Source organism: Pedobacter roseus (assembly GCF_014395225.1).
Taxonomy (GTDB): domain Bacteria; phylum Bacteroidota; class Bacteroidia; order Sphingobacteriales; family Sphingobacteriaceae; genus Pedobacter; species Pedobacter roseus.
In genome coordinates this window covers 1,441,788-1,499,458 of record NZ_CP060723.1, presented here as the reverse complement: position 1 = coordinate 1,499,458, position 57,671 = coordinate 1,441,788, and the positions used below count along the sequence as shown (strand labels likewise).

Sequence of the window (57,671 nt, the reverse complement as noted above, 5' to 3'; positions counted from 1 at the left end):
ATAGCCATTGATGGTAAGGCAAAATTAGGCTGGGAAAAACAAACCATGCAGGGCGACCATGTGATTACCATTCTTACCGAAGGTGTAAAAGATGCTTACCTTGCCCATTTGCAGGATATTGGCGTTTCGTACATTTTTGCTGGTAAAGATGAAATCAATTTAAAAACAGCTTTAAAAAAACTACGTAAACTGTTCGGAATCGAAAAACTGATGCTCGAAGGTGGTGCCCATATTAACGGAAGTTTCCTTAACGAGGGCCTGATTGATGAACTTCACCAATTGCTGCTGCCAGTTGCAGATGGCACCATAAAAACATCAACTCTTTTTGAGATCGACCCAAAAACCAAAAAAGATGGCGCTACCCTGCTCAAACTTGAAAAGGTAAAACAGATCGAAAATGAGGTGCTTTGGATTACTTATAAGGTCGGAAAAACGAATTAAAACACTATAAGTCAGAAAAATTATCTTTCTGACTCAATTTCGTTTATGGAGCCATAAGTCGCATCCATAGAAGAATTATGGCTACTTACCGACTTTCCATTTTATTCCAACATGGCTATATTATCTTCGTATAATAGTAATTGTATGCCATGTGGTTTTATCTGAAAAGATTATTTGTGCTTTTACTTTTGCTGCTGATGATCTGCTACGTATTTAATACTTTTGCCGCACCAATCAAAGCTACAGCATCATCAGATCCAGCAGGCGAAAGTATATGCCTTGGATCATTTGATGGAGGTTTTATTTTTTTCGCGGTGGCACTCACCATTATTGCGGTAGTCAGGATCAGGAAAACTTAGGAGCGTAATTTCATTAAGTTAGTCTTGTGATGTCATTTTCTTTCAAAACATCAGCACATTTTTGCCAGGTTTCCCAGTTGTTTTAATTTAAAATCGATTTCATTTGTCCAGGGCATCCCCATGCATATACGCAGACAATTTTCGTATTGCTCCTGTAAGGTAAACATCCGGCCCGGTGAAATGCTGATTTTTTGTTTCATGGCCAGCTCATAAAGTTTTATGGTATCTGCTCCTTTAGCCAGTTCTACCCAAATGGCAAGTCCACCATGCGGACGGCTGATTTTGGTACCTTCAGGAAAATAAGTGGCAATGGCATGGCTAAAACGCTGGTAATTTCCCATCAGCGTACGCCTGATTTGATGGATATGAACATCGTAACGACCACTTTTAAAAAAGTTGCCCACTACTTCGTGTACCAGGGATGGTGTGGCAATGGCATGAACCAGTTTTAACTTCATTATTTTATCCTTATACTTTCCCGGAGCCACCCAGCCAACGCGGTAACCAGGAGCCAGTGTTTTGGAAATGGCACTGCACCAGAGCACATTTCCCTCAGTATCAAAAGCCTTACAGCATTTAGGCCTTTGCGCCCCAAAATACAGATCACCGTACACATCATCCTCAATTAGCGGGATATTGTGCCTGGCCAACAGTTTTACGACTTCCTTTTTATGTTCATCAGGCATGCAGCTACCTAAAGGAGTATTGAAGTTTGGAATCAGCACACAGATATTGATTTTAGAAACCAGTTTTTTCAAAGCATCAATCTCAATACCAGTAACCGGATGGGTGGGCAGCTCGAGCACTTTGAGGCCAAGACTAATGGCCAATTGAAAAATACCCGGATAACATGGACTTTCAATAGCAACGGTATCTCCTGCTTTGGCTAATGCCATCAGCGAAAAAGCAAGCGCATTCATTCCGCCACTGGTGGTAATCAGGTCATCTTCGTTTAAATTCCCTCCCCAGCCCAACGAGCGGACGGCCACCATTCTGCGCAGCTCAATATTGCCCTGAAGCGGTTCATAAGCCGTACCACCTTGCAGTGATCTGCTGGCCTGGAGGATTTCTTTTTGAAGTTTTGCCAAAGGCAACAGATTTCCGGAAGGAATACCAATGGAAAAAAGTGTAATGTCGTTATTTCCCATGCTCGAGTACACTTTGGTAATCAGTTCATCAGGTTCGTTGTTACCCGGCATTAATGTGGGTTTACTAACGCCGGGAAGCGGTAAACGCTGAGCAGAACGGTTGCTCACAAAAAAGCCCGATTGGGGTTTCGAATCGATCAGTGATTGCGCTTCGAGCTCTAAAAAAACCCTTTTTGCCGTGTTCATCCCAATGGCGTATTCTTTACAGAGCATCCTTACGGAAGGGAGTTTTTCGCCAACCTTCAAAATACCATTTCTAATCTGAGCCGCTATTCCATCGGCAATTTCATTATACCTGTAAATCTTTTTCATAAACAAACTGTATCCATACAAATATACAAAACTGATACTGTATTTATCTATTTCTCTTTATCACTTTTGGTTAAGCAAATATTAGATATGATAAGCACAACAACGGGTAGCCTGGCTACCAGCAAAATTTCGGGCGGATGGCTGAACGGTTTTATAGGAGTATTGATATTTAGTGGGTCTATGCCCGCCACTAAAATAGCGGTGATGGATATGAGCCCTGTTTTTGTAACCATTGCCAGGGCAAGTATTGCAGGTTTGCTTGCACTTGCCGTGTTGATTTTACTTAGAGAGAAACGCCCCGCAAAAAGCAGTTTGTGGTCGCTTGTTATTGTCGCTTTTGGTGCCGTAATTGGTTTTCCGCTGTTAAGTGCACTGGCTTTGGCGCACATCAGCTCAGCACATTCGCTGGTATTTTTAGGATTGCTGCCCCTGGTAACGGCGATTTTTGCAGTGTTGCGTGGAGGCGAACGCCCAAAACCTGTATTTTGGTTCTTTTCAGCACTGGGCAGTTTATTGGTAGTCGGTTATGCGGTGTATCAGGGCATTAATACTTCACCTCTGGGCGACCTGCTCATGTTGGCGGCAATTGTGCTCTGTGGACTGGGTTATGCAGAGGGAGCCCGTTTATCGAAAACTATTGGTGGCTGGCAGGTCATCTCCTGGGCCCTGGTAATTTCGCTTCCACTTATGCTGCCCTTAATCTTTGTATTTAAACCGGTCTCACTATCGGCCATCAGCCCGGGTGCATGGATGGGATTAGCCTATATTTCATTGTTCAGCATGTTTATTGGCTTTATTTTCTGGTATAAAGGCCTGGCACAGGGCGGCATTGCATCAGTAGGGCAATTGCAACTGCTTCAGCCATTTTTTGGTCTGGCGCTTGCGGCTACGCTATTACATGAAGAGGTAAGTTTAAATATGCTGGCCGTGATGGTTGGCATTATCCTTTGCGTTGCCGGTTCGAAAAAATTTGCGAAATAAAATGCATTCAACAAAAAATTCAATAATATGAAAATCAGCAACAGCAAAATAGCCGATATCGAAGAAATCTTTCGCCTTTACCACAGCGCAACGGCTTTCCAGAAAACAAAATACACGATTCACTGGCCGAAATTTGAAACTTCATTGATTGAAACCGAGATCAAAGAGAACAGGCAATGGAAAATAACCATTGATGGAAAAACGGCCTGCGTATGGGCAACAACCTTTGATGATCCACAGATATGGGAAGCAAAAAATGCTGATCCGTCTGTTTATATCCACCGCATCGCCACCAATCCAGAATTTAAGGGACTAAATATGGTAGCCAAAATTGTGGAATGGGCAAAGGAATATGCAAAGGAAAATTACAAAAGTTATGTACGCCTGGATACCGTGGGCCAAAATGAAGGACTGATCAATCATTACACCAAAATGGGATTTAAGTTTCTGGGTTTGTTCGATTTAGAAAATACGGATGGATTGCCTGCGCATTACCATGGAAAACCAGTGAGTTTGTTTGAGCTTTCAGCGATATAGTCATTATATAAAAAAAGCGAAGTAGATACCTAATTAACTGATTATCAAAACAATGATAATCAGTTAAATTTTTTAACCCAGTGTTCTATTTCGTCCAAAACTATTTTTTCGCTATCAGGCTGGTTCATGCCGCAATCATGGCCCTTGCCAATCATAGGAACAAATTTGGCTACCAACCCTTTATCGGTCAATAGTTTGAACAAAAACTTAGATTGATTATCCGGTACCAGCTCATCTTTATCGCCATGAAAGAGCAATGTTGGGATTGCTTTTACATGGCTATACGCACTTACCCAGGTAAATTTTTTATTGATTTTTTGATTGGGGATATATTGTGCACCAGCCAAAAGTTCAACATTTTTTAAAAGGTTGTTTTTCTGAAGCGCTTTCATCGTTTCGGGATCATCCAAACGTACAGGAGGGCAAAGTGCAGTGATTGACCGGATATTTTTATTGCTGGTGTATCCGTACAATAAGGCAAGATGAGCCCCGGCACTGATTCCGGCAAGGTGATAACCATTTGATCTAAAATGATATTCGGGTGATTTTCGCTGTATAAATGAAAGGGCCTGATTGATATCTGAAAGAAGGTCTTTGCCGTTAACATTCTCGCTCACATAACGGTAATCAACATTGGCTACAATAAAACCCCGGTTACGTAAATCCTTAGCTGTTTTATCGGTGTACTCATTCCCTCCCATCATCCAGGCACCGCCATGGAGCAATACAATAACCGCAGTATGTTGAGTGTAGCTTGCAGGGAGGAAAAGATCAAGCTGATTCTGATCCGCCTGACCATATTTTAAATGCAGCAAATCTTTAGCTTCAGGCTGCATAAATGCATGAGATACCTGGACTAGCGATAGATGGAGGAAAAGCAACAGTATTATTTTCATAATTTTTTCTTTAATCAACAAAAATAGCCATTTCAGTAGCCGACTCATCCAAAATTCCATTAAAAACAAAAAAAGCAACTCTTTTCAGAATTGTTTTTATATCCATTGAAAAACGGTTTAGTTTTGCTCAATTTCCTTTAAACTATTCATTTTTTTATAGGCAAGGAAGCCTTTAATGTCTTCAAAATGCTCACGAACGCGTTTATTACCGAATTCGAATACTTTTTGTGCCAATCCATCCAGGAAATCACGATCATGCGATACCAAAATCAAAGTGCCATCAAAATCTTTCAATGCATCTTTAATAATGTCTTTGGTTTTCATGTCCAGGTGGTTGGTCGGCTCATCCAGGATCAATACGTTTACGGGTTCCAACAATAACTTGATCATGGCCAAACGGGTCTTTTCACCACCAGAAAGTACTTTCACTTTTTTTGTGGTATCATCGCCACTGAACATAAAAGCACCTAAAAGGTCTTTGATTTTTATGGTACCATCACTTAATGGAATCTGATCAATGGTTTCGAATACAGTCAGACTTTCATCAAGTAAAGCCGCCTGATTTTGGGCAAAATACCCGATTTTGGCATTGTGACCAACTTTTAAACCTCCTTCAAAATCAATTTCCCCCATAATGGCTTTAATCATCGTCGACTTTCCTTCACCGTTTTTACCCACAAAAGCCACTTTTTCTCCCCTTTCGATCACCATTGATGCTTTTTCGAAAACCACATGATCGCCATAAGTTTTGGTCAGTTCTTCTACCATTACCGGATATTGCCCCGAACGTGGTGATGGCGGAAACTTTAAACGCAATGCAGAAGTATCTACTTCATCAATCTCAATTACTTCGAGTTTCTCGAGCATTTTTACCCGCGATTGTACCTGTAGGGTTTTTGAATAAGTTCCTCTAAAACGATCTATAAATTCCTGGTTATCGGCAATAAAACGCTGTTGTTCTTCGTAAGCTTTTAATTGATGGATCCGTCGGTCGGCCCTTAGCTGAAGGTAATGTGTGTACTTGGCTTTATAATCATAAATCCTGCCCATGGTAACCTCAATGGTGCGGTTAGAAACGTTATCCACAAATGCACGATCGTGGGAGATCACCATTACGGCTTTTGCCGAATTGATCAGGAAATCTTCGAGCCACTGAATACTTTCGATATCCATGTGGTTGGTAGGCTCATCCAGTAATATCAGATCAGGTTTTTTTAATAAAATCTTGGCCAGCTCAATGCGCATGCGCCATCCGCCCGAAAATTCGGAAGTTTGGCGGTTAAAATCTTTACGCTCAAAGCCTAAACCTTTTAATACTTTCTCTACTTCGGCATCGTAATTGGTTTCTTCAATCGAATAAAATTTCTCGCTCAGCTCCGATACGCGCTCAATGAGTTTCATATAATCGTCGCTTTCGTAATCGGTACGGATGGTTAACTGTTCGTTTAACTCATCTAGCTCCTTTTGCATCTGGTTTACCTCCGCGAAAGCTTTCATCGTTTCTTCAAAAACGGTCACATTATCTTGTGTAAGCAAATGCTGGGGCAAATAGGCAATTACGGCTTCCTTCGGTCCAGTTACGTTACCTGAAGTAGGTTTGGTTACATTGGCAATAATTTTAAGAATGGTCGACTTACCTGCACCATTTTTACCCATAAGGGCAATTTTATCATTCTCGTTTATCGAAAAGGTTACATCGCTAAAAAGCGTGGTTCCGCCAAATGAAACGGAGATGTTATTTACATTAATCACGAAGTTGGAATATTAATTGGCGGCAAAGATAAAGGAAAGCGCGTAAATTATAGCTTTTGTACAATCAATTTTCTCTACTAGCAGCAGATTCCAAAAATTGATCATCATTTCGACTGGAGCACAGTCCCGACGTTAAAGTCGTGAGCGCAATCTTTTTACATAGTTTATAGATTTCTCCACTGCGGTAGAAATGAGACCCACCTAAAAATATCATCACCACGATAGTGTTTTTCTAAGGTAAGCCCTGGGAATGACGATTAATCTCAGCGTATCAATATCAGTCTCCAAAATCGATTTTTATTTAATTAGACGATTTTTTGGTATCATCATTACTAATGCTGCGTTCGCTCTTTTTAATTGATCCTTTAAGTTTTCCGAATTTCCAGTTCAGGCCAAAACTAATCCGCCGGAAAGGATTTTCGCGGATACGTTCCTGGGTAAAATTGACCCCTTCAGTATAACTTCTGTAAGCCCTATACTTTTGAAATGGATTGGCAACCATTGCAGAGAAAGTAAGTTTATCCTTAATGATATCTTTACTGCCGCTAAACCCCATGTAATAATAAGAATTCGACTGTCCCTGCAACATCACATCGGGTGCTCCATAATTGAAGGAGACACTGGTTTTCCAGGTTTTTTCAAATTTGTAACTCGTGGTAAAACTCGAATAACCTGTTAAACCGCTGTTTTTTGCCAGCACACCATTAATCATTCCTTCCAGCCAGATGTAGTTCAGGTTTGCACTAACATTAAGGTTCCATTTGGCGGTAATCGGATAATTGAAGTTTGCGTTTGTACCCAACAACCTGCTTTTACCAATATTGAATGAAGTTACCCTGGTGAGATTTTGAGCAGGAAGATATTCATACACCTGCTGTTGCGTATTATTGGCAAAGTTGTAACTCAGACTCAGATTGAGTGATCCTTTTTTGAAATTGCTATAAGTCAGTTCGAAATTATTGCTCAATGTAGCTTTAAGATCAGGGTTACCAAAATACTCAAAATTTGGTCTTGATTTGTCTACAAATGGATTCAGGTCCCATATCCCCGGGCGCTGGATCCGCTGGGTGAAACCCAAACTTAAACTTTGACTATTTTTCAGGGTCCGGTTAAACGAAACCGATGGAATCAGGTTAAAATAATCTGTTTTTACAGTGGTATTAGTACTTTCGAAATTGCCGGTTACAGCGGTTCCTTCCAAACGTGCTCCTGCTTTAAAAGTCCAGTCTTTAAGTTTTAAAGTGTAAGTATTGTAAACCCCGAAAATATCCTGGTCATTGCCATAAATATTGCTCTGCGAAGGGTCGATGAGGTAATTGTTCTGCGCAGGATTAAAGTTCAGGTATTGAAAATTGCTTTCCCCGCTCCTTAAAATCGCTTTCACACCAGCTTCTACGGTAAGCTTTTTAAATGGATTTACATAATCTACCTGTATGGTCTGCTCCTTTGAGCTGCTGGTATTTTCCTGCTTATAATCCGGCCCGGTAAAGTTTACCTTGTTACTAAACATCACATCATTCAGCTGAGGTTCTGAACTGTTAAAGAATTTATAAGAAAAGGTAAGCAGGTGCTCCTTTTTATCGCGGAAACCTTTTTGATAGTTGAAGGTATAATCGGTGCCGCCCCACTCGTACCTGGTGCCGCTGGCCATATCGTAGGCAGATAGTGCGGCTCCATCCATGATGTCAAAATGCTGCATCAGGTTTTGCTGGTTATAGCCACCATAAGGATTCACTTCAACGGTAATCAGGTTCAAAGAATCAATCTCATAGCTCAGCTCGCCTCCGCCCCAACCCCACTTGTTGTCTATTTTCTGAAAACCCAGTGAATATAGGCTGGAGGGAATTGAGGTTCCGCGGCTATTACGGATATCGCTTATTTTTATGCCATCAACCTGCCACACGCCTGTTCCACCGTAAAAGTTAGCACCAAATTTTCCCTGTTTTATAGTGAAGTTTCCATTCCCACTCGGTCCGCCAGGGAACTGATAACGGGCGTTCAGATTTCCATTATAGCCGTTTTCCATTTTTCTGGAAGTGATGATATTGATGATACCCGATAGGCCTTCACTCTCGTATTTTGAAGGCGGGGTAGTAATTACTTCTATTTTCTGCACACCGGCAGCAGGCATGCTTTTTAGGTATTCCTTAGGATCCCTGGTTAGGATACCTGAAGGTTTGCCATTAATCAGGATACGGTAATTGCCCGTCCCTTTAAGCTTCACATTATCATCTGCATCAACCGATAAAAGCGGCACTTTACGCATCATATCCATTACCGAAAGTACCTTACTCTCTGCATCGGCCTGGATATCATAAACAATACGGTCGGATTCCTGTTTGATGAGCGGCCTGCTTCCTGCGATGGAAACTTCACCCAGCTCATTGCTGGCAGCAGGTGTCATATTAATTTTGCCCAGGTCAGTATCGGCCTTGGCCTTAATTATGAGCTGTTTAGGTTTGTAACCTAAAGATCCGATGAGTAGCTTGTATTCTCCCTGGCCGATTCCAGGAAAAGAGAATTTACCTTGCCCGTCAGAAACCACGCTTTTTATCACGAGCGAATCTTTTTTTATGGCGACGGTAAAATATTCACCGGGTTTTTGCGTCAGGCTGTCTACAATCACACCGCTTATCTGGTATTTGTTTTCCTGGGCCTGTAATGTTCCCATAATTAAACTGCATTGAATCACAATGCAGATCATCAAAAAGTATCTGCTCATAAAAGGTTTTTTCCGGTATACAAAATATTTCTGTTCTGCTGTTTACTAGATGCAAAAGTTTTAAGAATGTTGCATCCATATCTTGAAATTGATCCAAAAAGTTTAAAAATCAGGGAGATAATTTTTTAGGGTGTATCTATTTGCTGTAATCTTTAACTGCAGAAACTGGTGAAATACAAATTTGTAACACAAAACCGCCATTCATCACTTTTATTTCCGATTCCATCACATTTATCTTTAACAGTATGTTTATCAGGATATATTGCGCAATATTTAAAGCCAAAATCAACAAAAATGAAATCCTATCTATTTATTTTGCTCTGCTGTTTCAGCACCGGATTATTTGCACAAAACATACCTGATTCTACTGCCAATGCAGACATCATCATAGAAAATGTAACATTCAAAAGTGCCGGGGTTATGCTGGAAGGCACTATATTTAAGCCAAAACAAGCCTTCGCAGCATTAGTGCTGGTACATGGTTCAGGCCAGGAAATCAGAATGGAAAAAATGGCTTCACTCCTGGCAAAAAAGGGCATCGCGGTATTAACCTATGATAAACGCGGAGTGGGGAAATCGGGTGGGATTTATGCCGGACCGGAGGTAGGAAGTAATAACATTGATTCGGCCAACCTTAACTTGCTGGCTTTAGACGCCAGTGCGGCCACTGATTTGCTTTTAACCCATTTAACGGCTAAAAATTTACCTGTGGGTTTAATGGGCTTTAGTCAGGCGGGCTGGATTATACCTTTGGCCGCAAAAAAGAATTATCACATAAACTTTATGGTATTGTTTAGCGGCCCTGTTGTTAACACGCTCGAGCAGCTCAGGTTTCAGTTTTATACGGATGGAAAGCGAAACTTTTGGGAAACACATACGGAAACTGAAGCACGTGAACACGTAAGTAAGGATCCTGACCGTTACCAATTTGCACCTACTGATCCGAGGGATGCCCTGGCTACGCTGCAAAGCAAGGGACTTTGGCTTTTTGGAGGCCAGGACATACAGATTCCGGTAGGTTTATCAATAGAACACCTCAACGTGCTTAAAGCAAAGGGTAAACCTTACGAATACAGGTTGTTTCAACCTTTGGGGCATAATACGGTTACCGATGAAACCATTCAATTCGCTGTTCAATGGATTAAAACCATTGCCAACGCTAAAAAACGGAAATAGTTAAAAAAGGATTAATGATATGAATCGTATTTCCTAAAATCGGCATGAAATTAATAATAAATATAAAGCATTTGCATATTGTTGTCGTATATACTATATTTGCGACAACAATAAATTAATTACATGAGAAAATTAGATTTTGCATCCCTGCAAGTAAGGGATTTAGACATTTCAAAAGATTTTTACACCAGCAAACTCGGCTTTGAAATAGCTGTTGTTAATCCTGCAGCCTGTATTTTTAAATATAATGAAGGAGAAGCAAGTTTTGCCATCAGAAAACCGCTAACAGACCTAACAGGCAAAGAACTTGGTATCGGTGCATCGCTCTGGTTTGCCATTGATGGAGACATTGAGGAACTGCAAACAACATTAACTGAAAGAGAAGTTACAATTCTGGGGCCGGTAAGCAATACTCCATTCGGAAGAACGCTTATTGTAAAAGACCCTGACGGATACAACATCACTTTTTTGCAACCAAACTAAGCAACGTGTAGCATGGAAAATCAAGATACAAAATATTGGATCATCGTAGCCTCAAAAGACCATGTTAAAAATGGCATAGCTGAGGGCATCGCTCAGGCCTGTAATGGGAAAGCATCCCCGCTAAGAAGAATACGCAAGGGTGATTTTATTATTTACTATTCCAGCAAACAGACAATGGGACAACCTCAGCCCTGTCAGCAATTTACCGCAATAGGCAAGGTAACAGATGAGCAGACTTACCAATTCCAGGTTTCAGAAGATTTCTGTCCCTCAAGGCGAAATGTCGAATTTTTGCCTGGTATGGCTGTTTCTATCCTACCTTTGATCGCTGAACTGGATTTCATACCTAACAAAAAAAGCTGGGGTTATCCCTTTCGTTTTGGTTTTTTTGAGATCAAACACCACGACTTTGAACTGATATCTTCTCAAATGCTACTAAAAGACTATGCCTAAAAAAATAGAATTCCATTTTAAGAGCCCGCTGGACAGCCCAGGCTACCTGCTTGGACAGCTAACGATGTTATGGCAGCGTAAACTAAAGCGTGTGCTTGACCCTTTGGACCTTACCCATACCCAATTTGCATTGCTCTGCGCACTGGCCTGGCTTTCTAAGGAAAGCAATAATGTTACCCAGGTAGATATTGCCAACCAGGGCAATGCAGACCGGATGATGGTATCGAAGGTATTGCGAACACTGGAGGAAAAAAAATTCATTACCAGACAAGAGCATAAAACCGATACCCGGGCAAAGACCATCAGCCTGACTGAAACAGGGGAAACTGTGCTACAAAAAGCCATTGTCTCTGTGGAAAACGCAGACTTAGCATTCTTTTCTATGCTGGATAAGGATCTGCCCATCTTTAATTCCAATATGGCCTCATTAATAGAAATGAACAAAAGCGATTAATCTATCAGGAAATGGGGATTTCGCTAAAAGTGTGCACCAGATTTGATTTCCAAATTGCACCCCACTTTTTACAATTTAGTCTTGATTTGTATCATAAAAATCAATCCGAATATATCCAATCCAGACGAATCCGGTCTGGGATCTAAAATGACGACAATAACGCTGCCAGCAACTAATCATTATCAATAGCTGATCTGCAGCAATAATATCCTTACACCTAAATAAGGGCATCCGGGCCAGCAACTGATTCAGGAATAACCGGCACAGGAACTTTAAAACCATTGAGTATTTTTCACTTCATCAACCTTTAAGGAGTTTATAGCGCTTGAGTAAATTTCAGATTGTCTCCTCAGCGACTTTAATTTTGATCTCCTTATTAAAAGTGATGTAAATCACATTAATCAGCCCTGATTTTGAATGTGATTTACATCACCTGCTTTTCTTTTTTATTAGGCCCACCTTTGAACTGTCAACCAGGCAATACCTCATCAAAGTAAATCAGATCAGGTAGAAGTTTAATAAATGAATTCACTAATAAAGAAAAAAATAACATGGAAAAAGAACTGATAGTAAAATGGAAAATCAAGGAAAGTGAAACGCAGGGAATTTTAACACTGCTTGAAGAACTGGTTGAAAAAACCAGAAATGAACCAGGCAATATCTCCTATCATATCTATCAATCGGTAGAAAATGCCAACGAGCTTATTTTACATGAGCGCTATGCAGATGCTGATGCCGTAGAGAAACATAAAACTGCTGATCATTATCAGAAAATCGTACTGAAACAGATCATTCCACACTTAGAAATCCGTGAAGTAAACCTTATAAAAAAACTTTTTTAATCAAAATATCATGTCAAAAAGAATATTAATTATCGTTTCCAATGCAAAAGTAATTGGACCAAAAAACAGGAAAACCGGTGTATTTCTTGATGAAGTAGCCCACCCTTATATAGCATTTGATGATGCAGGTTACCAGATCGACTTTGCCAGCATTACCGGAGAAGTTCCAAACCTTGATAATATGGAGGCAAAAGACGAAGAATCGAATGCCAGGTTCCTTCAGGAAGGCGGATGGGAAAAAATGCAGCATAATACTAAACTTGCTGACGTGGATGCAAGTATTTATGATGCCATTTTTGTTCCCGGAGGTTTAGCCCCCATGGTTGATATGCCAGAGAATGCCCTGCTGAAAAAAGTAATTGCCGAAACTTACGAAAGAAAAGCGGTAGTGGGTGCCGTATGTCATGGACCGGTATCATTGCTGAATGTAAAACTTAGCGATGGCACTTTCCTTTTAAAAGACAAAAACATCACTTCGTTTACCAATGAAGAAGAAAATCATTATGCAAAAGACGATGTCCCGTTTTTGTTGGAAAGCGCACTTACTGCGCAGGGGGGTAAATTTCATGCGGCGGCACCATGGTCTGATAACAGCATTGCCGATGGCAACCTCGTAACCGGCCAAAATCCAGCATCTGCAAGGGGTACTGCCCAAAAAGTAATTGCAATTTTAGAAGCATAATATCATAAAGCCTGAATCCTGAACATTAGCCCGGAGCAACCGTTCAGGATTTATTCCCACAATTTAAACACATCATCTTAAACCAAAATACAAATCATGAAAACGCTAAAATTTTATTCACTTATATTGCTAGCCTTAATGGTTAATGCAAGCATTTATGCCCAAAATGCAAATACCGAAAAACCAACCATCATTTTTGTACATGGAATATGGGCCGATGGTTCAAGTTTCGCTTATCAAATTGGCGCTTTACAGGCTAAAGGTTATCAGGTAATTTCCGTGCAAAACCCAATTACATCATTAGCTGATGATGTTGCGGCTACCCAAAGGGCTATTGATCAGGTAAAGGGTAAGGTACTATTGGTTGGCCACTCCTGGGGTGGTTTTGTTATTACACAGGCCGGAAATGACCCCAAGGTAATCGGAATGGTTTACCTGGCGGCTTACGGACCGGATTTAGGCGAATCCTTATTGGCCGTATCTGCAAATGGTCCAAAAACCGAACTCACCAAATACCTTGCGCCAACCAACGGTTTTGTTTATATCTCTGAAGCAGGCGTGAAATCTGTATTCGCCAACGACCTGAGCCCGAAACAACAGGCTTTGGTTTATGCAACACAAACACCTGCTTTCCATACCGTGTTTGAAGATAAAAGTGGTACACCTGCCTGGAAAAATAAACCAAGCTGGTATGTATTAGCCAAAAACGACAAAACTATAGCCCCTGACCTGCAGCGTTTTATGGCAAAACGGATGAACGCAAAAACCATCGAGATTGAATCGAGCCATGTGGTAATGATCTCGCATGCCAAAGAAGTATTAAATGTAATTGAAGCAGCTGCCAGCGCTAAATAAAATATAACAGGGACAACGTTATGCTTTGTCCCTGTTTGTAAGATAAGCTTTGATTTTCTAATACAATCTGCTCAGTGTTTCGCGGGAAACGCCTAAATAGGCCGCAATAAGCTGTTTGGGAACAATGTTATACAATTGAGGGTACATAGCCAATAACTCTTCGTAACGGGTTTTGGCATCGTTGTTCATAAATGACAGCAATCTTTTTTGCGAAGCTACATAGCCCCTATTAGAGCGCCAGCGAAAGAAATATTCAAGGGGATAAATTTCTTTACACAGCTTTTCCCTATCCTCACTGGATAGGCACAATACTTCTGCATCGGTCACACAGTCAAGATTAACCGTTGCAGCATCCCCGTTGTATAGGGAATTAAAGTCAGACGCCCACCAGGTAGGCATGGCAAACTGCAGGATAAACATCTTTTGATCATCGTTGATAAAAAATGTCTTCAAACATCCTTCCAGCACAAAATACTCACAGTCTACGCGATCGCCTGCAGTGATAATGGCCTCACCTTTTTTGAATGATAAAGGTTTAAAATGCGAGTAGAAATAATCGAACTCGGCATCCGTCAGGCTAATGGTTTTGGTGAGATGGTTTTTTAAGATTTCCTGTGGAGACATATAACAACAAAATCGGGGATCATCAAAGATATAAAATCTGTGAGATACATCATATCAGGAATACATTTCGCCAGGCGAAGAATTAATAGCTCAAAAAATCAATTATTTCAGCTGCGCAGACAAAGCGATATCATCGGAAGAAGGACCAACCATAATATTCAGTTCGCCTTCATTTACCCATTGCATAGCTGCATTATAAATCTTCAAATCTTCGGCTTTAACATTAATGGTCAGGTGTTTTTTCTCCCCTACTTTTAACAATACTTTTGTAAAACCTTTAAGTTCCTGAACCGGCATCACCACACTGGCATTTTTATGGCCGATGTACAATTGTGGAACTTCTTCACCAGCTACATTCCCTGTATTTTTCACATCAAATTCGACCGTAATTCCACCGGCCGCTGTGTTGCTTTTGCCCACTTTTAAACCTGAGTATTTAAAAGTAGTGTAACTGAGGCCGAAACCGAAACTGTAAAGCGGTTTTGCATCACCTTCTAAATAAGGTCTTCTTAGTGAAGCCATTACATTGTAATAAACCGGCAACTGCCCAACCGATTTCGGGAAAGATATGGGCAGCCTGCCCGAAGGATTGTAATCACCAAATAAAACATCAGCAATTGCCGTTCCTCCACCTTGCCCCGGATACCAGGCATTTAAAATGGCATCGATATTTTCGGCGGCATAATTCAGGTTCAATGGCCGCCCCATAATCAAGACCAAAATTATTGGTTTACCTGTTTTTTTCAATTCGCTTAAAAGTTTCATTTGGTTGCCCAGCATATCTAAGGTAGAGCGGTCGAAACCTTCACCACTTTCCATATCCGAAAGTTTTTCTTCTGATTGTTTTACATTTGCCGCACCCGACTCCTGGTATTCGGTTTTAAAATCCCTTGCACTCGACCCGCCCAGAACTACAACAGCAGCATCAGCCTCGCGGGCTAAGGCCACCGCCGCTTCGATATCATTTGAGCTGGTATCGCGTACATCGCAGCCTTTAGCATACATAATCTGTGTAGCATTTCCCAGTTTGTTTTTGATTCCCTGTAATACGGTAATCACATTTCCCTGATCTTGTGGAGCGGTATAATCGCCAAGCTGGTTGTAAACATTATCGGCATTCGGACCAATTACAGCCAGTTTTTTGATGTTTTTATTTAATGGCAAAACAGCATTTTTATTTTTGAGCAGGATCAGCGACTCTCTTGCCACCTGAGCAGCCAGGTTTACTTTCTCAGCGTTCCTTACTTTCGCCAAAGCTTCTGAAGGATCTACAAAAGGCTTTTCGAAAAGGCCCATGCTAAATTTAACCCGCAGTACGCGGCTTACTGCTGTATCTAAAACAGCTTGTTGTACCTTACCGCTCTTAACTGCACTTACCAATGATTTTCCAAAACCATAACCACTTAAATCTGCATCAAGGCCTGCATTAATGGCCAGGGCCGCAGCACCTTCGGCATTAGCCGCTACATAGTGATTGTTATAAAGCCCTGAAATGCTGCCTAAATCTGAAATACTGAAACCTTTAAATTTCCATTCTTTGATCAGCAGTTCCTTGAGCAGATATGGGTTGGCAGTACAGGGAATTCCATCAATAGAATTGTAGGCTGTCATCACCGAAAGTGCGCCGGCATCAACCGCAGCCTTAATGGGTGGCAGATAAAACTGGTTGAGGCCTCTTAAACCTACAGAAATGCTTCCGCCGTTATGCCCGCCTTCAGGTGCACCATAAGCGGCAAAATGTTTTAAGGTAGATACCACATTGTATCCACTTTTTAAATCTGTACCCTGAAACCCCTTTACCATAGCAACGCCCATTTTACTGATCAGCCATGGATCTTCTCCATAAGTTTCTTCCACTCTCGACCATCTGGGTTCTCTTGCCAAATCAAGTACGGGGCCATATCCTATATGCCCGCCCTGTAAACGTGTTTCTTCCCCAATTGCAGCTGCCATCTTTTCAATCAGCATGGGGTTCCAGGTACTGGCCTGGCCTAAAGAGGTTGGGAAAACAGTTGCACCGATAGCCATGTGACCATGAGGGCACTCTTCGGCCAGTAATATAGGGATACCCAGTCTGCTTTGCTCCATTGCATATTTCTGGATGGCATTTGTGGCTTTAGCGGCTAATTCGGGATTTAAACCGTTTAATAATGTCTTCTTGGTCCAGGGATCTGCTCTTAATGTCGCCCAGAGCATCCCGGTAAATTCTTCTTTAAGTGTCTTTTTAAAAGCTTCACTTACCGCAACTGTATTTCCGGTTTTTTCATACATTGGCCAGCCAAGCGGGGTAGAAATCTGTCCTACTTTTTCTTCCACAGTCATCCTTAAAAGCAGATCGGCAATGCGTTTTTCGGTTGAGGCCTTCGGATTTTGATAAACTGCATCCTTATTTTTCTTTTGGGCAGAAAGACTTCCGCTGAAAAAGGATAAAAATAAAATGCTATAAACTATTATTTTCTTCATGTTGATTTTATGCTTTCCAGGCCTTGCGCAAAAACCTGATCCAATTGCCATTCATTAAATTTTCGATATCATTTGTATTATAACCGCGTTTGGCAAACAAAGCGGGTATTTTGTCCAGATCGGCAATGCTTTCCAGGTCGTAAGGGCATTGCTCTCTGCCAAATGCACCATCCAGATCAGAACCGATACCCACGTGATTGGCATTACCTGCAAGCTGACAGATGTGATCGATGTGATCAATCATCACTTCAAGGTTACAGTTCATTTCTTTTGGGCTGGATATTCCCCTTTGCCATCCGGGCACCATCATCCAGGCATCTAAAGCACCACCAATTACTGCCCCGCGGGCAATCAGTGCTTTAATCTGCTCATCGCTAAACTGACGGTTATGGTTCACCAATGCCCTGCAATTGTTGTGCGAGGCCCAAACATGACCGTTGAAATGATCGAGCGCATCCCAAAAACTATCGTCGCATAAATGTGTCGCATCAAGAATAATATTGAGCCTTTCCATTTCGGCAAGCAGTTTATACGCTCCCGGACGTAGTTTGCCGGTGGCATCTGTGCCCTGTGCGTATCTGCCCGGACCGTAATGCGCCGGACCAATAGCCCGTAACCCATTATCGTAAGCCCTTTGAAGATAATCGACGGAAACGATGGAATCGGCACCTTCCAGGCTTAAAATATAGCCAACAGGTTTCTTTTCGGTCGGGGAATCTGCTTTCCACAGAGCCAGGTGTTTTTCTAAACTCTGCAGATCGTTTACCTGATACATTTCACCAGCTTCTTCCATGGCCTTATACCATGCCAGCTGTCCCTGGGTTTGTGCCCAGGCCTGTTCAGGAGAATGCCAGCCAGGCAAGTGATTATCGGGCGCCACAAACCGGGCAATTTGAGTAGCCACCACCAAACCTACATTACCTTTGCGAAGTTCGGGCAAAGATACGGTTGCTTTAGCCCTGTCGGGTTTATCGGATAATCCTTGTTCACGTTCGTTTATTTCGGCCAGCGGACGTGTTAAATCACGGTTCCATTCCAGCGCGTTCATACTTAAATCAAGATGGGCATCTATCGTAAACATATTGGCTTTTATATCGTTATTTTTCTTTTTCTTGAACTGATATTCCAGATTTGATCAGCATGGGCTGAAGAAACGGAAGTGGCATTTTCGTAAAGGGCTACCGTTGGACATATATGATAAGGCAAACCATAAAGCAGATCGCCTATTTGATAGCTGTGATTTTCTCCGGCATCCAAAACCAGGTGTTCTTCACTTTGACTAACTGGTATAAGTTCGGGTGCATTTAAAAAAGCGACCCTTTTATCGAGTGGTTTTTCTGCTGCAACGGCTTTATGTCCGAGGTCGCAGCAGATCAGGTTAATTCCGGGCAGCGAAACAATTCTCGATACCACCAAAGCAGCAGTAAAAAAATGCTGTTCTTCAAAAGCATCCTGATAACCTTTATCCCAAAGCGCAAAAGTACCGGGACTACAATCAAAAGCAGTTTGTGTATTGTAAATGGTAAAAGTTGGTGTTCCACCGGCAACAATAACCGGTTGCTGTTTAAGCCTGCTATTGATTTCAGCACTTAAATAGTTGAGGACATCAATTATTGTCCTGGCTTTTTCGGAGCGTATGGGGAACCCACTATCATGTATGTGTCCATCATAAGCATGTAAACCTTTTAAGATCAGGCCTTCCATTTGAGCAAGTTTGGCATACAGATCCAATACATTTACCGGAAGAATCCCCGTGCGGTCCATCCCCACATTTACATCAATAAAAACCACGCTTTTCAGCTTATTGCTTTGTGAAAGCGTAGCCAATACCTGCGCGGTGGTTTCATTATCGACCAAACAGCTGAACCTGGTTAATGGATATTGTTGTTGAAGTGTGATAAAGCGATTTACGTTAGGGCCGATTGGCTGATAGGCAAGCAATACATCAGCTGCGCCACACAAAGCCAGCATTTCTGCCTCGGCAATGGTAGCACATTTAAATTTCGAAATGCCGGCATCCATCAAAAGTTTGCAAACCTCGGCAGATTTATGTGTTTTAACATGCGGACGCAAACGGCTTATATCATCAATCATCGAGATCAGCAACTGAATGTTTGCCTTGATGCGATCTTCGTAAAAGACTAAACCGGGCGATTCAACCGAATCAGGCCGCTCCAAATGATACCATTGCTTTTCTGTCATGGTCAACGGACTTAATACAGTTCAAATAAAGCTTCAATTTCTACCGGGATATTATCGGGCAGTGAGCCAAAACCAACGGCACTGCGTACACCGATCCCATTTTCGCTGCCCCAAACCTCGGCGAAAAGTTCGCTGCAGCCATTAATGATAAAAGGATGTTTTTCAAAATCAGGCGTACAATTTACCATACCCAAAACCTTGATTACCCTTTTAATTTTATCCAGGCTTCCTAAATTGGTTTTAATGGTGGAGAGCATGGTTAAACCCACTTGCTTTGCGGCAACTTTACCCTCATCCTGATTGAGATCAGACCCTATGCGGCCAATAATCAATGATTTATCATCCTGAACAGGACCATGCCCGCTCAGGTACAGGTATTTCCCATCAATAAGATAAGGTTTATAAACGCCCAATGGTGCTGGTGCTGGTGGCAGATTTAAACCAAGTTTTTCAAAGCGTGCATCTGCAGATAAATTTTCCATATTATGATATAATTGTTTTAAGTAAAAGTACGCCGGCAAGCCCTGCTGTACCGACTATTGATTCCATTAATGCCCAGGAACGAAAAGTATCTTTAAGGCTTAAATTAAAGTATTCTTTAAACATCCAAAAGCCGGCATCGTTTACGTGCGAAAACATTAAACTACCTGCCCCTACGGATAAAACCATTAGGTTTGGATCGGTATGGGTGGCCACCATCAAGGGCACTATAATACCTGCGGTGGTTAAACCGGCAACAGTGGCAGAGCCAACGCAAAAGCGGATGAGGGCGGCAATGAGCCAGGCCAAAAACAAGGGTTCGATGGATAACCCCTGCAGGTAGGTGGCAATTTCGTTACTTACCCCACTCTCTGTCAAAATCTGTTTTAGTGCCCCCGATCCGGCAATAATCAGTAAAATCAGTGCGATATCTTTTAAAGCTTCACCGTAAATAGCGGAAAGGTATTCCATTTTTTTCCCTCTCGAAATCCCTAAAAAATAACTGGCCAAAATTAAAACGATCAGCATAACAATGGAAGGATGGCCCAAAAATGTTACTATCGGAATAATGGCTGAGCCCGGATGTAAAAACAGTGGAAGAAAAGAAGCCAGCCCCAATAAAAGTACAGGTAATAGTGCCGTAAACAGGCTGATAAATGTTCCGGGCAATTCATTTTCAGGCAGTTCTTTTGCGGTAAAAGATGCCATTGGCGTTGAAGGAATTTGCTTTAAAGTTTTGGCAAACAGCGGACCACCAATAACGATTGCCGGTATGGCAACCAGCATCCCATAAAATAAGGTGAGTCCCATATTGGCCTTGAATTGTACCACCAGCGCAGATGGCGAGGGATGTGGGGGTAAAAAACCATGTGTAACAGAAAGTGCCGCAAGCATGGGCAGGCCAATGTATAACGCGGGTAATTTATAGCGGTAAACCACAGAAAAAATGAGCGGTACCATGAGTACAAAACCGATTCCATAATACAGCGGTATCCCGATCACAAAACCGGTGATGACCATGGCCCATTGAATGTGTTTGGTCCCGAAGGCGTTCATCAAAACCTGGGCGATTTTTTGCGCCGCCCCGCTCTCGGCAACTAACTTTCCGAGCATGGCGCCAGTAGTAATAATAATGACTAATGAACCTAAAACATCACCCATGCCTTTCTCCACTGCACCGGCAATTTTTGGGAGTGGTATTCCTAAACCAACGCCGGTAAGCACTGAAACAATTAGAAAAGCCAGAAAAGCATTGATTTTAAAGACAGAAATCATTAAAATCAATAGCGCAATACAGAGAAAAACAATTATTATAGTCATTAATTTACAATTATTTCATCAGCCATTAACCAGGCATTCCCACCAGCGCCATACTCCCCTTTTGGAATGATGCCTTTATTTATAGCTATTATCTTAACATATCTTGCATTAACAGGGTTAATCTTCTGTTTAATGCGGTTAATGCCTTCTACCTTAAATTCAGTCTGTTTATAAACCTGCTGATAATTTTCACCATCTTCAGAAACTTCAAAAGTTAACCTGTCTGGTGCCCACATTTTTTGCCAGTGGTAATTTAATAATCCAATCCCAATTTCTGCAACCTGTTGTGTAATGCCCAAATCAATTACCGCTTCCAGGTCATTCCCACTAAAACCCAACCATTCCCCGGTATTATACAGGTAAGTACCTGCTATCCCATTCACCAATACTTGTTTGTTAGCGGCAAAGTTCCCTGCAGGCAAATTTTTGATGGACACCGTTTTTCCCGTAGCTAAACTTTTACTAAAATGTTGTTCAAAAACCCGTCCGTTTGGTGCTCCATTGATAAAACTAAGTGCTTTTAAGTTTAGCAATCCCATTATGGCTAAAGGTTTGGTGTAAACTGCACTTTTTAAACCCGGGTAAGTACCATCAAGGGTATATCTGATGGTTGCACCGGGCAGATCTGTTTTTAATTCGTATTGGAGATGTTGTATATCTATACTCCCGGTAATATCTTTATTGCTTTCTGCGTAATTAAACTGCTGTAAAAATCGCTTGTGATGATTTAAACGGTTTAAAAAATCGGGGTAGTTTTTAGTTTCATTTTTACTCCAGGCTACTTCGGCTAAGGCGATAATCCTTGGAAAAATCATGTATTCGGCCTTTTCGGCATCGGGTAAATATTCCGACCATACATTAGCCTGTACTCCTAAAATATACTGTTGTTCATCTGCCTTAAGTCCAGCCGGTAATGGATTGTATTGGTAAATCTTGCTTAAAGGCGTAAATCCGCCTGCTGCAATCTGTTCGCTTCTATCATGCGATTGATAATAATCTAAGTAAACATACTTCTCAGGAGTCATAATCACCTGATGTTTTAATTTAGCTGCCGCAATTCCTCCTTCTTCTCCCCTCCAGCTCATTACCGTAGCGCCGGGCGAAATTCCTCCTTCTAAAATTTCATCCCAGCCAATGATTTTCTTGCCTTTCGATTCCACATATTTTTCTACCCGGCTGATGAAATAAGACTGAAGTTCATGTTCATCTTTTAAATTTTCATCTTTAATGCGTTTCTGGCACTTCGGACAAACTTTCCAACGGGTTTTAGGACATTCATCGCCACCGATATGGATATATTTTGCAGGGAACAGGGTAATCACCTCATCCAACACATCTGATATAAAAGCAAAAGTTTTATCGTTACCGGCACAAAAAACATCATCAAAAACACCCCAGTAGGTAGCCACCTGGTATGGCCCACCGGTACAGCCCAACCCGGGATATGCCGTTAAAGCCGCCAGCGCATGGCCAGGCATTTCAATTTCAGGGATTACCGTTATTTTCCTTGCCATGGCATAAGCCACAATATCTTTAACATCTTCCTGGCTGTAATAACCACCATATCGCTGACCATCAAAAAGATGCGGTTCGGTACGTTTATGCCCGATTAGTGTTTCATTTCTCCAGGCAGCGGTGCGCTGCAGTTCGGGATACTTTTTTATCTCGATCCTCCAGCCCTGATCATCGGTGAGGTGCCAGTGAAAAGTATTGATTTTATAAAAAGCCAGCATGTCCAGCCATTTTTTAATGGTCGCCGTACTGAATAGGTTGCGGCTTACATCAAGGTGCATACCACGGTATGAAAATGCAGGGTAATCTATTATTTTGCATGCCGGAACTGAGAACTGGCCTGTTTTTGATTGCTTGATGATCTGTATAAGTGACTGTAATCCATAAAATAGCCCTGAACCATCTGCAGCCGTAATTTTCACTGCGGCAGCACTCACCTCTAATTCGTATCCTTCTGCATGTTTAACCTTTACCGGATCGATAAGCAATTGAATACCATTTTTAGCAACAGCTGCCGTTTGAGTCGCTTTTAAATTTAACCCTGTAAGTGATTTAACATAAGTTTTAAGAAAACCGGCACTGGCCAAAGCTGATTTTGTACCAGATAAAATCTGAGTTTTCGAATTAATTTTAAACGCCCCTACCCTTTGCTCCACAGCGACCGGTTTAGGGATAATATTAATTTGTTGCCCAAAACTGAAAAAGCAAACAAATTGTAGCGTAAGGTTAAGGAAAGCAAAAAAACGGTATTTAAAAAACATCTTTTTCAAAAGCTCCATGATTTATATTAATGCAAAATAGGGATTATTTTGCTTTCACCTTCTATGCTTACATTTTCCTGAATGGCAAAACTTTTATATTCGTAAGCCGTATCTTTTTTAAGGTTCTTCAATAAAACTTCGTAACTGCCATCGGTATTTATCTTAACAGTTTCTGTTTTTTTCCAGTCATCAGCGTAAAGTGTTTCCACTTGTCCGCGATAAGGACGGTAATAAAATCCTGCCTGCTCAGGCCTGGTGGTGGTATAGTTTAATACTTTTCCTTTCAGCAACATACCCTGTGCTGCATTCCTGAATAACCCGGTTTGTAAAATAGCAGCCTCAGCAAATACTGGTTTGATATTTTCTATTTTAATGACAACCGGATTTGGCCAGCGGTGGTCATCATAAATCCTTTGGGCCTTTACCACCGAAACTTCTATACCTTGTTTAAACTGTTTAAAGCGTGATGAAACATCTAAATCGGGTTTGTATTCAATAATTTTACTGTTCTGCCCAAGTACACTGATTTTCGTGCTATCGGTTGACTTTACCGAAAGCAGCAGAAAAGTTTTACGTTCGGCCTCCTTCCATTTATCTGCATCCATCACAAATGCATATAAAGTGCCGGGGGCTTTGTAGGTATAATAGATATTATCTTCTTTACTTACCACCCAGCTGCGTGTACCATCCATACTTTCGTTATTGATAAAATACCAGCCAGCCATTTCCCTCAAACGGTTTTCCTGTTCATCGGCCAGGGCACCATTTGCTTTAGGCCCAACATTGAGCAGAAGCGAGCCACCTTTCGAACGTGCTTCGATCAATAACTGAATGAGTTGACTGCCCGATTTATAACGGTCGTTTGTTGGCTGGTATTGCCAGGCTGTTCCCATGGTAATCGGCGAGAGCCAGGGTTGGGTAATTTTGGCACCGGGCAGTGTTTGCTCAGGCGTTAAAATGGCACCTCGTGTAATTAAAATATCAGGCTGTAATTTCCAGGCTGTTTCTTTAACGGTTTCCTTTGGATCGCCGTCGATAAACAACACATCAATTTTACCGTAATTGCGCATCAGTTCTTCGGTTTGTTTGCGGTTATACTCGGCATATTCCTTTTTAACCTCCGCACTAAGGTTGGTTACATTCCTGCTGATGGGAATCTGGTGTTGATGCAGGAAATAAAAATCTTCAGGAGAAAAGTAAAAACCAACATCCAGTCCGGCGGCCCTCGTGGCTGCTACAAATTCTTTCAGTAAATCCTTTTTATAAGGGGTTTTGGTGATGTTAAAATCAGTTGTTTTAGTATCCCAGAAACAGAATCCCGCATGGTGCTTGGTTGTAAAAACGATGTATTTCATGCCTGCCAGTTTTGCCAGCTCCGCTATTTCGCGGGGATTGAAAGATGATGGATTAAAGGTTTTAGGCAGCTCATTAAAATAGCGTTCGGTAAAATCATCAGAAGCACCCACCAGCGAATGACTGATTACAATGCCTAACTGCGCATCTACGTTAAAATGGATAAACAGGCCTGCCCCGGTATTTTTTAGCCACTCTTCCCTTTCAGGTTTATTGAGGTTGTAACCGCTGGAGGTTTCATCTTCCACCACATCGTTTTTTTGGGCAAAAGCCGCACTGCCTGAGGCTAAAAGCCAAAGAAAAAGTATTTTTTTTATCATTTAAACATGAGTTAAGAAACCCACAGGGCAATTTCATTAAGTTAAGCCATTGGCACAGGTAAAAATAATTTAACCACAACTTGTCCCATCCTTTCGGGAGATAAGAAAGGATACAAACAGCTATACAAATCTGTCTTTATCTGTGGTTAAAAACATTAACTTAAGAACATTGCCCTGCAGGTTAGCAAATAAAAAATTAAAGTTTATCCCACCAGATACGGGTCATGAAATCATCAGCACCCTGTCTGGCCACTGCTGCATTGTAAGATGCTTTGTTTAAATTCTGCTCGGTAAGCGGGTACAACATTCTACGAAAAATTTTGCCTCCGGTTGCATTTCCTACATACACAACTGGTACCAAAGCGGGATAACCTGTTCTTCTGTAGCTGGCAAATGCCTCCTGCGCATCCGGAAAAGCGGCTAACCAGAACTCAGTATAAATTTGTGCCATTTTTTGATCAAAAGTACCTGCTGCATTTAGCTTATGGTATTTAATGTAGGTATTGATCTGCAGATCTGAAATCGCCCCGTCGCCAGGTGCAATAATGGCCCATTGTTTCATGGCCGATTTAATGCCTGCCTCATATAATGTTGAAGCGTCTCCGGTGTACCAGCCTCTTAACGAAGCCTCTGCCAGCAGAAAATTGCTTTCGGCTGTGGTAAACAGCAGTTTGGCACCCGAAAGCAGGAGAACCGTTTTTTGATTCGGCTCTGAATAGGTAACAAAATTAGTGGGCTTTGCACTCAAAGTTGCAGGCATTCCTTTCTGGATGGCCGATGAGGTATCGGGCGCACCGTTAACATATACCACAGAAAGAATGGCCAGCCTTGGATCTTTATTGTTTTTCAGGTAGGTAATAAAAGGTTCCTGGTATTTCCCTCCTTCTGTATTGCTGTTTCCATCGGCCTTGATATAATCATCGTTATACAGTTTAAGTGCAATCGGGTTTTTGTTGATGTCCTGCCCGGCGTTTAAATAATTGATTTTCGCAATATCAGCATCATCGGTAATTACTCCACCAGCAATTGCTTTTTTAACCCAGGTTTCGGCAAGTACCGGATCAACCTTTGTCATACGCATCCCCAACCGGAGCATCAGCGAATAAGCAAACTTTTTCCACTTATCGTTATTACCGGCGTAAATTAAATCTGCAGCCCCAAAGTTTGTCTTGGCCGGATTAAAGCTTTTAGCGGCTTCGTCCAGCTCTTTTAACATATCGGCGTAAATGTTTTTTTGCGCATCGTAAGCAGGTTTATAATTGGCCTCAGTATAACCTTTAACCGCCTCGCTGTAAGGTATATCGCCGTACAGATCGGTAATCCTGCTGTAGCAATAGGCTCTCCATATCCTCGCCGAAGCCAGTAGGTTAACCTGATCGGGATTTTGACCCACCGCATTAATAACCAATGCCAGCTCATTGATTTCCTGATAATAGGCTGCACCGAATACTCCGCTCGATTGCTGGCTCTGGCTGGATACATATTTCGATCCAAAACCAGCTACATCGTTAAAACTCGTGGTATATTGCATGGTACCAAGCAATAAATTGAGGTTGTTTTTAGCACCATCGTATAGTGCTTTGGTAAAAACAAATGCGGGCTGAACCGTTGCCGAAGCCTCTGGATCGGTATTGATTTCCTGAAAATCTTTGGTACAGGAAGTGAGGGCAACAGCTCCTAGCAAAAAGGCTAAAACGGCTTTATATTTTTGAGTGTACATTTTCATTTCTAAATCCTTTAAAATTTAACCATTAAATTCAGACCAAAAGTTCGTGTTCTTGGTAAACCGATCGATTCGAAACCCTGGGCATTGCCATTGGTATAACTCGATTCAGGATCGAAGGTATCGGTCTTTTTATAGAGTGTAAGGATGTTTCTGGCCACAAACGAGATACTTGCCGATTGTATTTTAACCGCTTTAAGGTTTTCAACCGGGATGTTGTAAGAAATAATGGCCTGTCTTAATTTAATAAAGCTGCCATCATGAACAAAAAGCTCCGAATAGTTACGCAGGTCGTTATAATAAGCCCTCAATCCTGATACCGGAATGGTGGCCGAATAAGGATTTCCCGCCTGATCAACACCACTAAGGGTTAATCCGTTCTCCCTTCCCTCAAGGGTCGACTTCATCAGGCCTAAACGGGTAGCATATACCTCTTTTATCGAAAATACCTTGTTACCGAACTTTCCATCAACCAAAAAACTAATGTTGAAGGCTCCGATACGGAAATCCTGGTTTAAGCCCATTGTTAAAGGAGGTACCCCATCGCCAAGCTCCTGCAAACCGGTAGCTACCGGACGGTTGGTTGCTGAATTGTACACAATCTGTCCCTCAGCATTCCTCAACATCCTGGTGCCCACAATCGTTCCGTAAGCACTGCCAACCGTTTGATTGATATAGCCCCAGTTACCTACTGAGCTGGCCACCTGAAAACTATTGGTTCCTTCTACCAGTTGGATCACCTTACTTTTATTATAGGCCAGGTTATAACTGATATTCCAGCTGAACTTACTTTTAGAAATCGGTGTTCCGGTTAGCAAGGCTTCTATCCCCTTATTGCTCAGCTCGCCAACATTCAACACGGCATTATTATAACCAGAGGTTGAAGAAATTGCCGCATTTAAAATATCATTGGTGGTTTTACGGCTATATGCCGTTAAGTCAAGTCCTAATCTACCTTTGAACATTTTTAATTCTACACCACCTTCGTAAGTAGTAGATGTATAAGGTTTTAGGTTCTGGTTGGTAATATCGTTACTGGTTACGTTTTGTAATGGCAAGCCAGAACTTGGAACATTACTGTAACTCAGGTTAATGCGGTAAGGATCTGCTGCACCACCGCCCACTTCGGCCCATGATGCCCTTACCCTCAAAATATCAAATGCCTCGGGAAGTTTAACCGCTTGTGATAAAACAAAACTTCCGCCCACACTTTGGTACAAAATGCTGTTATTTTGAGGACTCAACGTAGAAAACCAATCGTTTCTTGCCGTATAGGTTAAAAATAACAGGTTATTATAGTCGATATCTGCCGAACCGAAAATAGAATTGGTCCTGATTCTTTGATGGGTTGGAATAGTACTGGAAGTGGCCAGGTTTTTATAACTGTAAAAATACGGGATGGTGAAAGTTAAACCATCCATGTTCAACTGTTTGTTTTCAAATCTGCGGCTGTTTACCCCACCCAGTACCGAAATCCCCACTTTATCGGCAATTCTTGTTTTATAATTTCCCGTTAATAGTGCATTGGTTTCTGAAACATCAGATTTTAATCCGGTATATTGTCCGTTAGGGATGTAGATATCACCGGTAGGAAGAATACTGGTATAGTTATAATTGTAAAAATCGCGACTGATTACCCCTTTCAGCGAAAAGTTTTTTACAATATCGTAGGTAATCGATCCCTGCCCTATAAACCTGTTTTTGGTATCATCCTGCTGGTATTTGTTGATCACAAAATAACCATTGGTGGCAATACCGGCATCGTTCCATGGCGTCTGATTTCCGGCAGCATCGTAACCTGGTGCAAGCCACCGCACATCAACGGTATTGGCTACTTCATAAGGGGTCCAGTTAGGGTTGCCCAGTGCATCTCCGGCCAATGTACGATTAAATCCGCGCTCCAGGTTGTATTGTGCCAGTCCCTCTACCCTTATTTTATCGGTAATTTTAGCATTGATGTTAAGATTGGCCGTTTGCCTTTTAAAACGGGTAGTAGAAATAATGCCCTTGCTATCAAGATCTGCTATCGATAAACGGTAAACAATCCCGTCTGTTCCGCCAGAAAACGCAACCGTATTGGTGAAATTTGTACCGGTGGAATAGAAATTTTTAATGTTATCTTTTTGGGCCGTGTAAGGATGTGTTAAACCATCTGCCGCCACGTAATCCGATCCATCTATCTTCGCCCCGAATGATAGCCTGCCCGTAGCAATTGCATCATTTTTTGTCATGGGTTTAACGCCATTTAAGCCCTGACCATATTCATATTGATAATCATTATCGTTTATGGCCTGTTCAATGGTATAGGTCGAATTGTATTCTACCCCTATGCCTTTCTGTTTCCGTCCCTTTTTGGTCGTAATTAAAATTACACCATTACTTGCTCTCGATCCATAAAGTGCTGCAGCAGTTCCTCCTTTCAGTACCGTAATCGATTCGATATCATCAGGATTTATACTGCCAATCCCATCACCACGATCAACATTGTTACCCAGTGTATTGGTGGTGGCTGCCCCGCCTGGCACCGAGTTATCGATTGGCATGCCATTTACCACATATAAAGGCTGGTTATTGCCATTAAAAGATCCGTTACCCCTGATAATTACGCGGCTTGATCCTCCCGGACCGGTAGAAAGTCCTGTGGCGTTAACCCCAGCAACTTTTCCGGTAAGTGCATTGGCAATATTGTTTTCGCGGGCCTGTGTAAATTCAGATCCTTTTACTTCGGTTACCGAATAACCCAGCGCTTTTGTATCACGTTTTATCCCTAAAGCCGTTACCACTACATCGCTCAGTTTGCTGCTGCTTTCCTGCAGTTTAATAGTCAATGGTGTTTTAAAATCGGCAACAGCAACTTCTAAAGGCTCGAAACCTACTGATGCAACCGATAAAACAATCGGCTGACCTTTCACTTCCGAGGGCACAGTTAAGCTAAACTGTCCCTGTGCATCTGTTGAAGCACCGGTTTTGGTTCCTTTGATATATACCGTAGCCCCAATTAAAGGCAGGTTATCGTTCGCACCAAAAACAGTTCCTTTGATTACATCAGCCCTTTGCTGATCGCTGCCCAGCTCTACAATGATAAACTGCGCATCATTGATTTTATTAAATGCCAGCTGGGTGCCGTTTAAAGTTTGCCTTAAGGCCAAACCCGGGTCTAAAAAACCAGCCAGTTCATTTTGGCTCAGGTTAATGCTTTTATTTTCCAGAATCCCTTCCCGGTAGGCAATTTTGATGTCGAATTTTTTCTTGATCAGCTCGATGGCTGTTTTGAGCTGCATTTTCCCGTCCGCAGCAACCTGTTTGGTTTTATTGGCATGCACCAGGTTATTGGCCATCAATTGTGCGTAACAGAAGATGCTGCAGGAGCATAACATGGCTATAAGGCAGCAGCTTTTGGCTGCCCTAAAAAGGTAAAGTATTCGCATAGTTTAGTTAATTTCGGTTGAGTTGGTTTGTTGTTGGTTTAATTAGGTTTTATTTTTTCATTTGTTCACTATGGTTTAATCGTTATATTTTTATCGTCTTTTGAAACGTGAAGATGTTGTGTATCTGAAATAATTTGCAGCAGCTCTTTAACCTCTGCAACATTGATCTCTCCCTCAATCCTATATTTTGCAATCGAATCGTTTTCTATCTGCACTTTATAACCTAAATCATCTTCTAAAGCCATTGCAATTTCCTGGATGGTTGGGTTTTTAAAGGCAAGATGATGGTCTACCCAAAGGGTTAATTTTGCCGGATCGGATAAACGCTGAAGAACAGTTTTTGTATTTTTACCATGCTGCAGGTAATCTCCAGGGGCCAGGATTATTTTCTTGTTCTGTGCTGCAGTTAAATCGGGATAACTGATCTGTATTTTACCATTCAATAAACCTACACTGGTTTTATTTCTTCTGTTTTTTACATTGAATATGGTTCCCAATACTTCAATATTCAGGTCGTTACAGTGAACAATAAATTTTTCCTGCGGTTTCACATTACCGGGATCGGTATTGATGTGTTTTACTTTGAACAATCCTTCGCCAGTTAACCAAACCTCACGGGTTCCATTGTTGAAATTACGGGCATAACTGATTTTGGAGTTACCGTTGAGGATGATAACCGAACTGTCGGGCAACATTAGCGTTTTAACCTGTCCAAACTCGGTATTCGTTGTCACTTTTCCGGCAAAAAGGTAATATAAAACACTCAACATGGAGATCAGTATAAAACCGGCCGCTATATTCTGTAAATTATTTAATCTGAAGGCTTTTGTTTTCTGGTTTGCTGAATGATTTATACTTTCTGAAATCCTTAAAAATACTGCTTCCTGCGATTGTTCATTGTAAAAGCTATCTTGTTTCCGGTAAGCCCTGATGAGGTTGGCTGCAGATTTTATGATCACTTCCCTTGATGCATAATCCGCAATAAACTGAGTCCAAAAGAGTGTATCTTCAGGCGAAGGCTTGATGACATACCTTAAAAAATCATCGTCGTTTAGATAATCGTTAAGGGTAAAATCTATATATTTTTTCGAATCCATTTAGATATAGCAAGCTGATTATACTTACTATATACACAGACCCCTTGAAATTATCCCTTCAAAATGAAAAAAAAAATCAATTAATTACAAAATCAGTCTTTTTATAGAGTAAAAGGCATAAAAAAAGAAGGAGATCTCCCGCTTTAACGTTTTCCTGAAGTCTCCCGATCGCTTTATAAAGTAGCTTATACGCCGAAGTTTTGTTTAGTGCCATAATGTCCGCTATTTCTTCATAATCCAGGCCTTCATAAAACCTGAGGTAGATAATTTCCTGCTGGCGCGATGGCAAGGTCTGGATTACTGTTTTGATTTTGGAGCGAAGGATCTGTTCAGTTTCATTTTCGATAAATACCGTATCCGATGAGGCTTCAAAATGGAAAGGATAATCAGCATCTTCACCAACGGATACAAAGCGCTTTTGCTTTTCCAGCTTACGCAGCAGGAGATGCCGTAATGATTTATACAAATAGTTTTTAACCGATACCGGATTGTTTAGTCCCGACCTTTTGGTCCAGAGCCCAACAAAAAGATCGTGTACAGCATCTTCTATTAAATCAGTTTCGCTGGTAAAACGGTAGCCGTAATTATTGAGTATCTTAAAATGGGCATTATATAATTTCACATAGGCATCCCAATTTCCGGCTTTAAAGGAAATCCAATTTTCGTGTTGGGATGAATGATCTGAAACAATATAAAGGGACATAAGGACAATATAATACTAACATAATAAATTATTGTGAGTATCATCATCTAATGCAGAAAAATGTGTTCCAAATCTTCATTAAAAACCCTGAAACGCTTTCCGTACCCTCAAAAAAGAATATTTCCATCTTTAATTACTGTTTCAGGGTTGAATAAAACCTCTAAATTTACCTGTGGATCGTTATTTAATATGAGTAAATCGGCTTTCCTACCCTTTCGAGCGACTCACTGATCGTTTAGCCTGGTAACTTTTGCTCCTCTCATGGTAAAAAATCCTGATATAGTTCTGCTTTATAGAAATTTCCTTTAGGATAGTATCGCCCTGCTATTGCCTGAATGATCAAATAAGTGTTTTGCATTTAATTAAAACAAAATAAAAACTTTTTTCTTTTAAGATAGTTATCACGCCATTAGCAGATTTTGAATAAGGCTTCGAATGAATAAATTTTATAACAGAATTTTAAGTTTTTAATTCAACCAGATCAGAAAATTGCTGACAACAAAGAGTAAGCTTATTGCTTATTTAGATATTACATATTGAATTAATCCCTAATGATCAACCCGCGCCAATCTGAAAGTTTTACTGGAATCATCAGAAGACTTTTTATTATTTTCTTACTGTTTATTTTTATCGTAACAGCAGGATCATTCATACTGCGCCATACAATTACGGCTAAACTGAATCAGCTTAGCAGTCACCTGCGCCAACCGGGACAGCAACCGGCAATCAGCAGATTGCTCGTTGATTTAAATCTGGCAGAAAACAGTTTTCAGCAGGCAAGTTCTAACGGTCAGGTGCGCGATCTGAATGCTTACAAGCAGCACCTTAAAACTATTTTCGCACAAATGGCTGAAATCATTCAGCAATACCGGGCTGATGGTAAGAGTAATTTACCAAAAAGCAAACAGCAAATTGCACTTGCACTGCAACAAAAACTTGCTGTTTCGCAACAGCTGTTTGATCTCCAAAAAAGATTTACTTTCCTGCTGAACAGAACAACATTGGCCACCATTAGCGACGATCAGTCTAAAAAACGCATTGTGAGTTCGAAAACTGATACCGCAATTTCTATCTATAAGGAACCAACCAAAAGAAGCCTGATCAAAAGGTTAAAGGATGCGGTATATAATACTTCCAAGGTAAAAGTAGTTACGATACGGCCGGGTAAAGGGCAGGTGGAAGCCATTACCAGAAAAACACAACAAGAACTGTTAAAGCAATTGGGGCAACAGTATGACCGTTTATCGGAATCAAACCAGGAATTGATTTTGGCAAACCTAAATCTGCTTACCGAACTTCGGCAGGTATTACTGGAATTGCAGAACATTGAGCAGCACGCTTACGAAAAAAGCCGTGAAGAGATCCTTGCACAATACCAGTCTACCTCGGGAGATTTAAATATGTATACTGCGGTAGCATCTGCGCTGGTATTGATATTTACCGTACTGTTGATCATTTATATACGCAAGGCTTCATTTGCTGAAAGGCGGTATATACGAGAGAACGCAAGGGCTGTACGGCTGGCGGGTCAGAAATCTGAAATACTCGCCATCATGAGCCACGAGATACGCAATAAACTCATGGCCATTAATGGTGCGGTATTTATGCTAAAAAGAACGCAGTTACAACCAGAACAGGAGAAAAAAGTATCATCTATTAATCTATCGTCTTCTTTATTGCTTGAAACAGTAAATAATGTACTCGATGTGAGCAAATTAGAGCAACAGCCGGCAGAATTAAATATCCATCCTTTCTCTCCTGAGGAGGCCATTAGCGATTCGGTAGAAGCCATGCGCTTTATGGCTGAAAGAAAAGGGATTGGTTTAAATCTTCAATCTGAGGGCATGACTAACCAAAAGGTAAATGGAGATGCTTTGAGACTAAAACAAGTACTTATCAATTTATTGAGCAATGCGATCAAATATACTGATGAAGGTTATGTAGATTTATCCGCTGAACTCCGACATGAAAAAGACAACACGATCTTGCTTAGCGTAACCGTTAAAGACACAGGTTCTGGTATACCCAAAAATAAGCAGGCTGATCTGTTTTCGCCCTATTATCAGGCCGGTGGCCGTAAACAGGGTACCGGATTGGGATTATATCTCTGTCGCCAGCTAATCTCACTTCAAAATGGTAGCATTAACCTCGAAAGTGAAGAAAAGCAAGGCTGTACTGTCCGCTTTTCAATCCCTTACCAGGCAGTGAGTTTGGATGATGAAGCCACCGTCACTACTTAACAGTCTGCACAGCGCACAATAGTTTAAAAATACTTTATTTAGCAGTAAATCCATCAATGCTGTTATTGAATCTACTACGGCCAATGTAAAATATTGGAGCGTTCATCTTTTCTATTCCGTCAGATAAAGTTACCTTTGGACTTAAATAAACCTGACAATACCCCAGGGCAAATGTTCAAAACCCAAAAGACTACATCTAACCAATTGATTTCATGAGGACTAAGCTCAACTGTATTGTTATTGACGATGATCCGGAGGTAAGTGGTTATGTCTGTGATTTTGTTCAGGAAACCTCCTTTCTTCATCTCGTGTCAGCACACAGCAGTCCGGCTGAAGCCATTGATGTATTGGGGCACTCACCTATCGACCTGATTATACTCGATATTAATCTACCAGGAATTGATGGAATGAGCTTCGCAAAAACCCTTTTTGACCAATACGGAAAGGATATGCCCAGGATAATTTTTATCAGCGGCTCAGGCGATCATGCCTCGGAGGGTTACAAGGTAGATGCGATCGATTACCTGCTAAAGCCATTTACTTACGAAGATTTTTTCAGGGCCGCATTTAAAGCCAAAAATCATATTGTACAAACCATTCAAAAAAGTGATGAAGAAGACTTCGTTTTTCTTAAAGTAGAGCACGAATTAATCCGCGTGCCTTTTAACGAAATCTTATATGGCGAGAGTCAGAAAGACTATATCAAAGTTTTCACCAGGGATGGAAAAATGATCACCGCGCTGTCTACCATGAAAGCCATGGAAGCTCTCCTGCCCCAGGATCGTTTTATGCGGATACACCGGTCGTTTATCGTGGCCCTGAATAAGATCGAGTCTATCCAGCACTTCACCGTCAAAATCGGAAAAACAGTCATTCCTGTCACCGATCAATATCGCCAGCAGTTCAGGTCACACTTTAAAACCTGGCTTTAATTTCCACTTCCCCCGTTAAATTTCGACGATCAACTGCAACCTTCTATCGGATGGGTAAGGCATTATAGCGAACGGACTTTCTGGTAAAATTGCGAATACCTTTATTTGAAGTGTTTTTAACTGAGCGGCTAACAAGCAGGCTCCAGATTTTAATACTACCATGAAAAGAATATTATTTTACCATTTTTTGCTTGCGCCTATCCCTTCGCATATACAGCAGTTCCAATTAACATTGGAAAATGGATATGGCAAAAATGAATATACTTATCCCCATACTGAAGGCAAAATCCATTGACCTTAAAATAAAACGCCATAAATTAAACGATCAGGGAGCGCTAACTTCAAGGTAAAGGCTATCGGCAGATCAGTTTTTAAGAAGGCATAGAGGTTGATCTATCCGGCACCTACACACCATACATCAGTGGGTTTAAAAACCTAAATCAGCGATCATCACCTGGATTCAGGCCGCACGTAAATTTTTTATAACTCATTCCAATTGAATTGGAACCATTACCCAAAAACAAAAAAATAAAAACAGAAATGAACATCAAATTTACAAAATCAGCAATGTTATTCGCTTTGATAAGCTTATCAACTCAATTATTTGCGCAAGAAACGCCAACCACAACAGGCAGGTTCGGCAAACAATCATTAAGAACATGGAGCGTTGGTGCACATGGAGGTATTTTAAGTCAGAACACATTTTTAGGCGGTGGAAGCGTAAAAGCCGACGAATTTAAAAGTATTGGTTATGGCGCTTTTATCAAAAAGCAGATTTTACCAGCTTTAGGTTTACAGGCTGATTTCTTACGCGGAGAAATTAAAACATTAAACAGCACCAGCACGATCGAACAAAAAAACAGCATTAACTGGTCAGGATCGTTAACAGCTGTGTTAAACATTGCAAATTTCAGCCTAAATACTGAAAATGCCGTGCTAATCCCTTATGTTAAAGCCGGTGCAGGTTACATGTCATCAGACTCTCAACTTGGAAATGTAGATGCATTTACCAAAAGAGAAGGCTGGTTTATCCCAACGGGAGTTGGATTTAAATTCGGTGTGGCCAAAGGGATCAACATCGATTTAGGTTACGACATCAACTTTATCAAATCATCTCCAACTGTTAAAAATGCATACCATGAAAGCAGATTCTCTTATGCGCATGCAGGTTTAGAGTTTGCACTGGGAAATAAAGAAAATTCTCAATTACAAAACTACAGTGCGGTTGCTGATCTGCGCAAACAAAGCGCTGAAGAAAGTGCCGAATTAAGAAAAGCATTATCTACGGCCGAGCAAAATGCTGCAAGAGACAGAGAACAATATGCCAAAGATTTAGCTGATGATGACAATGATGGCGTAGCCAACAAATTTGACAAATGCCAGGGTACCGCAGCAGCAACGGTAGTTGATGGTTCAGGTTGTCCGCTAGCCGCTCCTAAAACTATTATCAGAGAAACTACTGTAATTACAGAGGCCGACCGTAAAGTGGTTAAAGATGCCATTTCGAACCTGGAATTTGATTTAGGAAAATCGACTATCCGTTCAAAATCATACACCACACTAAACAGAGTTGCGGCCCTTTTGATAGAGAAAAACTTTAGCTTAAAACTAGCTGGCCATACCGACAATACAGGTAGTAGAGAATTAAACCTGCGTTTATCGAAAGAAAGAGCAGAATCGGTAAAAACTTACCTGGTTTCTCAGGGCGTAAATGCATCAAGGGTTGAGGCAACCGGTTACGGTCCTGATCAACCCATTTCGACCAACAAAACTGCGGCAGGCCGTCAGGAAAACCGTCGCGTAGAATTTTCTTTATACTAATCTATTTAAATAAAAAATCATGAAAAACTTTTTAGCAACCGTAATTTTATCAGCAACTACAATACTAGCTGCAAATGCTCAAATCCAAAAAGGCAATGTTTTAGTAGGTGGAAACTTAACCAACATTAACCTTGGTTTAGATAATCCAAAAATATTCAGTGTAGATATTACACCCAAAGCCGCATGGTTTATACAGGATAATGTAGCCCTGGGAGGTTATGTGAATTTTGGATTGGAAACAGCAAAAAATTCAAATACTACTACCAGTTATGGTGTGGGTGCACTGGGCCGTTATTATGGTGGTAAAGATACAGAAGTGCTTCGCCACGGACGTTTCTTTGCAGAAGCAACAGCGGGTATCGGTGGTGTTAATGTGAGTAAAGGCGGTGGTAACACCAATGGCTTAAACCTAAGTGTAGGACCTGGTTTTGCTTATTTTATCACGCCAAACATCGGATTAGAGACTTTATTAAAATATAATGGCCTGGTGGGTTTTGGAAGCGCGACCACGCAAAACAACCTTAATCTTTCTTTCGGTTTTCAGATCTACTTACCTGGACAGAAAACGGCTAATAAAGTAAAAAGAGATATTACCAATTAATAATCAAATTTAACATGCTGCTTTCTTTTGAAAGCAGCATTAATCTTAACCTGGCATTTTAAATTTTACAGATTTCTAATTGAATAAAATCTGTTGTTAAAATGCGCTCACAAATCATTTTCATTTTACCTATTAATCAGAAAAAACATGGATCACAAAGTTCATACATTAAGAGATAAATCTGCTATTGGATTTATCAGTCGCTTATCCTGGAGCGCTATAATTGCCGGGGTATTTATCGCTATTGCAGTTCAACTTTTATTGAGTTTCCTTGGCCTTGGGATAGGTTTTGGAAGTATAAACCCGCTTGACGAAGCTAAACCTTTTAGCGGACTTGGTACTGGTGCACTAATTTGGTGGATCGTTACAATGTTAATCTCTGTATTTACAGGCGGATGGGTTGCCGGTTGGTTTTCTAACCACGTACAAAAAACAGATCTGATATTACATGGTTTATTAACCTGGTGTTTGCTTACTTTCCTGAACATGTACCTGATTACCTCATCAGTTGGAAAAATTGTTGGAGGAGTTGGCACCGTGATCACAAAAGGATTCTCGCTTGCTGGCGAAGGAATTAAAGCTGCTGCCCCGGAGGCGGGTGACCTGATTAAGGATCAATTGGGTGTTGATGGAAACACATTTGGAAAGATGAAAAAAGAGGCAGAATTATTGCTGAAACAGACCGAGAAAAAAGAATTACAGCCAAAGGTTTTAAATAAGAAACTTGATCAGGCATCTAATCAGGGAGAATCAACCGGGAAAGCTGTTCTGGAAAACCCACAGGAAGCACAACAAAAGATAGATGAACTGTTCTCGAAACTATTCTCCCAAAATGATTCTACTTTTAGTGCGGTAGATCAGGAGGCTTTGGTGAATATCGTAAAAAACAGGACTGGAAAAAGTCAGGCAGAATCTCAGCAAATTGTAGAAAACTGGGTAAGTACTTTGAAAACGGCCAAAGTAAAAATTAAAGAGGTTAAAGCAGAAGCCGAGCAAAAAGCGAGGAAAATTGGTGATGAAATGGCTTCTGCACTTTCAAAATTCGCCATCTTATCGTTTATCGGTATGGTTTTAGGCGCTGTGATTGCTAGTTTTGGAGCTATTCTGGCCTCAAAAAAACGTGTGATGGTAGCGGAACATGTTATCAGAAGTGAAGAAACCATATAACAAACTGCATTTTCAATCATAAATATAGAATCGTCATTCCCGATCAATCCGATAGCTATTGGATTGATCGGGAATCTTAACGCATAAGCTTTAAGATTCCCGCCTGCGCGGGAATGACGATCTTTATTTCTATGGACGTGCCTAGATGTCAGAAAAAGCTTTCGACGACTTGTTCCGATTTGAAAAATTGTTTATGATGCAATTCCCTTAAGGAACAACCGTATAAAAAAGATACGATGCAAAAATCACCAGCAGCACGATCCCCTGCTGAATATTGGTTTTACCAGTAGCGAGTGAAAACATCACGGTAACCATAGCAAGCAGCAACATAACCGTAGAGCCGGTATCTATACCGAGTACAAGTGGCATCTGCGTAATGATGGATACAATAGCTACCGCTGGGATGGTGAGCCCGATACTGGCCAGCGCAGAACCAAGGGCCAGGTTCAAACTTGTTTGCAAGCGGTCGGCTTTTACCGCATTATAAGCAGCCAAACCTTCAGGAAGCAACACAATTGCGGCAATAATTACACCGACAACTGATTTTGGCGCACCGAGATCAATCACAATTTTTTCAATATCCTTAGATAAATATTTCGCAAGCAATACAACAATAACCAGGCTCAGTATTAAAAAAACAAGGCTGGATATGGCCGTAGCATTATTGGGAGCCTCGGCATGGTCATCTTCTGAAACGGAGTTTTTGGGCAGAAAAAAATCCCTGTGCCTAACGGTTTGCATAAAGATAAATCCACCGTATAAAACCACTGAAACCACCGATACGAAAATGAGCTGGCTTGTACTATACTCGCCCTTTGGTCCGCTTGTGGTATAATTTGGCAGGATAAGCGTTAATACAACAATTGCCATTAGTGTAACCAGCGCTGCATTTACGCCCTGAAGTTTGTAAAGCTGCTCTTTAAACTTGATACCTCCCTTTAAAAGGCAGATGCCGACAATAGCGGTTATGATAATCATCACGGCTGCGAACACGGTATCCCGGGCCAGCTCCTTTACCCCATCACCACCGGCCAGCATCAGCGATACAATCAGACCTACCTCAATGGTTGTAATCGCAATAGCCAATATAATTGTTCCAAATGGCTCGCCAACACGGTGGGCAATCACCTCTGCATGGTGTACAGATGCAATTACGCTTCCAATCAGTAACAAGGCGAGGATCAGTTTCAGGTAAATCCCGGTATCAGCTCCTGTAAAAAAGTATAGTGCTATCCCGGCTACCGGAACAATCATTGTCCATATAGGTAAATTGATTTTTTTCATCTTTGCTTAGCTATCCTCCGAATGCTAACAAAAATATACAAGTGTAGTTTTAATTGTTACAAAAAATCGGCAATGGACTGGTATTAACCGGGGAATAAGCTCGCTATACTTAAGGTGAAAGTTTTTCTATCAGGTTAATCGCTCTCCCCCATTTCTTGTATATTTCAATCGGTTTGGGATAAGCGGGGATATCGAATTGCCAGGGGATAAGTGCCTCAATGTTGTTTGTGCCCGAAAGTTCAGGTATCCACTGGCGGATAAAATCCTGCGCCCGGTATTTATTCGATTGGTGAACGGGGTTGGTATACCAGATCTCAAATGCCTGCATGTACTAGTTCATCCAGTTTGAGCTTACATCGTAATCAATTAATTTAGACTCGAAATAAGCCGCGCCCCAGGTCCAGTCTATTTTTAGGTCGTGTACAAAGTAGCTGGCACAATTTACCCGGCCGCGGTTGCTCATAAATCCTGTTTCGTTCAATTGCCTCATGTGCGCATCCACAAAGGGGATTCCCGTTTTTCCCTGGCACCACTTTTCAAATTTAAGGGGATCATTCTCCCACTCCATCTCCTTATTTTTATATCCTTTGGTCTTAAACACTGAGCTTCCGAAACGCATTGCCTTGAAAGTAAAATAATCACGCCATACCAGTTCAAAAATAAGCCACCAGGTGCTCTGGTTCTTTTTCACCTGCTCCTCATACGCTTTTACCTTTTCATAGATCACTCTTGCTGAAATACAGCCCAACGCCAGATAAGGAGAAAATTTAGAGCTGTAATCCAGTCCGTCAGATTTATTCCGGCTCCATCTGTAGCCCGTCAGCAACTTCGATTCAAAGGTATAATAGTCCAGTCTTTGCAAAGCTGCATCCTCCCCACCCTCCACAAGCGGCGCAGAATTTTCATATTCGCTTTTTTTGAACCCGTAAAGTTTATAAGAAGGAAAACCCTCATCTTTAATCCCCGCAACTGCATTTAATTTGCCAGGCGCACTGAGAGCTTTACGGATTTCGGTTTTCTTCCCTGCAGGTATTCTGTAAGCTTTACTGGTGAGGGGAATTTTGGAAATCTCAAAAGGGATATCGTCTTTATGATATAAGGTTTTGCCCCAGAAAAAGTGAAATTTGATTTTCGGCAGAACATTCTGAATTTCACCGGCCAAAGCCATTTCATAAGCAGCATATTCTTCTTCCGCATAGATATCGGTTACGCCATATTCCTCAACCAGTTTAGGCAAAGTTACCAGTGCCGAATCGGTTCCCACAATGAGATGGCCGCCCAGTGATTCCAGGTTCTTCTTTAAATTCAGCACGGATTGCTCCATAAATCTGAAGCGGATTACATCAGTTCTTCTAAAACCAAGTTCCAACTCACTGAAATCCTTTTTCTCGATACAATAGCAAAAAAGCAGCTCAGTGCATTCCTCCTGTGCGGTAACCAAGGCCTGGTTATCATGGAGCCTCAGATCATTTTTAAACCAAACCAAGCCCCGCTTTTTCTTCATATATTTTTGGATTCAATTACCAGGCAGACTTATGCCTTCGATATTTATTTACGGTAGGGAACCGTTATTTTTGCTGAAACAACATCCCGTGCTGTAAAAAAGTTTTCAGATCTTATCAGTATGTTGCTGTCGTTGCCAATGGTTCCATGCAAAAAAAATAATATATCTGATCTGGATTTATGGTATTGAATTTGTTGTAAAAAACAAAACCCGACCGGACTTTCCATGACTCAATCAGAATTAAATTTAGTGGCGCCTGCAATTTCAGCTTCGCTCCATTCTTTCAAGTTGCAAAACAGTTTGGCGCAAACCAATACAATAACAACCAACGGTATAGGCCATGCTGATGTAACAGGCTAAAAATAACAGATGCACGATCTTATATATTACCTCAGCATTTTCACAATAATATCTACGCTGATCCCTTTTATCAGGCACGATTACTGGATATTCCGTGTGTTTGAATATCCAAGGCTACAGAAATTATTTCTGAATGCCGTATTACTGGCACTATTGTTTACAACCTCCTTCCCGGTAAGCACCTCGGAAACGATTGTTGCCATCTTTCTTTTTTTGAACCTGGTTTACCTGGCCTACCTGATATTTCCGTATACGGTTTTTGGCAAAAAACAGATCATCTCCAGCCAACATCCAGCCTCGGCGAAAAACCTGAAGATTCTTATTGCGAATGTGCTTCAGGATAACCAAAGGGCCGGGGATTATCACCAACTCATCAATGACTGTGATCCGGATCTTATCCTGATGGTAGAAACCAATCGCTGGTGGGAGCAGCAGATGGCCCCGATAGAAGAAAAGTACCCGAACCACATTAAGGTACCGCTCGAGAATACTTATGGCATGCTCCTTTACTCCAGGCTGCCTCTTAAAGGAGAAGTTGGTTTTCTGGTTGAAGAGGATATTCCCTCGATCCAGGCAATCCTCACGCTCAATTCAGGACAAGATGTTCAATTGTTCTGCCTTCACCCCAAACCGCCTGTACCGCAAGAAAGTACGGAATCAACCGAAAGGGATAAGGAAATTCTTTTGGTTGCCCGTAAGGCTAAGCAGAGCAGTATTCCGGTAGTAGTTATGGGAGACCTGAACGATGTAGCATGGAGCTACACCACCGATCTGTTCGGAAAAATAAGCGGACTGCTGGATCCACGGAGGGGAAGGGGCTTCTTCAACAGTTTCAATGCCAAATATTTCTTCCTGCGCTTTCCGCTTGATCATATCTTTTGTTCCGCCCACTTTGCGCTAAAATCGATATCCCGTAAAAAAAGCTGTGGCTCAGATCATTTTCCCATGTTCGTAAACCTGGAGTATGCCCCTGCAGCAGCTCAACAAAATGAAAAGCTTGAGGCTACCGTGGAGGAAAAAGAACTGGCAGCAGAAAAGATCAATGCCTGATCCTGATTAAGCGACATTAGGTTCAAGATAGACAGGCGCTATATGAGCCTTCAAAATAGCAAAGCATGCGCCCTTAACTTTTTATGGATGCTCATTATTGGCCAAAGGAAGACTGAAATAAAATGTTGAACCCTGATTCAGTTCGCTTTCCACCCATATTTCCCCGCCATGCCTGTGAATGATTTCAGCACAAAGGTACAACCCTATCCCAAAACCAGCAATGGTACTGGTTTACAAACTCTGTACCCTGTAATAACGTTCAAAAAGCCTGGGTATATCATGGATGTGGATTCCAATGCCATTGTCTTTTACGCTCAGCACCTTCCTTACAAAGACCAGACCGCAAGCTCATAGCCGTCCGGATCAAGGAACTGGAACCTTCTTCCGCCAGGAAAGGCAAATATTTCTTTTGAAATCAAGCCTCCGGCATTAAGCACGTTTGTTCTGGTTCCTTCCAGATCCTCCGAATAGAGGACAACCAGGATACTTCCTTTCAAAGGTGCTCCAAATGTAAAACCTCCGTCCACAAAATCCCCTTCAAAAGCAGTATATTCAGGCCCGTAATCGGTAAAAGTCCATCCGAAAGCCGCGGTGTAAAATGCCTTAACCTTATCAAGGTCGCGGGAAAGAAATTCAACGTACTGCACCTGCTGGTGCTTAAGTTTCTGCTGGTTGCTGCTCATCATGTTTTGTTATAAACAAAAATACCAATAAGTGACCTTATTTCACAATGTTTTTCTCCTCAGGGGGAAAGACAAAATTTACCTATCATGCAAGAGATCCTGTCTCTTTAATATATGTGCCAGTACCAGATTCTTTACCAGAAAACAGTGGCAGTGATAATAATACTTTAGCACCGCAGACTTTTTTATGTGGCCATCATAAGGTTTACCTGATGTACAATAAGCGCACCACAGGTAAGTTCATCATGGGATTAAAATCAGATTACGAAATCGAAACCCCGGAGGAAATGTAAAGGATGATGTATTTTAATTTGTGGAAGACAAAGACACATTAATTAAGTTTATGACCGTGAGCTTTCCCAAAATAAAAAGTTCACCATTCAATTGGTTTAGGAGATTTAAGCTGTTTATTTCCATTCATTGCCCTAATAAACCGGCTGGCAGATGGAGTTCTATCTTCTCCTTTTATGGCCTGATAAAGATTTAAAACCAAATAAGCACTAAAATGTTAATCAACTTGATCTGATATGAAGAAAAATTAATTCCGCGTTCATCCCGGTCATATACGGCTGTTATATTTTTGAGTTATAAAAAAACAAGACATGAAAAAAAACAATAACAGAATCTGGTTGACAGCCGTGTTGTTAGCCGGAACATTTACACTACAAGCGCAGGAATTACCTCAGCCAAATCCTCCTGCACCGGGACCTGAAGGCCCGGTAAAAGGCGCCCCCGTCCACCACATGAAGGCAGACCGGGTATTGGGCCAGACCGTAGAGGACCTGAAGGTGGTCAATTGATTAAACTTAGTACGATAAAAGGCACAATTATCCGCGCGGTGGCAAATGAGCGATTCGAATATAACAGCCTGTTGCTTAAAACCGCTTCCGGCGAAACCAGCGTAATCTTCCCGCCGCACCTGGGCGAACAGATACTTGCAAAAGCTAAAGAAGGGGCATCGGTATCGGTCACAGGCTCGGAAAATACAGATCCTCAGGGAAAAAAAGTATTCAGGCTGAATAGTATAGAAGTTAATGGAAGCCTTATTGCCGATACTCCTCCTGTAGCCCCGCTTCTTAATGAAAACCAGGTGGAAAAAAGTTTTAGTTCCAGTATTAGTGGCCTGAACTATGGTGTTGATAAAAATGTTAACGGGTTTACCCTTTCATCTGGCGAAAGGGTGAGTATTGCGCCACACATTGCCCAACAGCTCACAGGCCAGCTAAAAGCAAACGAAAAAATTGTGGTTACCGGTTTTTTAGAACCTAAACGCCCAGGCGTTGTTTACAGCCAGAAAACCAGTATAATAAAGGCCAGAACGATAAATATTAATGGACAGACCTACCTGGTAAGATAATATCCTGATGCCACATGGCACTTTCCTAGCATGTGGCATCATCAAATAAAAAAAAAATGAAGATACTGCTTATTGAAGACAGGCAAAACTCGCCGGCTACATCAAGATGGCACTCGAGCAGGCAGGCTATGTTGTTGATCACCAGAATGATGGAGCAAACGGACTGCAAACTGCTATGGTCAACCAGTATGATCTGATTTTGCTCGATCTGATGCTTCCTTCCCAAAATGGGATCGACATCCTGCGTAACCTTCGCAGTTTTGATAACCATGTACCGGTAATGATCATAAGTGCACTGGGCAGCACAGAACAGCTGATTAAAGGTCTGGATGCGGGCGCTAACGATTATCTGAAGAAACCTTTTGAAATGGATGAGCTTTTGGCCAGGGTGAGGGTATTTCAACGCCAGCAACATCCCAGAAACATTTCAAAGATTAAAGTGGCTGACCTGGAGATTGACCTGCTTAGCAGGGAGGTTAAACGTAAAGAAAAAACAATCTATTTAAGTAACAGGGAATTTCTGCTTTTGGAAATGTTGATGCTGAATCCGGACCAGGTTGTTACTAAGGCGCAGATACTCTACAAAGTATGGAACATGAGTTTCGATCCTGGCAGCAATGTAATCGAAGTCCACCTCTATCAGGTGAGAAAAAAGATCAATGAGGGCTTCTCCCACCAACATATTCAAACCCTGATCAACCGGGGTTATATCCTAAAAAGCATAGATGTAAGCGAATGAACAGGTATTTTTATAAAGGAATCAGGTTTAAAATGTCTGTACTTTTCAGTCTGATTTTCATGTTGATCAACCTGGCGTTCGGAAGGGTTATATATCAGTATTTCAAGAACAGCTATGTTGAAAATTATAATAAATACCTTTACAGTCGGGGACAGGCCATTATAGACAAAACCGAAATAAATCCTGATGTTATTGCCCTGCCCGACTCCGGCGAATCAATCCGCGTTTTTTACCACCTGAATGAAGGCAGGCCTAAAATTGTTTTTCAATCGCCTGGCACTATTTCCCAGCTTAATGTACCATACCGATCGGGCATTACCGACAGTCTGGGACAATATGGCATTTATCTCAAAAAAGAAAATTATGACGGCCGCCCTGTAGAACTTATGCTAACCGTTTCTGACCAATCCCTAAAACAAAGGCTGGCAAAGTTTACCAGGCTCACAATCGGCATAACCTCAATAAGCCTGATTATCAGTTCACTACTTGCTTTCCTGGCCTCGGGATGGCTCTTAAAACCCATCCGGTCCATCGCTAATCAGGCCAGGGGGATAAATACCGAAAGGCTGGGCGAACGTATAAAATCCAGCGAAACCCATGACGAGTTGCAACAACTGTCTCAGACGATCAACGAGATGATAGCCCGGATAGAAAATGAACAGCAAGCCCGCAATAATTTTTTTGCCGCCGCATCACACGAACTTCGAACACCACTAGCCAACCTGCGTGCCCAAACCGAGTTTGAGCTGATGGACAGGGAATCGAAAAGCGACCGTAAACTTTTGAGTGACCAGCTAACTGAAATCAGCCGGCTGCAATCCATCGTTGAGCAGTTCCTTTTGATCAGCGAATTTAACAGCAAGGGTATTACCCTGATAAAAAGCCATGTAGATATTATAGAACAGCTGTTAAAGGTATTTTCCAGAAATCAGCCGGAAGCCGATAAACGCAATATAAAATACAATATCCACTTTAGCGAGGAAATGAGCACTTTTGAGCTTTACGCAGATGGCAGTAAAATGGAACTGGTTTGGCAGAATCTCATATACAATGCAATTAAATACGCTACTGAAAATACCATATTAGTCTGCAAGGTAAAAACTTATAATGGACAATTTTGTGTAACTTTTGAAAACAGTATCGCCAGGGAGTCCGTTGAAGTCTATGAATTAAGAACTCCATTCAGTAAAGGTAGCGGCAATACCTCCGGCTCCGGTCTCGGACTCTGGATCTGTAATGAGATTGTCCAGGCACACTCGGGTCAGATGAAACTTCAAAGCGAAAAACATTGTTTCTTTGTTACCATATCCATTCCCATATAGGTAAACATTTATCAAAGCGACCTAAAAATTCAGAAAGATATCTCTTAAAAGGCCATATAAACTGCAGTAAAATGCACGTAGATGACTGTAAACAAACACCACACACTGAAATGTTAAAAAAAATAAACGTGGATTTTGACGCAAAGCACAAAAAGATCTGAACAAAAACTACAGGCCATGTGCAGCATTAATTTTTAATCCCTTTCAAAGCATCCTTATTCAGGATAATAATATTATGTCCGTCCTTCTCAATCAATTTTTCTTTGGCAAAATCGCTCAAAACCCTGCTGAGTGTTTCACTGGCGACACCTACTATCCTGGCGAAATCATTCCTTGGAAGTAAAAGCTTTCCATTTGCCCCAACATTATAATCAACTTCTGCAAGATGCGTCAATGCTTTGGCCACCCTCTTTCTCACCGAATAGTAGGTAGTTTCCAGAAGACGTTGATTACGCTGATTTAAATTTCTCGCCAAATCCTTTACAAACACGCTCAATAATTGCGGACAAGCCGAAAGCAGGCCATCTACATCATTAGAAGGTATCGTAGTTATGCGTGAATCCTCAATTGCTTCCGCCGCTTCCATATTCTCATCTCTGAGCAATATACCCTGCAGGCCAAAATAATCGCCCGTTCCGCAGATGCCTGTAATCATAACATTCCCGAAAGCATCTGTGATATAGGTTTTTATTTTGCCGGAGACCACGTAATGGAGTCCGAATGATTGGCGCTCTCCAGGATGATAAAGTATCTGGCTCTTTTGATAGGGTCTTGATGGTTTTTCCTCAAAATGTGATCTAACCCAATGTTTCTCAAAAGTGCTGTCAGGAATACTTGCCGGTAGATTATGCTGTCTTACAAAATTCTCATATTGAAATTTTTTCTTTCTCAGTCTTAGCTCAACCTGATGAAGTAACGCTGCGTCATCGAACGGACTGGCCAGGTAGCCATCAGCTCCCATTTCCATGGCCCTGCCGGCAAGTCGGTGATTTTGCTCATTCAGGAGCATGATAAAGCTGACAGACGAAATTTCGGAGAATTTATTTACAACTGACAATATCCCAAAACCATCTATTTCAAGCACATTTATGCCACAGATAACAACATCAAAGCGATCACTCCTCATCATGGCAATAGCCTGCCTCCCACTGTCTGTCGATTTCACATTATATTTTACGATTTTAAGGATCTCGCTTATTTTAGTCCTAAGATCAAAATCCTCCGTTATAATCAGGATTTTAGATCCTTCCATTTATTTTTTGTTTTTGATCCTAAGGTTGTCAACGTTCAATAAATAAACTGCCCGGCTCAGGTCAATGCGACGCAAGATCAAGCTGCTATAGCATAAAAAAATGCAGGCGACATCCATCAACCTGCATCGTCATCATTAACTATTAAAATTTTTCTTACTTAGACTTCTTTTCTAAGATCTCTTTTATTTTTGCTTCGAGTGCAGGGCCACGAAGATCTTTAGCAATAATTTTTCCAGTTGGATCGATCAGAAAATTCATAGGGATAGCCTTCACATCATACATAGCTGCAGCTGCATTTTCCCACCCTTTTAAATCCCCAACTTGTTTCCAGGTTAATTTATCGTCAGCAATGGCTTTAAGCCATTTTGCTTTATCGGCAGCTTTATCAAGTGATACCCCTAAAACTTCAAACCCTTTCGATTTATATTGTTCGTAAACCTTCAACACGTTTGGATTTTCTCTCCGGCATGGTGCACACCACGATGCCCAGAAGTCAATCAGCACATATTTACTTCTGTAATCAGAAAGTTTAACCATTTTACCGTCTACATCAGGCTGGGTAAAATCCTGCGCATCTACACCTTCCTGCGTTTTTTTAAAGTGAGCAATACGCTCAGCAACCTGCTTTCCGAAAAAAGAATTCTTTAGTTCGGGAGAAATATTGGCAAAGATTTTTTCCATCTCTATGGCATCGAAACCCGGACCTAAGGTCGAATTAAGTGCCATTAAAGCCATGTATTTAGAAGGATTTTGCTTTACATAATTAATCTTCGCATCAAAAATTTCTTGCTCTATCACTTTTGCTCTTTTTTCCAGTTCCAAAACATAAGTTTTGTCCTGCTTTTTTGCTTCGGGCTGGTCAGCATACTCTTTGTTCAGCGCCTGCAATTTTTCATAAATAGGGCGTAATAGTGCATCCACTCTTTTACTTTCATCGGTTAAAGTGGAACCTTTAATTGCAGCTGTTCTAATGGAATCTTTTCCGGTAATGGTGATATTTTCGTTTCCTAAAATAATTGCCATTCCATCAATTTTAATCCTTCTTCCAGGCGTATCAATGGAATTGTCGTGTTTTAAACGAAGTGTAGCTTCCATTGGTGAAGGAACCGAGCCTTTAAATGTAAAGGCCCCGTTGACCAGAACTGCCGAATCTAATTTTTCGGCTCCTTCTAACTTAATTAAGAGAAAGGCTTTTGCTGGTTTCCCCAGCTTTCCGATCTGGCCTTTTATCACATATCCTGTTTGTGCAGAGGCGACAAGAGCACTAATTACCAATGTTGCTGCTAATAATGTTTTTTTCATGATTTATCGATTATTTTTTCGTGATTTTAGATGTAGATGAGTTATTCGTTGAAGATTTACCTTCCAGAAACTGGTTATAAACCTTTTGGTTATTTAAAATATTAAGTGCTGTACCAAATGCGGTACTGGCTTCGTTTCGAACGCGAAGCGCATAGCCTTTACCCAGATAGAGCATATCGGCCATTTCTGCCTTTAATTCTACAGCAATGGTTTTTCTGGCTACCTGATCGGTTACTGGTGGCAGTTTAAGCCCCTGCTTTGTGGCGCTGGTTATGATCTGATCAGTCATTTGATCATCTACTTTAAAGGAATGATCAAAAGCGTCAAAATCAGCATATTTATCTATTAAGCTTTTTCGGTTTTGTTGCACATAACTGAAAGCTGCCTGAGTTACCCGTCCGCTGTTCATCAGTTTATTTAACCATGCGCTGTATAGCGCCGTATCAATTGGTATGAATTTATCGGGCATAATCCCACCCCCACCATAAACAGTTCTTTTACTAATGAGGGTTGTATGTTTTAAAGAATCGGGAAAGTTGATATGTCCTCCTTCGGTTAACTCACCAGAGGCCATACGTCTGTTAAAATCTTCAAAATAATCGGTTTTACCCTTAGTATAGGGCTTTTGAATCGATCTGCCTGATGGTGTGTAGTAGCGTGCTGCCGTCAGTTTGATTACCGAACCATCGCTCAACCCAAGGCCTTTCTGCATTAAACCTTTACCAAAACTTCTTCTGCCGATTACCACTGCCCTATCCCAATCTTGTAAAGCACCTGTTAATATTTCGCTTGATGATGCGGTAGATTCATCGATCAAAACCACCAGATCGCCTGTCATAAACTGGCCAAAACCACCAGTCATATAATTATCTTTTACGCCTGAGTTGGTTACTGAATAGAAAACCAGTTTATCCTTGGCCAGAAATTCATCGGCTACACCAATAGCAGCCTCAACAAGTCCGCCACCATTTGACTGTAAATCCAGGATTAATTTGGTCATGCCTAAAGCCTTTAACTTCTTTAATGCCGCATCCATTTCCCTTCTGGTCGACTGGCTAAAAATAGCCAGCGAAATATAACCTACATTTTTGCTTACCATATAACTGGTATTGATAGAAAGCTCGGCAATCTGTTCACGCATCACATTAAATTCAAGCTGATCGGGTTGCGATTTGCGGATAACGCCTAACTTAACGGCTTTACCTTTTTCGCCCCGCAGCATCCGCATTACCTCCTGGTTTTTTAAACCTTTACCAAAAATGGAGGCTCCATCAACCATATTAATCCGGTCGCCTACCTGCAAACCGGCCCTTGCTGCTGGCCCGTCAGGATTGATACCTGTTATAAAGGTACTATCGGCTACCATTGCAAATGAGATACCGATACCAGCAAAACTACCAGTCATCTGCTCATTCATGGCTTCGATTTCTTCGCGGCTAATGTAACTGGAATGCGGATCGAGGCTGCCTAACATCGCTTTGATTGCGGCATCTACAACCTGCTCATCATTTACCGGATCTACATAATTATCCTGGATAAGTTTAAGTGCATCCTGCAATTTTATTTTCGGATTCATTTGTGCATGGGCGCTGTAGCTAATCAATAGCATTAGTACGCTCCATAATATTTTCGCTCTCTTCATTTTATTATTTCTCTGCTCTTAATATTTCTATGGCTACAGACAATTCATCTTTTAACTGACTTGGACTACCCGAGTAACCCTCTGAACTGTATCGAACCAGGCCATTTTTGATAATGATTTTACGGGGAATTGCCGATGACTTAAACAATGGTGCCAGGCTTCTAAAAACCAGATCCTGCTCGCCCTTAGGCCCCACCGCATCATGTAAAAGATTGAAACGATAATTATTGTCTTGTACATACTTAACCGACTTCGTTTTATAATCGCCAAACTGCATGGTACCAATCATGTACACGGCAACTTTCGGATCTTTTGCATACTGGTCTATCAGAAGCTGCATACCCGGAAAAGCTTCAATGCATGGTCTGCACCATGTTGCCCAGAAATCGATGACCACAATCTGGTTTGCCCAATCTTTAGAATTGACCATTTTACCGTCTGCATTTTCCAAACTAAATGGCGTTAGCGGATAGTTGACCATGTTTGCCATTACATGTGTCCTCATTTCGTTTTTCTTGTCTGATGGTGTTAAACCAGCAAGGTACTGCTCATAGCCTTCTTCCTTACCTCCATGCTCGCTTTTGTATAGCTCTTTAAGTTTGGTAAACATCACCGGCGTTACTGCATTAGCGGCTACACTGGATTCCAATAATGGCTTAATTGCTTTGGTATCGTTCAATTTTTCCAAAACATTAACATGTATTGCGTTTAAATCAGCGTTTCCGAAAGTTCCTTTTTCCGATAAATATTTGAAGTACTGATTTGCCCCGGCATAATCACCCTGGGCATTTGCAAGAGAAATGTGGGTAAAGAGGCGATCATCCATTTGATTATCTGCATTTTCCTGAGCTTTTTCCGCATTATTATCAAAATCGCCTAAATAGGAATTATCCTTTTGCCTTTCCAGCAGATAAGGAATCATTATGCGACTATCGTTATAAAGTAATTTCTGATCGCCTCTCCCCGACATTTGCCCCCGTGTGATATTCCAGCGGTAGATTTCGTTGGCAGTTTTAAAATCAATATCCTTAAAGAGTCCTAAAAATTTTTCATTTTGCCCACCCTCAAAGTATTGTGTTGCCAGGTTTCTGAATATCGTATAATAAACAAATGCCTGGTTGTCTGGCGATTTCTTCCATTCCATGTATGGAAAAGCCTTAAGGAAATCTTCAGCCCCTGCCTGGAAATCCTTTCCATATTTTCCCTCCGTATTTTTTCTGTAGGATAAAAACCTGGCTGTGCTGCTTTTAGGGTAATCTTTAAAAATAAGTGATTCCACTGCCGCTGAACCACTTTCATTTTTTAACTTTTCGTAATAGCGTTGTGCCAGCGCCAAAAACTGCTCGGTAAGATTTCCGTTTTTTAGCTCGCTCTTTAACAGGTTATCAGCCAATATGCTGAACTCAGAAGCCAGAATGGTGAGCTGCTTTAGATCCAGATAACTGAATAAAAGTGACCTTGGTATCCGTTTAGAAAGTTTTTCTTCTTTTTGCAACAAAGAGTCAATCACTTTTTGATCCTTGGAAGGATTAACGAAGCTGTTCAGCGTCCAATCGCCGGTTGCACCTGCTTTAAAACTGGCTTCTGCCAGGTAGGTACCCGGGACTATTTTACCTTTAGTATCTACAACCTGATGGTAATAACCTTTGCCGTTTTGATTATCAAGTGCTTCAGGATTCTGAAGATCACCCTGATAAAATTTCAAAGCGATTAATACCGCATGATCCGGAAGCTGATAACTCCCAGTCCATATTTTGTTCTTTTTCTCTAACTTAACAGGAACAGTGTTCCATTTATTATCGCTGTATACTGCCGCGAGTGCTTTAGGCCCGTCACTAAACTCAAGATCGCCACCTTTCGGCTGGTAATTAAAGCTGATTTTCTGGTTTTGTTTTAGTGTTTCTGGCTGCCAGGTTATGGTTTGTGCAGCTAACTGCTGCCCAAAAAACGGGCAAAGCAGTAGCATACATTTTTTAAAAAAATGTTTTTTCATGGATTGATTTTCTATCTGGGGTTTTGTTGCAATTCGGGGTTCAAAAGAATGTATTTATCTCCGATAGGATATAAATAAAGGTTACTATTGGGTTGTAAAGTGTAATTTGCACCCTTAAAACTGCGATTTTTGGTCAGGGCGAAATCGTTATCAAGATTCAGACGCTTCTGGTCAAACCAGCGCATACCTGTTCCAAAAAACTCCCTTCTTTTTTCTTCAACAACTATACGAAGTGCATCAGTGGCATTTGTTGCAGTTAAGGGAACATAATTGGCAGTTGTAAAACGTTTGATCCTTAGATTGTTTACAATTTTCATGGCATCATCAGTTTTTCCGGCCCTGGATAAACATTCTGCTTTTATCAGCATCATCTCAGGCACCGTTGGACCGTTGTTAATTACAAATTCATTAATCAGGTATTTTGTCGATGCCCTTCCGGTAAAGGAGGTGCTAAACTGGTTACCGAACTTGCTTCTGACATCCGAAAATAACTTATAGCGCAAGTCTGTTGTTCCTAATGAAGTAAGTAAATCACTACTTAGGGAAGTAGCAGTATAAACCACGCCTGAAACTTTGGAAAACATGACCTCAGGATTTAACAATCTTACGGGAATGGTTCCAGGTGCATTTTCGTAGGTTTTCAGGTCGAGTAAGCCACTTTGCAATGCCAGGGCGCTATCCGCATATAAGGCTGCATTGTCAAAATCGCGCATATTTAAATACGTTTTGGCAAATATGGCATAACCTGATACTTTCGCCGGGCGTACATTATATTCCGCAACCCCGGGCAAACGACTTATCGATGTCCTCAAATCATTTAATACCTGTTTATAAACATCGTCAACCGTGGCTCTGTTAAGTTTCGTATATAAATTTGGTGTGGTAAGCAGCGGAACCCCTAAATCAGTTGATGCAGTGGCTGCATTATATTGCTTGCCATACATATTCACTAATATCAAATAGGCATAAGCACGATGTACCAGGGCCTCTGCATATATCCGCTGTTTCTCCGCTTCCGTTCCGTCCTGAGAGGTCAAAACGCCGTCTAAAACCTGGTTGCATACATAAATAGTTTTATACAGCTTATCCCAATCGGCATCGCTTTGGCTTTCAGAGGTATATTTTGGCGCCCAGGTGTATACATTGCCCAAAATATCCCCGAGGGAGTTTTGCCTTGTTGCATCCGTGATCTCTATATCATCACCTGACAGAATCGGGTAAGAATAAGTCCCTTCCAGAACACCATTATTATTCATGGTATTCCTGAAATCGGAAGTATATTTTAGTGTCCTGATTGAAAGCTGATCAATCTCCACATATTTTCTGCAGCTTACCAGCGTAATTGCTAAGGCAAACAATATAATTGAATATCTATTTTTCATGTTGATTACAGCGTTGCGTTAATTCCAAAAACATAACCTGGCGTAGGTGTTACGCTACCAAAATTTCCTGTATTAATAAATTCAGGATCTATGCCATCCTTGTTTGCCCGCCAAACAATCCCTACGTTACGCACGTTTGCCGATAGTGACAAAGATTTCACAAAGTTGCGGGGCAGGAAGCGTTGCGGAACGATGTAAGCAAGAGAAATCTGTTGTAAACGGATGTTATCCGCTTTTCGAACCAATGCATCTGAAAAACGGTAGCGGTTAATGCTGTTAAAGTTCACGCCTGTTATGCCTGGAACATCGGTAAAAGCTTCATCACCTGGTTTCCGCCAGCGATCAGCCAGTTCGCCCTGTCTACCTAAAACGCCGTTATAGGCAAAATCTGAAGTTGTTGGGTAATTGGTTACTGCATTTTTTAAGAAAACATGCCCAAAATAGCCTACAAATCTCACCCCTAATTCTAACTGACCATATCTGAAATTATGGTTAAAACCAGTGCTGTAAGGCGCATACCTATTACCAACGTAAACCAAATCTTCTTTTGTAAAGGCAGTAGTGAGGTTAGTGGTGTTATTGATGATATTGTTGTTGCGATCGTAAATTTGTGACTGGCCTTTATTGTCTAATCCCGCCCAGCGGTAAACATAAAGGGAGCCTAGTGGCATACCTTGTATATTGGTTAATGTTCCGGCGATATTACTGGCATTGTTTTCATACCGCTGATCTGTAACCGTATTGGTGGTATAGCCAAAATTTAATACTGATTTCCAGCTGAATTTTCCTGCTCTTATCAATTCGCCATTTATGGAGAATTCATAACCATGGCCACTCAAAGTTCCGCTGTTGAACGATAAGTTAGACCAGCCGTAAGTGGCATTATAAGGGAAGGATGCCAAAATGCCGACGGTTCTTTTCGTATACACATCAACACTTCCATTTAGCCTTCCTTTTAAAATGCCGAAGTCGATACCTAAGTTTGCCATTTTTGTGGTTTCCCAACCCAAATCCGAATTGGCCGGCGTTTCGATATTGGCCACAGGTTGGCCGGTTCTAACATCGGTACCAGAAACATTAATGATGGGTACATTTGTACCTGCCTGAGGTACCACTCCACTGGTTCCTAAAGTTGCACGCACACTAAATGCATCTAACCAATTTAAATCCTGGAAAAATTCTTCTTTATTGGCGTTCCATCTTAAGCCAACTGACCAAAATGGCCTGGCCCTCTTACTCCTGTCTAGTCCCAATAGCGTATAATCATCAAAACGTACACTACCCGTAACAAAGTATTTATCCAGGTAACTGTATGATGCATTACTATAATACGATAGATATCTCTTACGGTAAGCAATCAAATTGCTTAAATTGGCACCCAACGATTGCGTATAGCCATACATGGTTGGATACTGTTGTGTAGGGTTAACAGTTGCAATAGTACGCGTATCTGCATTGTAACCATATCTGGTTTCGGATGTACCGTCAGAATTGGTTTCTCTAATTTCGGCACCAGCGATGGCATTAAACTGGTGTTTGCCAGCTATCGTAAAATCTGAATTTAACTGTCCGCGCAGTGACAGTTCTGATGAAGTAGTTCCGTAAGTGATGTAACGCCCGCCATAGTTAAACGTATTTATGGCTTTACCATTAGGAGTATATGTATTGATCAGTATCCTTGCTGCATAACTATTCAAGTCATCAAGCGTATAGGAATTACTGAACTGACGTTGATTAGATATCGAAACATCAGCATTTAGCCATTTAGCGATTTTACCATTTAAACCAGCACTCATTCTGAGTACGTTGTTTTTAGCGATAGAATTTGAATAATTTAACTCATCAAGTGTATTGTAGGTAAATGGCAAATAACCCTGACCTACCATTTTATTGGCTAAAACATCGGTAATGATAACATTTCTGCCTATACTATTGCCATTTGCATCCTGCAATAAATCATAAGGGCGTAATGCCGTAGTGCTTACTGATAGTGCATTTACTGCGGCAGCATTGTATTGTGATTTAGAATATTGATAATTAAACAGCGCCCTTAAAGTTATTTTTTTGTTAAAAAAATCAGTGGAAGTATTTGCATTTACAAAGGCATTGTCTCCATAATTACTTTTAAATATTGGGTTATCTTTGGTATAATTTCCAGAAATGTAATAGGTACTGCTTTCAGAACCACCTGAATAAGAAAGGTTATACTGATGATTAGTAGCATTTTGAAGTAAATATTTTTCGATCTGCTTCATACCATCTCTCGAACCGATTTCTGCTAATGCAGCATCACGCTGTGCCACAGTTGCAGTACCGCGTTTAACCCTAAACATCCATTCTGTAGCCTCACTATTATTTGGGGTATAAATTTCATTCCCCGGCGGTGCTGCCAAAGGATCAACAAGCAGCCCTTTATCAACCATTTCCTGTTCCAGATCAATGTATTGCGCACTGGTCATCCAGTGCAAATCGGCAATAGAAGGATTTTTTGATATACCAAAAAGATAGCTTACGTTTAGTGAAGGCGCAATTTTTTTCCCTTTTTTAGTCTCAATAACGATTACTCCATTTGCCGCTCTCGAACCCCAAATAGAGGTAGCAGAGGCATCTTTCAAGAAAGTAATCTGCTCAATATCAGCCATATTGATACTACTGATCACAGAATTACCAAAAGTATTACCACTTACAGGTCTGGTAAGGGTAGCTAAATCGCTTGGATTCATCAGCGGAAATCCATCAAGAACAATTAAAGGAATTCCACTGCCTCCTCCATAATTATTTACACCGCGAATCTGAACGCTGTTGCCTTTGATATCGAACTTTACGCCAGCTACCTGCCCTTCCAGACGTTCCATAATGTTTACAGCAGGGTTAGCTGCCAGTTCCTTGCCTGAGATAACTGAATAAGCTCCTGCGGCACGTTCCTTACTTATTTTTTGATATCCGTTTGAGACCACCGA

At 41.3% G+C, this 57,671-nt stretch carries 51 protein-coding genes (2 of these 51 cut by a window edge); 24 read left to right on the top strand and 27 right to left on the bottom strand.

Annotated elements, in window-relative coordinates:
• Nucleotides 1–441, top strand: partial view of a RibD family protein gene (locus tag H9L23_RS06660; protein WP_187594228.1) — the 3' portion only. Its footprint begins 273 nt before the window's first position; only the last 441 of its 714 coding nucleotides appear in the window; its start codon lies beyond the left edge, outside the window; its stop codon occupies nucleotides 439–441.
• 149 nt (nucleotides 442–590) lie between these two features.
• Nucleotides 591–800, top strand: coding sequence for a hypothetical protein (locus H9L23_RS06655; protein WP_187594227.1), 210 nt, complete (start codon nucleotides 591–593; stop codon nucleotides 798–800).
• A 50-nt stretch (nucleotides 801–850) separates the two neighbouring features.
• Here H9L23_RS06655 and H9L23_RS06650 read toward each other — a convergent pair whose 3' ends face one another.
• A complete protein-coding gene (locus tag H9L23_RS06650; protein ID WP_187594226.1) occupies nucleotides 851–2,260 on the bottom strand; it encodes an aminotransferase-like domain-containing protein in 1,410 nt (469 codons plus the stop codon).
• 87 nt (nucleotides 2,261–2,347) lie between these two features.
• Here H9L23_RS06650 and H9L23_RS06645 point away from each other — a divergent pair, with 87 nt between their 5' ends.
• Both H9L23_RS06645 and H9L23_RS06640 read left to right on the top strand, forming a co-directional pair.
• A complete protein-coding gene (locus tag H9L23_RS06645) occupies nucleotides 2,348–3,241 on the top strand; it encodes a DMT family transporter (protein WP_187594225.1) in 894 nt (297 codons plus the stop codon).
• 27 nt (nucleotides 3,242–3,268) lie between these two features.
• Nucleotides 3,269–3,778 (top strand): GNAT family N-acetyltransferase, encoded by a 510-nt coding sequence (locus tag H9L23_RS06640; protein ID WP_187594224.1) that lies wholly within the window; start codon nucleotides 3,269–3,271, stop codon nucleotides 3,776–3,778.
• 59 nt (nucleotides 3,779–3,837) lie between these two features.
• Here H9L23_RS06640 and H9L23_RS06635 read toward each other — a convergent pair whose 3' ends face one another.
• From H9L23_RS06635 to H9L23_RS06625, 3 genes are all read right to left on the bottom strand, one after another.
• Nucleotides 3,838–4,674, bottom strand: a complete 837-nt coding sequence (locus H9L23_RS06635; protein ID WP_187594223.1) for an alpha/beta hydrolase — start codon at nucleotides 4,672–4,674, stop codon at nucleotides 3,838–3,840.
• Nucleotides 4,675–4,791: 117 nt separating this feature from the next.
• On the bottom strand, nucleotides 4,792–6,426 hold the full coding sequence (locus H9L23_RS06630) for an ABC-F family ATP-binding cassette domain-containing protein (RefSeq protein ID WP_187594222.1): 1,635 nt from the start codon (nucleotides 6,424–6,426) through the stop codon (nucleotides 4,792–4,794).
• Nucleotides 6,427–6,727: 301 nt separating this feature from the next.
• Entirely contained in the window at nucleotides 6,728–9,148 is a 2,421-nt protein-coding gene (locus H9L23_RS06625; protein WP_187594221.1) for an outer membrane beta-barrel family protein, read from the bottom strand.
• Nucleotides 9,149–9,442: 294 nt separating this feature from the next.
• On the opposite strand from H9L23_RS06625, the gene H9L23_RS06620 reads away from it, so the two are divergent.
• From H9L23_RS06620 to H9L23_RS06590, 7 genes are all read left to right on the top strand, one after another.
• Nucleotides 9,443–10,324, top strand: coding sequence for an alpha/beta hydrolase family protein (locus H9L23_RS06620; RefSeq protein ID WP_187594220.1), 882 nt, complete (start codon nucleotides 9,443–9,445; stop codon nucleotides 10,322–10,324).
• Nucleotides 10,325–10,447: 123 nt separating this feature from the next.
• Entirely contained in the window at nucleotides 10,448–10,807 is a 360-nt protein-coding gene (locus H9L23_RS06615; protein ID WP_187594219.1) for a VOC family protein, read from the top strand.
• Between the two features lie 12 nt (nucleotides 10,808–10,819).
• Nucleotides 10,820–11,260, top strand: coding sequence for an EVE domain-containing protein (locus H9L23_RS06610; RefSeq protein ID WP_187594218.1), 441 nt, complete (start codon nucleotides 10,820–10,822; stop codon nucleotides 11,258–11,260).
• A complete protein-coding gene (locus H9L23_RS06605; RefSeq protein ID WP_187594217.1) occupies nucleotides 11,253–11,714 on the top strand; it encodes a MarR family winged helix-turn-helix transcriptional regulator in 462 nt (153 codons plus the stop codon). The genes H9L23_RS06610 and H9L23_RS06605 overlap by 8 nt, the downstream gene beginning before the upstream one ends.
• A 551-nt stretch (nucleotides 11,715–12,265) precedes the next feature.
• Nucleotides 12,266–12,556: a putative quinol monooxygenase gene (locus H9L23_RS06600; protein ID WP_187594216.1), complete on the top strand. Its 291-nt coding sequence runs from the start codon at nucleotides 12,266–12,268 to the stop codon at nucleotides 12,554–12,556.
• 10 nt (nucleotides 12,557–12,566) lie between these two features.
• Nucleotides 12,567–13,238, top strand: a complete 672-nt coding sequence (locus tag H9L23_RS06595; RefSeq protein ID WP_187594215.1) for a type 1 glutamine amidotransferase domain-containing protein — start codon at nucleotides 12,567–12,569, stop codon at nucleotides 13,236–13,238.
• 96 nt (nucleotides 13,239–13,334) lie between these two features.
• Complete coding sequence (locus H9L23_RS06590; protein WP_187594214.1) at nucleotides 13,335–14,093, top strand: alpha/beta hydrolase; 759 nt, start codon at nucleotides 13,335–13,337, stop codon at nucleotides 14,091–14,093.
• Between the two features lie 57 nt (nucleotides 14,094–14,150).
• Here the strand turns inward: H9L23_RS06590 and H9L23_RS06585 are convergent, their stop codons facing one another.
• The 12 genes from H9L23_RS06585 to H9L23_RS06530 form a co-directional block, all read right to left on the bottom strand.
• Nucleotides 14,151–14,717 carry a Crp/Fnr family transcriptional regulator gene (locus H9L23_RS06585; RefSeq protein ID WP_187594213.1) on the bottom strand — a complete coding sequence of 189 codons (567 nt, stop codon included), beginning with the start codon at nucleotides 14,715–14,717 and terminating at the stop codon, nucleotides 14,151–14,153.
• A gap of 102 nt (nucleotides 14,718–14,819) precedes the next feature.
• Entirely contained in the window at nucleotides 14,820–17,180 is a 2,361-nt protein-coding gene (locus H9L23_RS06580) for a glycoside hydrolase family 3 N-terminal domain-containing protein (protein ID WP_187594212.1), read from the bottom strand.
• Between the two features lie 7 nt (nucleotides 17,181–17,187).
• A complete protein-coding gene (locus H9L23_RS06575) occupies nucleotides 17,188–18,261 on the bottom strand; it encodes a dipeptidase (protein WP_187594211.1) in 1,074 nt (357 codons plus the stop codon).
• Nucleotides 18,262–18,269: 8 nt separating this feature from the next.
• Nucleotides 18,270–19,382, bottom strand: coding sequence for a D-TA family PLP-dependent enzyme (locus H9L23_RS06570; RefSeq protein WP_187594210.1), 1,113 nt, complete (start codon nucleotides 19,380–19,382; stop codon nucleotides 18,270–18,272).
• Nucleotides 19,383–19,393: 11 nt separating this feature from the next.
• Nucleotides 19,394–19,864 carry a RidA family protein gene (locus tag H9L23_RS06565; RefSeq protein ID WP_187594209.1) on the bottom strand — a complete coding sequence of 157 codons (471 nt, stop codon included), beginning with the start codon at nucleotides 19,862–19,864 and terminating at the stop codon, nucleotides 19,394–19,396.
• Nucleotide 19,865: 1 nt separating this feature from the next.
• Nucleotides 19,866–21,182 carry a gluconate:H+ symporter gene (locus H9L23_RS06560; protein WP_187594208.1) on the bottom strand — a complete coding sequence of 439 codons (1,317 nt, stop codon included), beginning with the start codon at nucleotides 21,180–21,182 and terminating at the stop codon, nucleotides 19,866–19,868.
• Entirely contained in the window at nucleotides 21,182–23,455 is a 2,274-nt protein-coding gene (locus H9L23_RS06555) for a glycoside hydrolase family 20 protein (RefSeq protein WP_246474947.1), read from the bottom strand. Before H9L23_RS06555 ends, H9L23_RS06560 begins: the two co-directional genes overlap by 1 nt.
• 26 nt (nucleotides 23,456–23,481) lie before the next feature.
• Complete coding sequence (locus H9L23_RS06550; protein ID WP_187594206.1) at nucleotides 23,482–25,128, bottom strand: alpha-L-fucosidase; 1,647 nt, start codon at nucleotides 25,126–25,128, stop codon at nucleotides 23,482–23,484.
• Nucleotides 25,129–25,324: 196 nt separating this feature from the next.
• Nucleotides 25,325–26,848: a SusD/RagB family nutrient-binding outer membrane lipoprotein gene (locus tag H9L23_RS06545; protein ID WP_246474870.1), complete on the bottom strand. Its 1,524-nt coding sequence runs from the start codon at nucleotides 26,846–26,848 to the stop codon at nucleotides 25,325–25,327.
• Nucleotides 26,849–26,865: 17 nt separating this feature from the next.
• On the bottom strand, nucleotides 26,866–30,279 hold the full coding sequence (locus tag H9L23_RS06540) for a SusC/RagA family TonB-linked outer membrane protein (protein WP_187594204.1): 3,414 nt from the start codon (nucleotides 30,277–30,279) through the stop codon (nucleotides 26,866–26,868).
• 68 nt (nucleotides 30,280–30,347) lie between these two features.
• Nucleotides 30,348–31,376, bottom strand: coding sequence for a FecR family protein (locus H9L23_RS06535; protein ID WP_187594203.1), 1,029 nt, complete (start codon nucleotides 31,374–31,376; stop codon nucleotides 30,348–30,350).
• A gap of 76 nt (nucleotides 31,377–31,452) precedes the next feature.
• Nucleotides 31,453–32,079 (bottom strand): RNA polymerase sigma factor, encoded by a 627-nt coding sequence (locus tag H9L23_RS06530; RefSeq protein WP_187594202.1) that lies wholly within the window; start codon nucleotides 32,077–32,079, stop codon nucleotides 31,453–31,455.
• A gap of 551 nt (nucleotides 32,080–32,630) precedes the next feature.
• On the opposite strand from H9L23_RS06530, the gene H9L23_RS06525 reads away from it, so the two are divergent.
• The 6 genes from H9L23_RS06525 to H9L23_RS06505 all read left to right on the top strand — a co-directional run bounded on the left by H9L23_RS06525 (nucleotide 32,631) and on the right by H9L23_RS06505 (nucleotide 38,840).
• Nucleotides 32,631–34,319 (top strand): sensor histidine kinase, encoded by a 1,689-nt coding sequence (locus H9L23_RS06525; RefSeq protein WP_187594201.1) that lies wholly within the window; start codon nucleotides 32,631–32,633, stop codon nucleotides 34,317–34,319.
• Nucleotides 34,320–34,531: 212 nt separating this feature from the next.
• Nucleotides 34,532–35,251 (top strand): LytR/AlgR family response regulator transcription factor, encoded by a 720-nt coding sequence (locus H9L23_RS06520; RefSeq protein WP_187594200.1) that lies wholly within the window; start codon nucleotides 34,532–34,534, stop codon nucleotides 35,249–35,251.
• A gap of 160 nt (nucleotides 35,252–35,411) precedes the next feature.
• A complete protein-coding gene (locus tag H9L23_RS26830; protein ID WP_262892383.1) occupies nucleotides 35,412–35,546 on the top strand; it encodes a hypothetical protein in 135 nt (44 codons plus the stop codon).
• Between the two features lie 245 nt (nucleotides 35,547–35,791).
• Entirely contained in the window at nucleotides 35,792–37,072 is a 1,281-nt protein-coding gene (locus tag H9L23_RS06515; RefSeq protein WP_187594199.1) for an OmpA family protein, read from the top strand.
• A gap of 19 nt (nucleotides 37,073–37,091) precedes the next feature.
• The gene (locus H9L23_RS06510) at nucleotides 37,092–37,673 is read left to right on the top strand and encodes a hypothetical protein (RefSeq protein WP_025146413.1); all 582 of its coding nucleotides are present in this window, start codon (nucleotides 37,092–37,094) and stop codon (nucleotides 37,671–37,673) included.
• A 147-nt stretch (nucleotides 37,674–37,820) separates the two neighbouring features.
• Nucleotides 37,821–38,840, top strand: a complete 1,020-nt coding sequence (locus H9L23_RS06505; protein ID WP_187594198.1) for a hypothetical protein — start codon at nucleotides 37,821–37,823, stop codon at nucleotides 38,838–38,840.
• A 207-nt stretch (nucleotides 38,841–39,047) separates the two neighbouring features.
• On the opposite strand, the gene H9L23_RS06500 is transcribed toward H9L23_RS06505, so the two are convergent.
• From H9L23_RS06500 to H9L23_RS06495, 3 genes are all read right to left on the bottom strand, one after another.
• The gene (locus H9L23_RS06500) at nucleotides 39,048–40,124 is read right to left on the bottom strand and encodes a calcium:proton antiporter (protein WP_187594197.1); all 1,077 of its coding nucleotides are present in this window, start codon (nucleotides 40,122–40,124) and stop codon (nucleotides 39,048–39,050) included.
• Nucleotides 40,125–40,233: 109 nt separating this feature from the next.
• Complete coding sequence (locus H9L23_RS26380; protein WP_223191044.1) at nucleotides 40,234–40,452, bottom strand: FAD-binding domain-containing protein; 219 nt, start codon at nucleotides 40,450–40,452, stop codon at nucleotides 40,234–40,236.
• 3 nt (nucleotides 40,453–40,455) lie between these two features.
• Nucleotides 40,456–41,628: a DASH family cryptochrome gene (locus H9L23_RS06495; RefSeq protein ID WP_223191043.1), complete on the bottom strand. Its 1,173-nt coding sequence runs from the start codon at nucleotides 41,626–41,628 to the stop codon at nucleotides 40,456–40,458.
• Between the two features lie 225 nt (nucleotides 41,629–41,853).
• Between H9L23_RS06495 and H9L23_RS26825 the strand changes: the two genes are divergently transcribed.
• The gene (locus tag H9L23_RS26825) at nucleotides 41,854–41,988 is read left to right on the top strand and encodes a hypothetical protein (RefSeq protein WP_262892382.1); all 135 of its coding nucleotides are present in this window, start codon (nucleotides 41,854–41,856) and stop codon (nucleotides 41,986–41,988) included.
• A gap of 9 nt (nucleotides 41,989–41,997) precedes the next feature.
• Nucleotides 41,998–43,038 (top strand): endonuclease/exonuclease/phosphatase family protein, encoded by a 1,041-nt coding sequence (locus H9L23_RS06490; protein WP_187594196.1) that lies wholly within the window; start codon nucleotides 41,998–42,000, stop codon nucleotides 43,036–43,038.
• Nucleotides 43,039–43,119: 81 nt separating this feature from the next.
• Here H9L23_RS06490 and H9L23_RS26525 read toward each other — a convergent pair whose 3' ends face one another.
• The gene (locus H9L23_RS26525; RefSeq protein ID WP_246474869.1) at nucleotides 43,120–43,239 is read right to left on the bottom strand and encodes an ATP-binding protein; all 120 of its coding nucleotides are present in this window, start codon (nucleotides 43,237–43,239) and stop codon (nucleotides 43,120–43,122) included.
• A gap of 125 nt (nucleotides 43,240–43,364) precedes the next feature.
• A complete protein-coding gene (locus H9L23_RS06480) occupies nucleotides 43,365–43,724 on the bottom strand; it encodes a VOC family protein (protein WP_246474868.1) in 360 nt (119 codons plus the stop codon).
• A gap of 113 nt (nucleotides 43,725–43,837) precedes the next feature.
• Between H9L23_RS06480 and H9L23_RS06475 the strand changes: the two genes are divergently transcribed.
• The 5 genes from H9L23_RS06475 to H9L23_RS06455 all read left to right on the top strand — a co-directional run bounded on the left by H9L23_RS06475 (nucleotide 43,838) and on the right by H9L23_RS06455 (nucleotide 47,139).
• Nucleotides 43,838–44,014, top strand: a complete 177-nt coding sequence (locus tag H9L23_RS06475; RefSeq protein ID WP_187594195.1) for a hypothetical protein — start codon at nucleotides 43,838–43,840, stop codon at nucleotides 44,012–44,014.
• Between the two features lie 309 nt (nucleotides 44,015–44,323).
• Complete coding sequence (locus tag H9L23_RS06470; RefSeq protein WP_187594194.1) at nucleotides 44,324–44,521, top strand: hypothetical protein; 198 nt, start codon at nucleotides 44,324–44,326, stop codon at nucleotides 44,519–44,521.
• Between the two features lie 38 nt (nucleotides 44,522–44,559).
• The gene (locus H9L23_RS06465; protein ID WP_187594193.1) at nucleotides 44,560–45,078 is read left to right on the top strand and encodes a hypothetical protein; all 519 of its coding nucleotides are present in this window, start codon (nucleotides 44,560–44,562) and stop codon (nucleotides 45,076–45,078) included.
• 106 nt (nucleotides 45,079–45,184) lie between these two features.
• The gene (locus H9L23_RS06460; protein WP_223191042.1) at nucleotides 45,185–45,817 is read left to right on the top strand and encodes a response regulator transcription factor; all 633 of its coding nucleotides are present in this window, start codon (nucleotides 45,185–45,187) and stop codon (nucleotides 45,815–45,817) included.
• Nucleotides 45,814–47,139, top strand: a complete 1,326-nt coding sequence (locus H9L23_RS06455) for a HAMP domain-containing sensor histidine kinase (RefSeq protein WP_187594192.1) — start codon at nucleotides 45,814–45,816, stop codon at nucleotides 47,137–47,139. Before H9L23_RS06460 ends, H9L23_RS06455 begins: the two co-directional genes overlap by 4 nt.
• A 187-nt stretch (nucleotides 47,140–47,326) precedes the next feature.
• Here H9L23_RS06455 and H9L23_RS06450 read toward each other — a convergent pair whose 3' ends face one another.
• From H9L23_RS06450 to H9L23_RS06425, 6 genes are all read right to left on the bottom strand, one after another.
• On the bottom strand, nucleotides 47,327–48,391 hold the full coding sequence (locus H9L23_RS06450) for a response regulator (protein WP_187594191.1): 1,065 nt from the start codon (nucleotides 48,389–48,391) through the stop codon (nucleotides 47,327–47,329).
• 154 nt (nucleotides 48,392–48,545) lie between these two features.
• A complete protein-coding gene (locus H9L23_RS06445; RefSeq protein ID WP_187594190.1) occupies nucleotides 48,546–49,694 on the bottom strand; it encodes an AhpC/TSA family protein in 1,149 nt (382 codons plus the stop codon).
• 10 nt (nucleotides 49,695–49,704) lie between these two features.
• Nucleotides 49,705–51,336, bottom strand: coding sequence for a S41 family peptidase (locus H9L23_RS06440; RefSeq protein WP_187594189.1), 1,632 nt, complete (start codon nucleotides 51,334–51,336; stop codon nucleotides 49,705–49,707).
• Nucleotides 51,337–51,340: 4 nt separating this feature from the next.
• The gene (locus tag H9L23_RS06435) at nucleotides 51,341–53,329 is read right to left on the bottom strand and encodes a TlpA family protein disulfide reductase (RefSeq protein ID WP_187594188.1); all 1,989 of its coding nucleotides are present in this window, start codon (nucleotides 53,327–53,329) and stop codon (nucleotides 51,341–51,343) included.
• Between the two features lie 11 nt (nucleotides 53,330–53,340).
• On the bottom strand, nucleotides 53,341–54,711 hold the full coding sequence (locus H9L23_RS06430; RefSeq protein ID WP_187594187.1) for a RagB/SusD family nutrient uptake outer membrane protein: 1,371 nt from the start codon (nucleotides 54,709–54,711) through the stop codon (nucleotides 53,341–53,343).
• Between the two features lie 5 nt (nucleotides 54,712–54,716).
• A protein-coding gene (locus H9L23_RS06425) for a SusC/RagA family TonB-linked outer membrane protein (protein ID WP_187594186.1) crosses the window boundary here: on the bottom strand, nucleotides 54,717–57,671 show its 3' portion. 642 nt of this gene lie beyond the right edge of the window; the window shows 2,955 of its 3,597 coding nt (coding positions 643–3,597); the start codon falls outside the window, past its right edge — the gene reads right to left on this strand; the stop codon is at nucleotides 54,717–54,719.

Coding starts and splice junctions, on each gene's coding strand:
- H9L23_RS06620 (WP_187594220.1), top strand. CDS start 9,443: ATGAAATCCTATCTATTTATTTTGCTCTGCTGTTTCAGCACCGGATTA.
- H9L23_RS06520 (WP_187594200.1), top strand. CDS start 34,532: ATGAGGACTAAGCTCAACTGTATTGTTATTGACGATGATCCGGAGGTA.
- H9L23_RS06525 (WP_187594201.1), top strand. CDS start 32,631: ATGATCAACCCGCGCCAATCTGAAAGTTTTACTGGAATCATCAGAAGA.
- H9L23_RS06470 (WP_187594194.1), top strand. CDS start 44,324: ATGAAAAAAAACAATAACAGAATCTGGTTGACAGCCGTGTTGTTAGCC.
- H9L23_RS06545 (WP_246474870.1), bottom strand. CDS start 26,848: ATGTACACTCAAAAATATAAAGCCGTTTTAGCCTTTTTGCTAGGAGCT.
- H9L23_RS06560 (WP_187594208.1), bottom strand. CDS start 21,182: ATGACTATAATAATTGTTTTTCTCTGTATTGCGCTATTGATTTTAATG.
- H9L23_RS06430 (WP_187594187.1), bottom strand. CDS start 54,711: ATGAAAAATAGATATTCAATTATATTGTTTGCCTTAGCAATTACGCTG.
- H9L23_RS06505 (WP_187594198.1), top strand. CDS start 37,821: ATGGATCACAAAGTTCATACATTAAGAGATAAATCTGCTATTGGATTT.
- H9L23_RS06595 (WP_187594215.1), top strand. CDS start 12,567: ATGTCAAAAAGAATATTAATTATCGTTTCCAATGCAAAAGTAATTGGA.
- H9L23_RS06640 (WP_187594224.1), top strand. CDS start 3,269: ATGAAAATCAGCAACAGCAAAATAGCCGATATCGAAGAAATCTTTCGC.
- H9L23_RS06535 (WP_187594203.1), bottom strand. CDS start 31,376: ATGGATTCGAAAAAATATATAGATTTTACCCTTAACGATTATCTAAAC.
- H9L23_RS06605 (WP_187594217.1), top strand. CDS start 11,253: ATGCCTAAAAAAATAGAATTCCATTTTAAGAGCCCGCTGGACAGCCCA.
- H9L23_RS06645 (WP_187594225.1), top strand. CDS start 2,348: ATGATAAGCACAACAACGGGTAGCCTGGCTACCAGCAAAATTTCGGGC.
- H9L23_RS06500 (WP_187594197.1), bottom strand. CDS start 40,124: ATGAAAAAAATCAATTTACCTATATGGACAATGATTGTTCCGGTAGCC.
- H9L23_RS06565 (WP_187594209.1), bottom strand. CDS start 19,864: ATGGAAAATTTATCTGCAGATGCACGCTTTGAAAAACTTGGTTTAAAT.
- H9L23_RS06550 (WP_187594206.1), bottom strand. CDS start 25,128: ATGATAAAAAAAATACTTTTTCTTTGGCTTTTAGCCTCAGGCAGTGCG.
- H9L23_RS06575 (WP_187594211.1), bottom strand. CDS start 18,261: ATGTTTACGATAGATGCCCATCTTGATTTAAGTATGAACGCGCTGGAA.
- H9L23_RS06480 (WP_246474868.1), bottom strand. CDS start 43,724: ATGATGAGCAGCAACCAGCAGAAACTTAAGCACCAGCAGGTGCAGTAC.
- H9L23_RS06495 (WP_223191043.1), bottom strand. CDS start 41,628: ATGAAGAAAAAGCGGGGCTTGGTTTGGTTTAAAAATGATCTGAGGCTC.
- H9L23_RS06610 (WP_187594218.1), top strand. CDS start 10,820: ATGGAAAATCAAGATACAAAATATTGGATCATCGTAGCCTCAAAAGAC.
- H9L23_RS06615 (WP_187594219.1), top strand. CDS start 10,448: ATGAGAAAATTAGATTTTGCATCCCTGCAAGTAAGGGATTTAGACATT.
- H9L23_RS06650 (WP_187594226.1), bottom strand. CDS start 2,260: ATGAAAAAGATTTACAGGTATAATGAAATTGCCGATGGAATAGCGGCT.
- H9L23_RS06455 (WP_187594192.1), top strand. CDS start 45,814: ATGAACAGGTATTTTTATAAAGGAATCAGGTTTAAAATGTCTGTACTT.
- H9L23_RS06445 (WP_187594190.1), bottom strand. CDS start 49,694: ATGAAAAAAACATTATTAGCAGCAACATTGGTAATTAGTGCTCTTGTC.
- H9L23_RS06625 (WP_187594221.1), bottom strand. CDS start 9,148: ATGAGCAGATACTTTTTGATGATCTGCATTGTGATTCAATGCAGTTTA.
- H9L23_RS06540 (WP_187594204.1), bottom strand. CDS start 30,279: ATGCGAATACTTTACCTTTTTAGGGCAGCCAAAAGCTGCTGCCTTATA.
- H9L23_RS06440 (WP_187594189.1), bottom strand. CDS start 51,336: ATGAAGAGAGCGAAAATATTATGGAGCGTACTAATGCTATTGATTAGC.
- H9L23_RS06450 (WP_187594191.1), bottom strand. CDS start 48,391: ATGGAAGGATCTAAAATCCTGATTATAACGGAGGATTTTGATCTTAGG.
- H9L23_RS26380 (WP_223191044.1), bottom strand. CDS start 40,452: ATGCAGGCATTTGAGATCTGGTATACCAACCCCGTTCACCAATCGAAT.
- H9L23_RS06580 (WP_187594212.1), bottom strand. CDS start 17,180: ATGAAGAAAATAATAGTTTATAGCATTTTATTTTTATCCTTTTTCAGC.
- H9L23_RS06600 (WP_187594216.1), top strand. CDS start 12,266: ATGGAAAAAGAACTGATAGTAAAATGGAAAATCAAGGAAAGTGAAACG.
- H9L23_RS26830 (WP_262892383.1), top strand. CDS start 35,412: ATGAAAAGAATATTATTTTACCATTTTTTGCTTGCGCCTATCCCTTCG.
- H9L23_RS26825 (WP_262892382.1), top strand. CDS start 41,854: ATGACTCAATCAGAATTAAATTTAGTGGCGCCTGCAATTTCAGCTTCG.
- H9L23_RS06460 (WP_223191042.1), top strand. CDS start 45,185: ATGGCACTCGAGCAGGCAGGCTATGTTGTTGATCACCAGAATGATGGA.
- H9L23_RS06635 (WP_187594223.1), bottom strand. CDS start 4,674: ATGAAAATAATACTGTTGCTTTTCCTCCATCTATCGCTAGTCCAGGTA.
- H9L23_RS06570 (WP_187594210.1), bottom strand. CDS start 19,382: ATGACAGAAAAGCAATGGTATCATTTGGAGCGGCCTGATTCGGTTGAA.
- H9L23_RS06510 (WP_025146413.1), top strand. CDS start 37,092: ATGAAAAACTTTTTAGCAACCGTAATTTTATCAGCAACTACAATACTA.
- H9L23_RS06585 (WP_187594213.1), bottom strand. CDS start 14,717: ATGTCTCCACAGGAAATCTTAAAAAACCATCTCACCAAAACCATTAGC.
- H9L23_RS06590 (WP_187594214.1), top strand. CDS start 13,335: ATGAAAACGCTAAAATTTTATTCACTTATATTGCTAGCCTTAATGGTT.
- H9L23_RS06435 (WP_187594188.1), bottom strand. CDS start 53,329: ATGAAAAAACATTTTTTTAAAAAATGTATGCTACTGCTTTGCCCGTTT.
- H9L23_RS06490 (WP_187594196.1), top strand. CDS start 41,998: ATGCACGATCTTATATATTACCTCAGCATTTTCACAATAATATCTACG.
- H9L23_RS06515 (WP_187594199.1), top strand. CDS start 35,792: ATGAACATCAAATTTACAAAATCAGCAATGTTATTCGCTTTGATAAGC.
- H9L23_RS06655 (WP_187594227.1), top strand. CDS start 591: ATGTGGTTTTATCTGAAAAGATTATTTGTGCTTTTACTTTTGCTGCTG.
- H9L23_RS06530 (WP_187594202.1), bottom strand. CDS start 32,079: ATGTCCCTTTATATTGTTTCAGATCATTCATCCCAACACGAAAATTGG.
- H9L23_RS06555 (WP_246474947.1), bottom strand. CDS start 23,455: ATGTTTTTTAAATACCGTTTTTTTGCTTTCCTTAACCTTACGCTACAA.